Source organism: Streptomyces sp. NPDC028991, assembly GCF_055564775.1.
The window spans coordinates 468,223-519,173 of the sequence record NZ_JBVHVP010000004.1; the positions used below are offsets into that span (position 1 = coordinate 468,223).

A 50,951-nucleotide genomic window follows, 5' to 3' on the forward strand; every position below is an offset into this window, starting at 1 on the left:
CCACCATCGCCCGCGAGCTGCACGACGTGGTCGCCCACCACATGTCCGTGGTCGCCATCCAGGCGGAGGCCGCGCCCTACCGGGTGGAGAACCCGCCGGAGGAGCTGGAGCGCGCCTTCGCCACCATCCGGGAGAACGCGGTGGCCGCCCTCACCGAGCTGCGCCGTGTCCTGGGGGTCGTCCGCGCCGAGGACTACGAGGCCCCGGACGCCCCGCAGCCCACGCTCGCCGACCTGGACGCCCTGCTCGCCAACGTGCGCGAGGCCGGCCTGAGCGTGGAGAAGGCGGTGACCGGAGCGGTGCGCGAGCTGCCGCCCGGCGTGGAGCTGTCGGCGTACCGGATCGTGCAGGAGGCGCTGAGCAACTCCCTGCGGCACGCGCCCGGCGCGACCGCCCGCGTCGAGGTCTCCTACGTCCTCGGCGGCCTGGGCCTGAGAGTCGTCAACGGCTCGGTGCCGGGGCCCTTGCCGGCCAAGCCCGCCCGTCACCCGGCTACCGCCCCTGAACACCCGGCCACCGTCCCCGAGGGAGGACATCACCCGCACCCGTCGATGGGCGCCGGGCACGGCATCACCGGCATGCGCGAGCGCGTCTCGATGCTGAACGGCGAGATGACGGCCGGCCCCACCGACGACGGAGGCTACGAGGTGGCGGTGTTCCTGCCGGTCACGGCACCGACCGAGGGTGAAGCATGAACGACCGCACGATCCGGGTACTGATCGCCGACGACCAGATGATGGTCCGCGAGGGCTTCTCCGTCCTGCTGAACGCGATGCGGGACATCGAGGTCGTCGGCGAGGCGGTCAACGGCCGGGAGGCCGTGGCGAAGGTCCGCGAACTGGCCCCGGACATCGTCCTGATGGACATCCGCATGCCCGAGCTGAACGGCATCGAGGCGACGCGGGAGATCGTCGCCGCCGACGGCGCGGCGAAGGTCCTCGTCCTCACCACCTTCGACCTCGACGAGTACGTGTACCAAGCGCTGCGCGCGGGCGCCTCCGGGTTCCTCCTCAAGGACGCCTCGGCCCGTCAGCTCGCCGACGGCGTCCGGGTGGTGGCCGCCGGCGAGGCCCTCCTCGCCCCCTCGGTCACCAAGCGCCTGATCACCGAGTTCTCCAAGCTCTCCGACGGCCCGCGGCTGATGTCCTCGGCGCAGGCGGCGTACGGCGACCTGACCGAGCGGGAGACGGAGGTGCTGGTCCTGATCGCACAGGGCCTGTCCAACTCGGAGATCGCCGAGCGCCTGGTGGTCGCCGAGTCGACGATCAAGACGCACGTCAGCCGGATCCTGGTGAAGCTGGGCCTGCGCGACCGCACCCAGGCCGCGGTCTTCGCCTACGAGGCCCGCCTGGTGACACCGGGCTGAGAGACGTCCCGGGCCTCTGGCCAGGGTCGGCACCACCGGCTAGCGTCCGTCCATGGCCGCCTTCGACAGCTTCGACCCGTGGGACCCGGCGTTCGTCGCCGACCCGTACCCCGCCTTCGCCGATCTGCGGGCCCGGGGGCGCGTGCTCTACTACGAGCCGACCGATCAGTGGCTGGTCCCGCACCACGCGGACGTCTCGGCGCTGCTGCGCGACCGCCGCCTGGGCCGGACCTATCAGCACCGTTTCACGCACGAGGACTTCGGCCGCACCCCGCCCCCGCCGGAGCGGGAGCCCTTCCACACGCTCAACGACCACGGGATGCTCGACCTGGAGCCGCCGGACCACACCCGTATCCGGCGTCTGGTGTCCAAGGCGTTCACGCCGCGCACGGTGGAGCGGCTGAGGCCGTACGTGCACGGGCTGGCGGACGACCTGGTGTCCCGGCTGGTGGCGGCGGGCGGCGGCGACCTGCTGCGGGACGTGGCCGAACCGCTCCCGGTCGCCGTCATCGCCGAGATGCTGGGCATCCCGGAGTCCGACCGTGCCCCGTTGCGTCCCTGGTCGGCGGACATCTGCGGGATGTACGAGCTCAACCCGTCCGAGGAGACGGCGGCGCAGGCCGTCCGCGCGTCGGTCGAGTTCTCGGAGTACCTGCGCGGGCTGATCGCGGCCCGCCGCAAGGAGCCCGGCGACGACCTGGTCTCCGGACTGATCGCGGCCCACGACGAGGACGACCGTCTCACCGAGCAGGAGATGATCTCGACCTGCGTCCTGCTCCTGAACGCCGGTCACGAGGCCACGGTGAACGCCACGGTCAACGGCTGGTGGGCGCTGTTCCGCGATCCACGACAGCTCGCCGCCCTGCGCGCGGACCACTCCCTGGTCCCCTCCGCCGTGGAGGAGCTGATGCGGTACGACACCCCGCTCCAGCTCTTCGAGCGCTGGGTACTGGACGAGGTCGAGATCGACGGCACGGTGCTGCCGCGGGGCGCGGAGGTGGCGCTGCTGTTCGGCTCCGCCAACCACGACCCGGCGGTCTTCACCGCTCCGGACCGCCTCGACCTCACCCGCGCGGACAACCCGCACATCTCCTTCAGCGCCGGGATCCACTACTGCATCGGCGCCCCACTGGCCCGCATCGAACTGGCGGCGTCCATGACGTCCTTGCTGGAGCGGGCACCCGCGCTCCGGCTCGCCGCCGAGCCGGAGCGCAAGCCCAACTTCGTCATCCGGGGACTGGAGGGGCTGGCGGTGGAGGTGTAGTCACCGGTACCGCCCCGCCGGGCAGGCCTACTTGGTCTCCAGGTCCCGGCGGCGGAACCCGGCCAGCCCCAGCCACACCAGCCCGGCCGCGACCAGGGTCAGCACCAGCAGCGGCGTCCAGTTCATGTCCGCGGCGGGGAGCCGGGGCACGTGGCCGAAGGGGGAGAGGTTGTTCATCCAGTCGGGGAACTGGAGGATCTGGCCGAGGTAGCCGACGACGAAGGCGTACACCGGCACGGTCCAGGCCGCGGCACTCGCCCGCGGGAACCAGCCGAAGAGCACCACGGCCACCCCGACCGTGACCCACAGGGCCGGTGCGTAGGCGAGGGCGGCGCCCACCAGCTTGGGCAGCAGGACACCGTCGCCGGTGGAGGCGGCGCCCGCGATGCCGAAGCCCAGACCGGCCACCAGCAGGACGAGCGTGCCGCATCCCATGGCCACGGCCAGGTGGCCGCCGACCCAGCGGCCGCGTGACAGTCCGGTGGCGAGCAGCGGCTCGGCGCGGCCTGCGGTCTCCTCGGAGCGGGGCCGCAGCGCGGCCATCACCACGTAGACGGCGGCGACCACCGTGATCACCACCATGACCATGGAGGCGAAGGACTCGGCCATGCTGGAGCCGCCGATGCGCTCCAGGGCCTCCTGGATCTCGTCGATGTCCTTCAGCATGTCCTCGGCCTGTCCCAGGATGGAGCCGTACATCGCGCCCATCAGGAACAGGCCCGCGCCGAAACCGACGAGCATGCCGCGGTGCAGCCGCAGGGCGAAGCCGAGGGGGGTGCCCAGCGCGCCGGAGGCGACCGGGCTGCCCAGCTTCTCCGGGCGCAGCCCCGCGCCGACGTCGCGCCGGGTGGAGAGCACGAACCCCGTCGCCGCGCAGGCCACGGCCAGCGCGAGGCAGAGCAGCAGCGGCCGCCAGTCGTTGTCGACGTAGACGTAGGTGCGCTGCACCCAGCCGATCGGGGAGAGCCAGGACAGGGCGCCGCTCTCGCCGCTGTCGCCGGCGGCGCGCAGCACGTAGGCGACGCCGATGACCGCGAGTGCCATTCCGGAGGCGCCGCGGGCGTGCGCGGTGATCTGCGCGGTGATCGCGGCCACGGCGGCGAAGACGAGACCGGCGGCGGCGTGGTCGGCGCCGTACAGCAGCGACCCGGCCGTGTCGATGCCCTCGATGCCGAGGCCGGACAGGCCCAGGGCCAGCAGCGCGGCGAGGACCAGGTTGGCGAGGACCGCGACCGAGAGGGCGGCGGCGAGGTGGGCGTGCCGGCCGACGACCGTCGAGCGCAGCAGCTCGGCCCGGCCGGTCTCCTCCTCGGCGCGGGTGTGCCGGGTGACGATCAGGACGCTCATCAGGCCGACGAGGACGGCCATGAAGCCGAGCATCTGGTGACCGAGCATGGCGCCGGAGGTGTAGTCGTCGAGGTAGTGGCGGGGCCCCGACATGGCGAGGCCGGCCGGGCTGCCCATGGACTCCACGGCGTTGGCCCGGTCCTCGGGCCCGCCGTACAGCTCCTGGTAGCTGTTGGCCGTCGACAGGGTGCCGAGGACCAGCGCCAGGATCCATACCGGGAGCCGGACGCGGTCGCGGCGCAGGGCGAAGCGGATCAGGGTGCCGGTGCCGGCCAGCGCGGCCGAGCCGTCCGCGGCGGGTCCGGGGCGCGCCGGGGCGGTGGCGGTGGTGGTCGTCGCGGAGGTCATCGCGCGGCTCCGCGAGGACCGTTCGTGCCGTTCGTGCTGTCCGTGCTCCGCGTACTGTCCGTGCTCCGCGTGCTGTCCGTGCTCGGCGTGCTGTCCGTGCTCGGCGTGCCGTTCGCGCCGTCCCGGTCGGCGGCGGGCAGGGCGTCGTCGTAGTGGCGGAGCATGAGCTCCTCCAGGGTCGGTGGATGGCTGATGAGGCTGCGGATGCCGAACTCGGTGAGCTTGCGGACCGCGCCGTCGACCTCGCCGCCGTCGACGGCGAAGCGGACCCGGCCGTCGGAGACCCGCAGATCGTGGACGCCGGGGAGTTCCTCCAGGCTCGCCGCGGGGCGTTCGGTCTCCGCCTCGATGGTGGTACGGGTCAGGTGCCGCAGCTCGCCGAGCGTGCCGGACTGGACGATCCGGCCGAGGCGGATGATGCTCACCCGGTCCGCGAGCTTCTCCACCTGGGCCAGGATGTGGCTGGAGAGCAGGACGGTCTTGCCCGCGGCCTTGGCCTCGGCGATGACGTCCTGGAACACGACCTCCATGAGCGGGTCCAGGCCCGCGGTCGGCTCGTCGAGGAGCAGCAGCTCGGCGTCGGAGGCGAGCGCGGCGACGATGGCGACCTTCTGCCGGTTGCCCTTGGAGTACGCCCGGCCCTTCTTGGTCGGGTCCAGGCCGAACCGCTCGACGAGTTCGGCCCGGCGCCGCTTGTCCAGCCCGCCCCGGAGCCGCCCCAGCAGATCGATGGCCTCACCGCCGGTGAGGTTCGGCCACAGCTCGACGTCGCCGGGGACGTAGGCGAGACGGCGGTGCAGTTCGACCGCCTGCGCCCACGGGTCCATGCCCAGCACCTGGGAAGCGCCGGAATCGGCCCGTAGCAGGCCGAGCAGGACGCGGATGGTGGTGGACTTGCCGGCGCCGTTGGGGCCGAGGAAGCCGTGGACCTCACCGGCCTCGACGTCCAGGTCGAGGCCGTCCAGCGCGTGCGTGCGTCCGAACGACTTGTGGAGTCCGGAGACGCTGATTGCCTTCGTCATGATCCCGAACGTACGCTTCCTTCAGAAAATTGTGAAGTTAAGAAAGCGTCAGGATGGTGAGGGATGATCGAAAGATGACGGAAGCAACGACATCAGAGCGTGATCCCGAGGCCGTGTCGAGGTTCGTGGAGGGCTTCGCGGCCCAGCTCGTCGAGGCCGGGATGCAGCGGATGCCGTCCCGGGTCTTCGCCGCTCTGCTGGCCTCCGACTCGGGTTCACTGACCTCCGCCGAACTGGGCCGGCAGCTCCGGGTCAGTCCGGCCGCCGTCTCCGGTGCCGTGCGCTACCTTTCGCAGCAGCACATGGTCTCGCGCGAGCGCGAACCCGGCTCGCGACGGGAGCGGTACCGGGTGCACAGCAACCAGTGGTACGAGGCGCTCACCAACCGCGAAGCCGTCCTCAAACGCTGGGAGGAGGCGCTGCGCGAGGGCGTCACCAGCCTCGGCGCCGACACCCCGGCGGGTAACCGCATGGCCGAGACGCTCGCCTTCTTCGAGTTCATCGACGGGGAGATCGCCGCCATGATGGAGCGCTGGCGCGTGCATCGGGAGGAGCGGTTCGGGCGGGGCTGAGGGTGATCGCGGAAACGGCCACGGAGACGTAAGCGGTCGGCGGCGCCGGGGCGTGACCGGTCCGCGCCAACGGGCGAGACCGCGCCAAGACAGCCGTGCCCAAGGCCGCCTGGCCCCCACCTCGCCGGGAGCGTCGGTCCAGGGCCGTCTGGCCCCCGCATCCCTCGCCGGGAGCGTCGGTTCAGGGCCGTCTGGCCCCCGCATCCCTCGCCGGGAGCGTCGGTCCGGGGCCGTCTGGCCCCCGCATCCCTCGCCGGGAGCGTCAGTCCGGGGCCGTCTGGCCCCCGCATCCCTCGCCGGGAGCGTCGGTTCAGGGCCGTCTGGCCCCGCATCCCTCGCCGGGAGCGTCAGCCCAAGGCCGCCTGGCCCCTACCCCGCCGGGAGCGTCAGCCCCCAGGCCCCCTCCCGCACCGTCCACGTCCGTGTCCCCACCGGCCCCGACACCACCGCGTCGGCCCGGTACCGGAAGTGCGCCCCCGACACCGTCACCGTCCGTCCGCTCGCCGTGAGCGGCGACGCCTCGGCGCCCACCGACAGCGGCCGCACCTCCACCACGGCCAGCCCGCCGGCGCCCGGTGTCACCGAGACCCCCTCGACCGGCTGGTCCAGGTCCACCAGCGTCACCCCGTCGACCTCCACCCGCAGCCGGGCCGGACCGGCCGCCCCCACAGCCGTCGTGACCCGGGCCGGCCGCGAGGACGCCAGCGTCCGTACGAGGGACTGGCAGGTCCGCAGCCAGGCGTGGCCCGAAGCCGGCGCGTCCGCCCTCGGGCCCGCGCCCTCGTGCGCCGCGGCCGGCGGGATCCCCACCGTCCCCAGCACCACCCCGTCACTGTCGTCGACGAGCAGGTCGAGGCGGTGTTCCGACCCGTCCAGCACCGCCCGCGCCGCCGCCACCGCGCCCGAGGGCAGCCCGAGCGCCCGGGTCAGGCCCAGCACCGGGCCCACCGGCACCATCGCCAGCGCGCAGCCCGCCAGCTCCCGCTGCCGGTGCAGCAGGCCGACGGCCCGCAGCAGCGCGCGGTCGTCGCCGACCACGACGGGCCGCCGCGAACCCCTTCGCCGCAGCGCTCGGGCGAATTCCTCCGGACCGTCCGGCAGGCACACCTTCGTACTCGCCGCACCCGCGCTGAGCACGTCCTTCGCGATCCGGACGGACTCTCCGTCCGCCCGCCGGGCGACCGGATCGATGACCACCAGAAGCTGATCGGGCCTCGCGGAAGACCTCGCGGAAGTCGCCACCTCGGCCATGCCTCGCTTCCTCGGGTAGCATCTTTGTGCAAGAGCCCCTTGCGCCTTTGCGCCAGGGGCTTCGTCTATTCCGGGGCATCCGGTCCGACGGTTGGCGGCCAACGACGGTCGCGGTGTACGTGGCGGAAACCCACCGCGTATGCCCTCGACCATGGACATGCCCCGCCCGGAAGGGGTGTACGCGCGTGCCCGCACTTGTGCTGCTCGGTGCTCAGTGGGGTGACGAAGGCAAGGGAAAGGCGACGGACCTGCTCGGTGGTTCCGTCGACTATGTGGTGCGCTACCAGGGCGGCAACAACGCCGGCCACACGGTAGTCGTGGGCGATCAGAAGTACGCCCTCCACCTGCTCCCTTCCGGAATCCTGTCTCCCGGCTGTACGCCGGTCATCGGTAACGGCGTCGTTGTCGACCCGTCGGTCCTGTTCTCCGAGCTGAGCGGGCTGAACGAGCGCGGCGTCGACACGTCCAAGCTCCTGATCAGCGGAAACGCGCACGTCATCACGCCGTACAACGTGACCGTCGACAAGGTGACGGAGCGCTTCCTCGGCAAGCGCAAGATCGGCACCACCGGGCGCGGCATCGGCCCGACCTACGCCGACAAGATCAACCGCGTGGGCATCCGCGTCCAGGACCTCTACGACGAGTCGATCCTCACCCAGAAGGTCGAGGCGGCGCTCGACGCCAAGAACCAGATGCTCACCAAGCTCTACAACCGGCGCGCGATCGCCGTCGGCCAGGTGGTCGAGGAGCTGCTGGGCTACGCGGACAAGCTCGCGCCGTACGTCGCCGACACCGTCCTGGTCCTCAACCAGGCGCTCGACGACGACAAGGTGGTCCTCTTCGAGGGCGGCCAGGGCACGCTGCTCGACATCGACCACGGCACGTACCCCTTCGTCACCTCGTCGAACCCGACCGCGGGCGGCGCCTGCACCGGCGCCGGCGTGGGCCCGACGAAGATCAGCCGGGTCATCGGCATCCTCAAGGCGTACACGACCCGTGTCGGCGCCGGTCCCTTCCCCACCGAGCTGTTCGACGAGGACGGCGAGGCGCTGCGCCGCATCGGTGGCGAGCGGGGTGTGACCACGGGCCGCGACCGCCGCTGCGGCTGGTTCGACGCGGTGATCGCCCGCTACGCGACCCGGGTCAACGGCCTCACCGACTTCTTCCTCACCAAGCTCGACGTCCTCACCGGCTGGGAGCAGATCCCGGTCTGCGTGGCGTACGAGATCGACGGCAAGCGCGTCGAGGAGCTGCCGTACTCGCAGTCCGACTTCCACCACGCGAAGCCGGTCTACGAGATGCTGCCGGGCTGGAGCGAGGACATCAGCAAGGCGAAGTCCTTCTCCGAGCTGCCGAAGAACGCCCAGGCGTACGTCAAGGCGCTCGAGGAGATGTCCGGCGCCCCGATCTCCGCGATCGGCGTGGGTCCGGGCCGGGACGAGACGATCGAGATCAACTCGTTCCTGTAGGGCCGACCGCTCGGAACACCGGCGAACGCCGGCGTCCGGGACCCGCTCGGGGTCCCGGCCGCCGGCGTTGGGCCGGCGGATACGCTGGCGGGTGCCAGCAGTGGTCGGACAGCGCGGAGCGAGCGGAACATGCGGATCGGTAACCCCTTGCCCGTCGGTCCGCGCGGAAAGCCCACCGCCCGGATGTGGATCTGGCTGACCGTGGCGGTCGTCGCCGTGACCGGCGGCCTCCTCTACGTCGACGGCCACCGCGTCTCCGCCGCCCCGCACGCCGGCGACCCCGGGTGCGACAAGGTGGTCTCCCGCCTCCCGGACGACATACCCGGCGCGTCGCGCGACTGGGCCCTCGGCGACGGCGTCGCCTCCTGGGGCGGCCAGAAGGCGGTGTTCCGCTGCGGCGCCGAGGAACTGCCGCCGAACATCAACCTCTGCGTCACGGCCGACGGCGTCGACTGGGTGCTGGACGAGGAGCGGCTCCGGCGCGACGGCGTGAGCGTCCTGCGGACGTACGGCCGCTCACCGGCCGTGGAGCTCACCTACTCGGGCCCGCGCGAGGAAGTGGGCGGCGTCCTCGCCGCGCTGGATCCCGCGGTGAAGTGGATTCCGCAGGAGAGGAAGTGCGTCGGCCTCGAGGACGCCGACGTCCTGTGACCGACTCACAGCCGACGTCCTGCCGCCGTTCGGCCCCCTCCGCCGGGCGCCGGCGCGGGGAGTGCTGTCGGATCGGAGACATGACCGACCGTGAGAGCGGGGGCATGGCCGACCGTGACCGCGCCGCTGCCTGCGGGGGCCCGTACGGCGGCGGGGCCGGACCGGGCGACTGCGGCGACCCGGCCCGCTTCGAGGTCGCCCGGCATCTGAGGACGCCGCTGCGGGTGTGCCCCGTACATCTGGGGCCGTCCCTGCTGCTGGCCGACGGGGTGCTGTGGCCGCCGGGGATCCGCCTCATCCGGTGAGCGCCCGGCGGGAGCGCCGAGCCGCCGGGGTGGTTCACTTGGGTGGCCCCGGGCGGCTCCCGGCCCGTGGGCCCGAGGACGCGGAAGGACCCGTACGGTGCCCGGACGATCCCATGACCGGCCGCGTGGCCGATCCGACGCGGTGGCACGCCAGTTCGAGCTGGACCGGCCCCGTCTGCGGGCGGTCGCGTACCGGATCCTCGGCTCCCTCGGCGAGGCCGACGATGCCCTCCAGGACGCCTGGCTGCGCGCCGACCGCGCGGACACCGCCGAGGTGGAGAACCCCTCGGGCTGGCTCACCACGGTCGTGGCCCGGGTCTGCCTGAACCTGCTCCGCGCCCGGGACACGCGCCGCGAGGAGCCGCTGGACGACGGGGCGGACCGCGGACCGGCCGCCGTCGCACCGCCGTCCGGCGGGCCGGCGGCCGATCCGGCCGAGGAGGCACAGCTCGCCGACGAGGTCGGCGTCGCGCTGCTGATCGTCCTGGACACGCTGGGCCCCGCCGAGCGGCTCGCGTTCGTCCTGCACGACATGTTCGACGTGCCCTTCGACGACATCGCCGCGATGCTCGCCAAGACGCCCGCGGCCACCCGCCAGCTGGCCAGCCGCGCCCGCCGCCGGGTCCGGGGCGTCCCCGCGCCCGACGCGGACCTGCCCCGCAGGCGCCGCGCGGTCGACGCGTATCTGGCGGCCACCCGCGGCGGCGACTTCGACGCGCTGGTCTCGCTGCTCCACCCGGATGTCGTCCTGAGCGCCGACGCGGCGGTCGTGCCGACGCCCGAGCCCATCGCCGTCGCCGGCGTGGAGCGGGTGGCCAGGGGAGCGATGGCCTCCATGGGCCGGGCCGGGTCCGCCGGTGTCGTCCTGGTCGACGGCCGGGCAGGCATGGCGATGGCCGAGAACGGCCGGCTGCGCGTGGTGCTCCGCTTCACCTTCGCGGACGACGGTCTCATCACCGGTATCGATGTGATCGCGGAGCCGGAACAGCTGAGCAAACTGGACATCACGGGCATAAGCTGAGGCTGTACACGTCGCGTCGGCAGAAGAAGGTGAGTGCGATGCGCGTGCTGCTCAAGGCCACGCTGGACACGGAGAAGGCGAACGAGGCCATCCGCAGCGGGAAGTTGCCCGAGCTGATCGGCCAGACGATCGACCATCTCAAGCCGGAGGCCGCCTACTTCGGGCCCCTCGGCGGACGTCGGACGGCCCTCATGGTCTTCGACATGCAGGACAGCTCGGATCTGCCGCCCACCGGTGAGCCGTTCTTCACCCAGCTGAACGCGGAGGTCGAGGTCTCCCCGATCATGAACGCGGACGACCTGCGGAAGGGACTCTCCCAGCTCCGCTGATCGGTCCGGGCCCACGTGACCGGCCGGCCGGCCGGTCAGCTGAAGACGATCATCGATCCCTGTGCCAGGCTCCGGGTGGCCGCCGCGTGCAGGCCCAGCCACACGTGGCGCTCCCGGGCGAAGGGGCTGGAGTCGTACGGCGCGGGCACGGCCGGCTCCTCCAGCTCCGTCGGTGCGAGCGGGGGCTGCGGCGGTGCCGGGGGGTTGGCCGGATCGATGCCGAGAGCCGGGGCGACGGCCTCCAGTTCCCGCAGGAGGGTGTGCGAGGACCCCAACGGGCCGCCGCCCGCGAGGAGTTCGTCGCTGGAGAGGGGGTGCGGGAAGTCGACGGGGACGTAGGCGCCCGCGTGGTCGTAGTGCCAGACGAGGTGCGACTGCTGGGCCGTCGTCTCGAACATCTCCAGCAACTGCTCGTAGTCACCGCCGAGTTCGTCCACCGGTGTCACCGGCAGCCCGCACACCTGGAGCAGGTACGCCCGGCGCAGGAAGTGCAGCGCGTCGTAGTCGAAACCGGCCACCGGGGCGACCTCGCCGGAGAGTCCCGGCATGTACTGGTACACCGGCACCGGCGGCAGCCCGGCCTCGGCCAGCACCTTGTCGTATTGCGCGAGTTCCTCGGCGAACGGGTTGTCCGGCGTGTGGCACAAGACGTCGACGAGCGGTACCAGCCACAGGTCACAGGCCAAAGGAGGGCTCCTCACACAGCACGGTGGTCAGCGAAGGGAAGCGTAGTCGGTGGGTACGGGTGCGTCGTCGGTGTGTGTCGCGTGCAGGTCCCATACCCACCTGGGGCCGGACCACGACATGTCGGCCGTTGGTCATCCCCGGTCACTGCCGCGCGAGCCGCTCGATGAGGGCGAGCGAGTGTGCGTTGTACGCCTCGACCAGCGACCGCGCACCGTGGGCGTCGCGGCGGGCGAGGGCGTCGACCAGTTCGGTGTGCCCGGACCACAGCGCGCCGCGCAGATCGCTGAGCCGGCGCAGGTGCTGCACCGTGCACACCCAGCTCTGCACGCGCAGCCGGTGCAGGAAGTCGGAGAGGTACGGATTGCCGAACAGGGTGGCCAGCTCACGCCAGTACCGCAGGTCGTAGCCGATGAGTATGGTCAGGTCGCCGGCCGCGGCGGCACGCTGCGCCTCCTCGCCGCGCCGGCGGACCCCGGCGAGGGCGGCGGCGATCCGCGGGTCGTCGGGGACCGGGCCGCCGCGGCGGTCGTCGACGAGGGCGAGGAACATCCCGTCGGTGACGAGGCTGCGGGCCTCGATCATGCCGCGGAAGTCGTCGACCGAGTACTCGTGCACGCGGAAGCCGCGATGGTGGTCGGCGTCGAGGAGCCCCTGCGCGGAAAGGTCGACCAGGGCCTCGCGCACGGGCGTCGCGGAGACCCCGTACTGCTCGGCGATCTCCTTGACCGTGAACTCCTGCCCCGGCTGGAGCCGCCCGGCCAGCACCTCGTCGCGGAGCGCGTCGGCGATCTGCTGCCGCAGGGTGCTGCGCGTGACGGCACCGGTGCCGCTGGGGCCGGGCATGGTCGGGCGGTCTCCTCGTCGCGTCCGGAGGGGCGTACTCCTCGCACCCCTGTCTGTGGCGTGCTCGTACACATGTCTACCGTGTACGAGCACGCCACCTTACGCGCTCGGCTCCCTGCTCTGCCCGTATGCGGGCAGGGTCCTACCCGGTGTACTCGTCCGCCACGGACAGTGCCGTGTCCAGGGCCGCCAGGCCCTCCTTCAGCTCGGCCTCGGAGACGTTGCACGGCGGCACCACGTGGGTGCGGTTCATGTTCACGAACGGCCACACGCCGTGGGCCTTGGCGGAGGCGGCGAAGGCGGACATCGGGGTGGCCGCCTGCCCGGTCGCGTTGTACGGCACCAGCGGCTCCCGGGTCTCCCGGTTCTTCACCAGCTCCAGCGCCCAGAACATGCCGGTGCCGCGCACGTCGCCCACGCTCGGGTGGCGCTCGGCCAGTTCCCGCAGCGCCGGCTCGACGACCTCGGCACCGAGCCGGGCGGCGTGCTCGACGATGCCCTCTTCCGCCATCACGTTGATCGTGGCGACGGCGGCGGCGCAGGCCAGCGGATGCCCGGAGTAGGTCAGCCCGCCCGGGTAGGGGCGCTCGGCGAACGTCTCGGCGATCCTTCCGGAGATCGCGACGCCGCCCAGCGGGACGTAGCCCGAGTTCACCCCCTTGGCGAAGGTCATCAGATCGGGCACCACGTCGTACAGGTCCGCGGCGAACCACGTGCCGGTCCGCCCGAAACCGGCCATGACCTCGTCGAGTACGAAGACGATCCCGTACTTGTCGCAGATCTCGCGGACCCCGGCCAGGTAACCGGTCGGCGGCATCATGATCCCCGCCGTGCCCGGGATCGTCTCCAGGATGATCGCGGCGACGGTCCCCGGGCCCTCGAAGGCGATCGTCGTCTCCAGGTGCTCCAGCGCCCGCGCGCACTCCTGCTCCTCGGTCTCCGCGTAGAAGCGCGAGCGGTACAGGAAGGGCGCCCAGAAGTGCACGGCACCGGCGGTGCCGCTGTCCGAGGCCCAGCGGCGCGGGTCGCCGGTGAGGTTGACCGCCTGCTGGGTGCCGCCGTGGTACGAGCGGTACGCCGACAGCACCTTCGGCCGCCCGGTGTGCAGCCGCGCCATGCGCACGGCGTGCTCCACGGCGTCCGCGCCGCCGTTGGTGAAGAAGATCTTGTCCAGATCGCCGGGCGTCCGCTCGGCGATCAGCCGCGCCGCCTCCGAGCGCGCCTCGACGGCGAACGCGGGCGCGAAGGTCGTCATCCGCGCCGCCTGCTCCTGGATCGCGGCGACGACCTTGGGGTGCTGGTAGCCGATGTTGGTGTAGACGAGCCCGCTGGCGAGGTCGAGGTAGCGCTTGCCTTCGTAGTCCCAGAAGTACGACCCCTCGGCGCCGGCGACGGCGAGCGGGTCGATGAGCTCCTGTGCGGACCAGGAGTGGAAGACGTGCGCACGGTCCGCGGCCTTCACGGCGGCGCCGGCCTGGGGGTGGGGCTGAGGGGTCATGCGGCCGAGGGTAGATGTCCGCGATGCGGAAACGGAATCGGCGTCCTGTCTGTGGTCGGGGGCTTTCCACGACAGGTTGTCGACGCGTCGGGCGGCACCGGCCGCCCCAGGTATTGACAGCAGGCTGCCATAATGACAGCCTGCTGACATACGCATACGGTCCATGCGCAACCGCTGGAGGAGCCATGAACGGCGTCCGCAAGCCCGTCCATCTCGCCGTGTACGACACCCTGGCCGACTGGGAGACCGGCCACACGACGGCCCACCTCGCCCGCGCCGGATACCCGGTCCGCACCGTCGGTGCCACCACCGCCCCCGTCACGAGCATCGGCGGCCTGCGCGTCCAGCCCGATCTCGCCCTGGCCGGCCTGCGCCCCGAGGACAGCTCCCTGCTGATCCTCCCGGGCGCCGACCTCTGGGACACCGGCGGCGACCTGGCCCCCTTCGCCCGCACCGCACGCGCCTTCCTGGACGCCGGCGTGCCGGTCGCCGCCATCTGCGGTGCCACCGCCGGACTGGCCCGCGAAGGCCTGCTCGACGACCGCGCGCACACCGGCGCCGTCTCGTTCTACCTGGCGGCCACCGGCTACGCGGGCGGCGAGCGGTACGTGGAGTCCGACGCGGTCACCGACGGCGGTCTGATCACCGCGGGGCCCACCGAGCCGGTCGCCTTCGCCCGCGAGGTCCTCGGCCTGCTCGGCGTGTACGAGGGCGAGGTGCTGGACGCCTGGTACCGGCTGTTCCACGACTCGGACCCGCAGGCGTACGCCGTACTGGAGAAGGCGGGTGCCGCGTGAGCGGCCGGGACCGGCAGGACCTGCTCAGCCGCGGCGCCCTCGGCGTCTTCAGGCTCAACGGCCAGTTCCTCGCGGTCGCCGAGGAACTGGCCCGCCCCGCCGGACTCACCGCCGCCCGGTGGCAGGTGCTCGGCGCGGTGCTGCGCGAGCCGCTGTCCGTCTCCGGCATCGCCCGCACCATGGGCATCACCCGGCAGAGCGTGCAGCGCATCGCCGACCTGCTGGTGGAGCGCGGTCTCGCCGAGTACCGGCCCAACCCCGCCCACCGCCGCGCCAAGCTCCTCGCGCCGACCGAGGCGGGCCTCGCCGCCGTCTCCCGCATCGGCCCCGGGCACGCCGCCTTCGCCGACCGGCTGGCCGAGGCGTACGGGTCCGAGGCGGAGCTGGCGGAGGCGGTCGAGGCCCTCGAACGCCTGTCGAAGGTACTGGGCGGGCTCGGCGGGGCGTCCACCGCGGACGACCCGGCCGTTACGGAACCGTAGAGCCGGACCGGCTCACCGCACGGCCGCCCCGCACTATCCTCGATCTGTTGCTCACGTGGGCTCACGTGCGGGGGAAGGCGGCGCGACACATGCAGAAGCTCGGGGACGGGGACCCGCGGCGAATCGGCGCTTACCGGCTGCTGGGGCGGCTCGGTGCGGGCGGTATGGGCCACGTCTACCTGGCCCGCTCGGACCGCGGACGCACGGTCGCCGTCAAGCTGGTGCGCGAGGAGCTGGCGGCGCAGGAGGAGTTCCGGGAGCGGTTCCGGCAGGAGGTCGAGTCCGCGCGGCGGGTCGGCGGGTACTGGACGGCGCCCGTGCTGGACGCCGACACCGAGGCCGCCGTGCCGTGGGTCGCCACCGGGTACGTCGCGGGCCCCAGCCTCCAGCAGGTCGTCGGCCACGACCACGGCGCCCTGCCGGAACGCTCGGTGCAGACCCTGGCGGCCGGGCTCGCCCACGCGCTCCAGGACATCCACGCCGCCGGGATCGTGCACCGCGACCTCAAGCCGTCCAACGTGCTCGTCACCATCGACGGCCCCCGGGTCATCGACTTCGGCATCGCGCGGGCCCTGCAGACGGTGACCGACGGCGGACTCACCCGTACCGGCGCGCTCGTCGGCTCGCCCGGTTTCATGGCGCCCGAGCAGGTCCGCGGCGACCGCATCACGCCCGCGTGCGACGTCTTCTGCCTCGGTTCCATCCTCGCCTACGCCGCCACCGGCGAGCTTCCCTTCGGCACCGCCAACAGCGGCGTGCACGCCCTGATGTTCCGCATCGCGCAGGAGGAACCCGACCTGGACGGCGTGCCCGAGGGCATCGCCGACCTCGTGCGCGACTGCCTGAAGAAGGACCCCGCCGCACGCCCCGCGCTCGCCGAGGTCCTGGAGCGCACGGGCGCGCAGGACACGGTCACCGAGGGCCGCTCCCGCGACCCGTGGCTGCCCGGCGCGCTGGTGGCCCAACTGGGCCGGCACGCGGTACGGCTCCTGGACACGGAGAACCCGGAGAATTCGGAGGCGCCGGGAGCGGCCAGGGCCGCCGCGGGCGCCGCCGCGACGCCGGACACCCCGGCGCCGGACACCCCGACGCCGGACGCGGACCCGAACCGGGCCGCCCCGTCCCCGTCCGCCCCGTCCCCGTCCGCCCAGTCCCCCGCGACGCCGGACGGCCCGCCGGCACCGCGCGAGCCGGGCAGCGGCGGCGGCCCGCTGAACCACCTGCCCACACTGGTCGCGGGCCAGGGCCCTCCGACGCCCCCACCCGCCTACGGCAACCACCCTCAGCAGCCCCAGCCCCAGCCCCACCCCCAGCCGCCCGTCCACGGCTACGCCCCGCCCGCCTACGGAGCGCCGCCCGGCTACCACCCGTACGGCGGCGGCCTGGGCCCGACCCCGCCCTACGGGCCCCCGCCGCAGTACGGCCCGCCGCACGAGCCGCCCCGAAGAGGCCGCTCCACCGCGCTGCTGATCGTGGTCGCCCTGGTCGTGGCGCTGGGCGCCGGAGGCTCGGTGTACGCCCTGATGAGCGGGGACGACGGCGGCAACCGGGCCGGCGACGCCCCCACGAACACCCCGACGGCAGGCGCGTCCCAAAACCAGGGCCCCAGTACGGGCGGCTCGGCTCCGACGACCGGCGTCGATCGGCCGACCACCTCTCCGCCGCCCCAGGACGGCACGATCCCGACGGCGTACCTGGGCACGTGGGCCACGACCATCGACAACGCCTCCGGCGTCCACACCAGGCAGCTGACCATCCAGCAGGGCGACGTGGGCGACACGGTCCTGTCCCTCGTCGCCGACGGCCCCACCGGAAACGGCACCTACCACTGCGTCTTCGAGGCCGACCTCTCCCGCGCCCCGGACTCCGACGGCCCCCTGGACCTCGGGCCGTCCACGGTGACGGTGGGCCCCGCCGCGACCTGCACCCCGGGCGAGTCCACTCAGGTCGCCCTCCTGCCGAACGGCACCCTGGAACGCACCAACACGGGCACGGGCGAAAGACTGGCCTACCGACGCCAGTAGGCCGTATCGGCCCAGCGGCGGGAGTCGTACCGCCGCGTTGCCCCGGCCCGCACTCACGCCGGTCACGAACGAACGCCGGGCCACCCACCAGGGGCGCTGCTCACCGCGCCGGCGGCCGGCTCACCGCGGCTCCGGCGGCCGCTGCCGAGGCATATTGGGCCGAGCCCCGTTCGGCGCCACGGAGAACCGCCCCGGCCCCCCGGCCCCCGCCTCCAGCCGCCCCCCGCCCGAGGCCCCCGCCTGCAATCCCAACGGCGCCGTCCCGGTCCGGAAATCCACCATCCAGTCCGCCGTCTCCGCCCGGACCAGCTCCGTCACGTCCTCGGAGAACCGCCGCAGCACCAGCAGACACCGCTCGGCGGCCTCGCTCGCCGTCCCGTCCGCCGGTCCCAGCACCTCCCGCACGCTCTCCGACGCCCAGTCGAACTGGAGCACCTGGAGCCGCCGCTGCACCGCCTGCGCCGTGGCGACGTCCCGCATCCACCCGGACGTGACCCCGAAGTACCGGTCTCCGGCCACGCACGCCACCCCGAACAGCAACGCCAGATACCCCCAGGGGGCAACCCCGCCCACCACCCCGGACATGTCCAGCAGCGGCAGCGCCGCCCCGGCGACCGCTCCCACCGCGGCCCCGCCCCGCAGCATCATGGCGCCCCGCCGCTTCCACACCCGGTCCGCCAGATACCAGGCCGCCGTGTCCAGCGCACCCCGCTCCACCCACCGGTACAGCTCGTCCAGCCGCTCAGCGGGCAGAGCCCAGTCCCCGAGCGGAAACGCCCGGCCGGTGAGGTCGCCCGGCCGCGGCCCGGCCGGGCCCTCACCGCCCCGTCCGTCGTGCGGCGGCCCCTCGGGCTGCATCTCCGGCTGACCCACCCGGCACTCCCTACTGCTCACCGTCCGTGAAGACCTGAGACCTGAAGACCTGAAGACCTCATGCGCCAGCCCTTCCTACCGCCCAACGGGTGGCGGAACCCTGGGTTCCGTCACTTTTCCGTCCGGAAGAGGGCGTTGATCAGGTACAGGGCCACCTCCACATCACTCGAAAGAGTGCTGGGGCGAGGGCCGCGCGGACCACGTAGGCTCGTGCCGAACGGCAAAAACCCGCGGCGACCCCGCGGCGACAGCGGCGACAGGAGCTGAACGTGATCCCCGGTGGTGGCCAGCCCAACATGCAGCAGCTGCTTCAGCAGGCCCAGAAGATGCAGCAGGACCTCGCCCAGGCGCAGGAGGAACTGGCGAGGACCGAGGTCGACGGGCAGGCGGGAGGCGGCCTGGTGAAGGCCACCGTCACCGGCTCCGGCGAGCTGCGCGGCCTCGTGATCGACCCGAAGGCGGTGGACCCGGAGGACACCGAGACCCTCGCCGACCTGGTCGTCGCGGCCGTCCAGGCGGCAAACGAGAACGCGCAGGCCCTCCAGCAGCAGAAGCTCGGCCCGCTCGCCCAGGGCATGGGCGGCGGCACCGGCATCCCCGGCCTGCCTTTCTGAGTTCGCCTTCCTCAGACCGGCCGAAGCCCTCTACCGTACGTAGTGCAGGAACCTCAAGGAAGGACGGCAGTCCGTTGTACGAAGGCGTGGTCCAGGACCTCATCGACGAACTGGGGCGGCTGCCCGGCGTCGGTCCCAAGAGCGCGCAGCGGATCGCCTTCCACATCCTCCAGGCGGAACCGACCGACGTACGGCGGCTCGCCCAGACCCTCATGGAAGTGAAGGCCAAAGTCCGCTTCTGCGCGACCTGCGGGAACGTCGCGCAGGAGGAGCAGTGCAACATCTGCCGCGACACCCGGCGCGACCCCTCCGTCATCTGCGTGGTGGAGGAACCGAAGGACGTCGTGGCCATCGAGCGCACCCGCGAGTTCCGCGGGCGCTACCACGTGCTCGGCGGCGCGATCAGCCCGATCGACGGAGTCGGCCCCGACGACCTCCGCATCCGTGAACTGCTCGCCCGCCTCGCGGACGGCACCGTCACGGAACTGATCCTGGCCACGGACCCGAATCTGGAGGGCGAGGCCACGGCCACGTACCTCGCTCGCATGATCAAGCCCATGGGCCTCAAGGTCACCCGCCTGGCCAGCGGCCTCCCGGTGGGCGGCGACCTGGAATACGCGGACGAGGTGACCCTCGGCCGCGCCTTCGAGGGGAGACGACTCCTAGATGTCTGACGCCACGCTGCACGCGACCAACCAGAACCCCGACGACTTCGCCGTCCAGATCGCCGACCAGATCGAGAGCTTCCTGGTCGCCGTCACCGAGGTGGCCAAGGGCGACGAGCCGGACTCCGCCGTCCCCTTCCTCCTCCTGGAGGTCTCCCAGCTCATGCTGGCCGGCGGCCGCCTGGGCGCCCACGAGGACATCGTCCCCGACGAGCGCTACGAGCCCGATCCGGGCCCGGAACTCGACGTGGACGAGCTCCGCGAGAACCTGGCCCGCCTGCTCGACCCGATCGACGTCTACTCCGAGGTCTTCGACCCCTACGAGCCGCGCAAGGCCCCGGTCCCGGCCCGTATCTCCGACGACCTCACCGACGTCATCACCGACCTGCGCCACGGCATGGTCCACTACAAGGCGGGCCGCACCACGGAGGCCCTGTGGTGGTGGCAGTTCTCCTACTTCTCCAACTGGGGCTCCACGGCCTCCGCGGCCCTGCGCGCCCTCCAGTCGGTCGTCGCCCATGTCCGCCTGAACCAGCCCCTGGCGGAACTGGACGGCCTCGACACCGACCAGGGCCTCGGCGACGACACCCTGGAGACCGAGGCCGGCCGGGTCATGGTGGAGGAGCTCGCGGGACCGCTGGGCCTGCGCCCGGTGAAGTAGCGGCCGTCCCGGCACCGGCGGCGCGCAGGGTGCGTACGCACCGGTTCCGCTCCGGGTCAGCGCGTGCCTTCCAGTGACACCAGCAGGGTGCGCAGAAGCCGGTCGAGTTCCTGACGGCCGTCGTGGTCGAGGCCGGACAGCAGTTTGCGTTGGTTCAGGACGTGCCCCTCCACCACCGCGTCGACCCGGGTGCGGCCCTCCTCGGTGAGGGCGATGTGCAGGCTGCGGCGGTCACCGGGGACGGCCTCGCGGGTGACGAGGCCACGGGCCACCATGCGGTCCACGCGGTTGGTGAGAGCCGCCGAGCCGATCATGACGCTGGACGCGAGCTGCTTGGCGGTGAGTGGCCGGTCGTTCCGCCGCAGCGTGGCCAGAACGTCGAACTCCCAGGTCTCCATGTCGTGTTCGGCGAAGTAGTCCTTGAGGCCGGCGCCGACAAGGCGTGAGAGTCGCATGATTCGGCCCACTGTTCCCATGGCATCCAGATCCAAGTCGGTGCGCAGGGCCGCCCACTGATCGAGGAAACCATCGACGGAGTCGCGCATGCCGCCACCTCCCCTTCTTTAGTTTGACAACGAAATGTTTGACTTCATTCTACTGCGACGCTTATCTTCTCGGTGTCGGAAAGTTTGACGTCGAATAGATTGGCTTGGATTCGTGCCCATCGCAGCGCCCGATCACGCCACCGTGGCGCGGGTCATCCGCGCGCGTCGCAGTGTCCGCCACTACCGCCCGGACCCGGTTCCCGCTCAGCTCCTGAGCGAGCTCACGGCCCTGGCCCTGGAAGCGCCGTCCAGCTTCAACCTGCAGGGCCGTTCCATCGTCGTGGTGGAGAGCGAGGAGGGGCGTCAGGCCCTCACCCGGGCCACCGGTGGCCAGCCGCACCCGCAGGAGGCACCGGTCATGCTCGTCTTCGTCGCCGAGTCCGCCGCCTGGCGCGAGGACCGCGGCGACATCTGGCAGACGGCGCGTGACCGCGGCGCCTGGACGGAGAGGTTCGCCGCCGCGTCTCCCGACGACGTCCGGCTCTTCCACGAGGGTCTCGCCCGGAACGGCCTGGAGCGCGAGTACGCGGTCAAGGACGCGATGATCACCGCCTCGTTCCTGATGGTCGCCGCACAGGCGGCGGGCCTGGCCACCAGCCCGATGAACGGCTGGGACGAGGACGAGGTCAAGAAGGCCATCGGCGCCGATGGGCGCGAGGACCTGCACATCGCCCTGCTCATGCCGCTGGGTCACCCCGCCGAGACCCGGCTTCACCCGGGCCGCCGGGACCGCGCGCTGACCTGCTTCAGCGAGGTGTACGGGCGCTGACGCCGGCCGCGCCGGGCCGGGCACGACTGCTCGCGGTCGAGGGGGACCGCTTCCGTCTGCCGGATACATGTACGTCATTCAATCAACAAGCGTTTTCATACAGGGGGGATGGTCTCAATGACCACTGTGAACAAGCTCGTCCAGGTCGCCGGTGTCATCGACGCCGCTGAAGCCGACATGATCGTCGAGGAGGGGGCGGACTGGCTGGGCTTCGCTCTGCGTCTGCCGTCCGGCAAGGACGACATCGCCGAGCAGGACGCCGCGGCCGTCATCAAGGGGCTCGAACCCCCGCACGCGGGTGTCCTCATCAGCTACCTCACCGAGGCGGAGGAGATCAGCCGGTTCTGCAGCGAACTCGGCGTCGTCGCCGTCCAGCTGCACGGCGACGTGGCGACCGGCCAACTGCGCCGGCTCAAGGAACTGCGCCCCGACCTGTTCGTTCTGAAGTCCCTCGTGGTCAAGCAGGACAACGCCGGCGAACTGCTGCGGCTCGTGGACGAGACCCACTCCTTCGTCGACATGTACATCACCGACACGTTCGACCCCAGGACGGGTGCCAAGGGAGCCACCGGCCTCACCCACGACTGGAACGTCTCCGCGGAGCTGGTGCGTCGCTCCCCGAAGCCGCTGATGATGGCCGGCGGCCTGAACCCGGAGAACGTGGGCGACGCGATTCGTGCCGTACGGCCCGCCGCGGTGGACGCCCACACGGGCCTCGAGGGGCCCGACGGGCGAAAGGACCGGTCGAAGGTCGCCACGTTCGTGGCCGAGGCGCGCCGGGCCTTCGACGAGATCGGCTGATCCCCGGGCGGGGCGGCCGCCCGTCAACGGCACCGGTCGCCCCGCCCGTTCCTCACTTCTTTCCCTTCCTCTGCCGCCCGGTCTCCGTGCCGGGTGCCCGTCGGGCCTCCGCCCGACGGCGAGGCATGCCCCGGGACGCCCCGGCGCACCGAGGAACCACCGAGGAACCACCCAGGAGATCCCGCCGTGACCACCGGCCACAACGTCCTTTCCCTTCCACAGACCGACCAGCTCCGCGCGATGCACACGGTGATCCGCGACCGGGACTGCACCCGCGAGGACTTCGTCTTCCACTCCCGTCGGGTCATCCGCCTCCTGCTGGAGGCGGCGGCCGACCTGCTGCCCTTCACGAAGAAGGAGGTCACCACCCCGGTCGGTGCCACCTATCAGGGAGTGGAGCTTGCCACCGCACCCGTCGCCGTATCGGTGATCCGGGCCGGCGAAGCCATCGAGGGCGAACTGCGCGACGTCCTGCCCGGCGTCCGCATCGGGAAGATTCTCATCCAGCGGGACAAGCAGACCAAGCAGCCTCACCTGTACTACCAGCACCTTCCCGACGACATCGCCGATCGCCCTGTGCTGCTGCTGGAACCAATGCTGGCCACCGCGGGCTCCGCGCTCGCCGCGATCGATGTACTGCTTCGGGCGGGCGTCGCGCAGGACCGCATCATCATGGTCAACGTCCTGTCCTCGCCGGAGGGGCTGCGCCGCGTCGCCGCCGAGCGGCCGCAGGTACGCGTGGTCACGAGCGCCATCGAGGACCGGCTCAACGAACACGCCTTCATGATTCCCGGAATCGGTGACTTCGGTGACCGGTTCTTCGGCACCACCGACTCCGGAGCCGGGAAGTGAGCGGCCGGCGACTCGCGAGCACGTCCGCGATCACCGCGCTCGCCCCCGCCGTATGGGGCTCCACCTACCTCGTCACCACCGAGTTCCTGCCGCCCGACCGGCCGCTGCTGGCGTCCACCCTGCGGGCGCTGCCGGCGGGCCTGGCCCTGCTGCTGGTCTCCAGGGTCCTGCCCACGGGCGTGTGGTGGTGGCGGGCACTGGTTCTCGGGGTGCTGAACATCGGCGCCTTCTTCTACCTCCTGTTCCTGGCTGCCTACCACCTGCCCGGCGGCGTGGCGGCCCTGGTCATGTCGGTGCAGCCGATGATCGTGCTCCTGCTCGGCGTGGGCCTGCTGGGCGAGAGGATCCAACGGGTGCACGTCGTGGCCTGCCTGGTCGCGACCGGTGGTGTCGCGCTGCTGGTCCTCCAGCCGGGTGCCGACCTGGACGGCATCGGTGTCCTGGCCGGTCTGCTGGGCGCGCTGAGCATGGCCGGCGGGATCGTGCTCACCAAGCGGTGGGGCCGTCCCGAGGGCGTCAGCCTGCTGACATTCACGGGCTGGCAGCTCACCGTCGGCGGCCTGCTCCTGCTGCCGGTCACCCTGACCAGTGAGCCGCTGCCCGAAGACGTCACGTGGGGCAACGTGGGGGGCTTCGCCTACCTGAGCGTCATCGGCGCCCTCATCGCGTACGTCCTGTGGTTCCGCGGACTGGCCCGTCTGCCCGCGCTGGCGGCGTCCTTCCTGTCGTTCGCCTCACCGCTGTGCGCGACGGTCCTGGGGTATCTCTTCCTCGACCAGTCGCTGCGTCCGCTGCAACTCCTCGGCGCCGCCGCCGTCGTCGGGGCCGTCGTCCTGGCCCAGCCCCGCGCGAGGAAATCCGCGCCGGCACCGGTCGAGCGGGTCGCCGGCCGCGTCTGACGACGGGCGGCGACCGCGTCGCACCCACCAGGGACAGCGGCCCGCGGGCCGTGTCTCCGCACGCACCACCCGCGTACGGGACCCCGCCGGCCGACAGCGCAGTCGGCCCGAGCAGTGCCGTGCGCGACCGAGCATCCGCAGTCGACGTCCTCTGCAGAAGAGGACTTTTTCACCGGGGGGAAACACCATATGAGCACCCGTGCGTCCAGATCCGGGGTGTTCCACAAGGAGGCATCGCTGCCTTCCCTGCTCGACCGCCAGGCCCGCCTGCGTCCCGACGAGACCGCCGTCACCGGTGCCGAGGGCGGTCTCACCTTCCGCCGGCTCGCCGAGGAGGCCCGCCGCCTGGGCGGCCACCTCGCGCGACTCGGCGTGGAACCGGACACCAGCGTCGGACTGTTCACCGAACCGTCCACCGAGCTGATCACCGGTGTCTGGGGCATCCTGAGCGCCGGCGCCGCCTACCTGCCGCTCTCTCCCGACTACCCGGTGGACCGGCTCCGGTACATGCTGGAGGACTCCGGGACCCGGGTCGTCGTCACCCAGGACCACCTGCTCGACCGCGCGCTGCGCCTGGTGCCGGAGGGGACGACGGTCGTCACCGCCTCCGACGTGACCGGCGGCCCGCCGTCGGCACCGCTGCCCGAGAGCCGCGGCGACCACCTCGCCTACGTCATCTACACCTCGGGCAGCACCGGCCGGCCCAAGGGGGTGATGATCGACCAGCGCAGCATCGTCTCCCAGATGCGGTGGCTGGCCGGCTACGGCCATCTGGGGCCCGAGGTGTCGGTGCTGCAGAAGACGCCGATGAGTTTCGACGCCGCCCAGTGGGAGATCCTGGCACCGGTCACCGGAGCCCGGGTCGTCCTGGGCGCTCCCGGCATCTTCCGAGACCCCGAGGCCGTCGTCGCCGCGATCCGTGAGCACCGCGTCACCGCCCTGCAGGCGGTGCCGACCCTGCTGCAGGCGCTCGTGGACACCGAGAAGCTGAGCTCCTGCACCTCGTTGACCCGGGTCTTCTCCGGCGGTGAGGCACTCACCCGCGCCCTCGCCACCAACCTGTTCGCGGCCCTGCCCGGCGTGTCCGTCGTCAACCTCTACGGACCGACCGAGACCACGATCAACGCCACCTCGTACTGGATCGACCCCGAGGCGCTCGCGGACGCCTCCTTCACCATCGTGCCGATCGGCACGCCGGCCGACAACGTCACCTGCTACATCCTCGACGAGAACCGGCAGCCGGTCGACATCGGCGAAAGCGGCGAACTGTTCCTCGGGGGCGCCCAGGTGGCGCGCGGTTACATCGGCCTGCCCGAGCAGACCGCGCAGCGGTTCCTCACCTCTCCGTTCAACCCGACCGAGCGGCTGTACCGCACGGGCGACCTGTGCCAGTGGAACGCGGACGGCACGATCCAGTTCATGGGCCGCACCGACAACCAGGTCAAGCTGCGCGGTTACCGCATCGAGCTGGAGGAGGTGGCCTCCCGGATCGAGGAGCACCCCTGGGTGCGGCGCGCCGCCGCCGTCGTCACCGACGACCCCCGTACCGGCAGCCAGGCGCTGGTGGCCGCCCTCGAGCTGAACGAGCGCACCGCCGCCGTCATGGACCAGGGCCGGGAGGACGCCGCCCACCACCGGTCGAAGGCGTCCAAGCTCCAGGTCCGGGCCCAGCTCGCCAACCCGGGACTGCGCGAGCCGACGGAGCTGGCCGGGCGCCGCGTCGTACGGCTGCCGGGCGGGGAGGCGACCGCGGACCAGCGCCGGGAGGCGTTCGCCCGCAAGACCTACCGCTTCTACGACGGAGGCCGCGTCACCGCCGAGGACCTCCTCGGCATGCTCGCCCCGCGCCCGGCAGCGTCGTACGCCCGGCCCCTGACCGAGCTGTCACTCGCGGAACTCGGCGGTCTGCTGCGCTGGTTCGGACCGTTCCGCAGCGAGGAGCGGCTCCTGCCCAAGTACGCCTACGCCTCCCCGGGAGCCCTCTACGCCACCCAGCTCTACCTGGAGACGCGGGGCCTGGCCGGGATTCCGGCGGGCCTCTACTACCACCACCCGGTCGACCACACCCTCGTCCGTGTCGGAGGAGCGTCCGAGGACTTGCCGGCCGAGGGCCTCCGGGTGCACTTCCTCGGCAAGGTGCGGGCCATCGAGCCGGTGTACAAGAACAACGTCGCCGAGGTGCTGGAGTTCGAGGCCGGGCACATGGTCGGGCTGTTCGAGGACGTGCTTCCCGGGTACGGCCTGACCATCGACCCGCACGGCTTCGACGCGTCCGTGAAGGACCGGCTCGACGTCGCGGACGAGGACCTCTACCTGGGCACCTTCACGATCGGTGGGAACCGCGGCGGGCCGCGTGCGGACGGGGCGGAGCTGTACGTGCAGGCCCACGGCGACCGGGTGGAGGGCCTGCCGGCCGGCCTGTACCGGTACCGGCACGGTGCGCTGGACCGGATCGGCCCCGAGGTCGTGGACAGACACCACGTCATCGCCATCAACCAGGGCGTGTACGAGCGGTCCGCCTTCGGTGTCAGCGCGGTGTCCCGTACCGACGCGGAGTGGCTGCGCTATCTCCTGCTGGGCAGGAAACTGCACCACCTCCAGCGCACCCCCGCGATGGGCCTGATGTCCTCCGGTTACTCCTCCAAGTCCGGCAACCCGCTGCCCGCCGCCCGCCGGCTGGACGACCTGCTGGCCGCGGCCGGCGAACCGTCCGCCCACGCCTCGTACTTCTTCGTCGGCGGCCGTGTCAGCAGGGAGCAGGCCGAGCACGAGGGCATGAACGAGGACGCGGTGCACACCAAGGGGCCGGCCGAGATGGTCCGCGACGACCTCGCCGGCTTCCTGCCGGACTACATGATCCCGGCCCGGGCGGTGGTGGTGAAGGAGCTGCCGCTGACCGCGAACGGCAAGATCGACACCAAGGCCGCCGCCCGGCTGCCGGAGGTCGCGCAGGCCCGCACGTCGGCCGAGTACGTGGCGCCCGGGACGGAGACGGAGCGCTGGCTGGCCGCGGAGTGGGGCCGGGCCCTGAAGTACGACGACGTCTCCGCGAAGGACGAGTTCTTCGCCTCCGGCGGCAACTCCCTGCACGCGGTGGCCCTGGTGAACCGGATCAACCGGCACTTCGGCAGCACGCTGCCGCTCCAGGTGGTCTTCGAGTCGCCGAGGCTCACCGACCTCGCGGCCCGCATCGACGCGGGCGCCCCGCCGCGGCTCTCCCGTCTGGTCCCACTGCACCCGGGAGGGCAGGACCAGCCCGTCTTCTGCTGGCCCGGGCTGGGCGGCTACCCGATGAACCTGCGGCTGCTGAGCCGGGAGGCGGCGGGCGGACGCGCCTTCTACGGGGTCCAGGCCCATGGCATCAACCCGGACGAGGAGCCGTACGGCTCGATCCGTGAGATGGCGAGGGCCGACGTGGCGGAGATCCGCCGTGTCCAGCCCGCCGGCCCCTACACCCTGTGGGGCTACTCCTTCGGCGCGCGGGTGGCCTTCGAGGCGGCGTGGCAACTGGAGCAGCTCGGCGAGCAGGTGGACCGGCTGCTGCTGATCTGCCCCGGCAGCCCGCGGGTGGCCACCGCGGGCGGCCGTCGGCGGGGCCGCGAGGCCTCCTACGCCGACCCCGCCTACGTGACGATCCTCTTCTCCGTGTTCACGGGCACCATCCGCGGCCCGGAGGCGGCCGAGTGCCTGCGCCGTACGACCGACGAGGACACGTTCGTGGAGTACGTGTGCGGGCTGCTGCCCCAGCTCGATGAAGAAACGATCCGTCGGATCGTCCGCATCGTCGCCGGCACCTACGAGTTCGAGTACAGCTTCCGGGAGCTGCGCGAACGCCGGATTGAGGCCCCGGTCACGATCTTCAAGGCGCGCGGTGACGACTACTCCTTCGTCGAGGACAGTTCCGGCTACTCGGCCGCACCGCCGGAGACCGTCGAGCTGACGGGCGACCACTACGGCGTCCTGAAGGAGGGCGGCATCAGGGAACTCGCCGCGGCCGTCCAGCGGGTGACGGAGCGCCCGTAAGCGCGCACGAGCCCGAACCCACAGCCCCTCGCCCCCGTGTGATCCCCCGCCACGGGGGCGAGGCCCCGGCCCGGTGCCGCACCGGGGTCCGGCAGAGAAAGGATCCGAACCGTGCCGCACGTCAGCATCAAACACTGGCCGCGCACCTTCACCGACGCCGACAGGGCCGGCCTCGTCGACGCGCTGACCCGGACGATCACCGCCGCCTTCGGCTGCCCCGCCGGGTCGGTGTCGATCGCCGTGGAGAGCGTCGAGCAGTCCCGCTGGATGGACCGCGTCCACGTACCCGAACTCGAAGAACGCTCCCACCTGCTGTGGAAGCACCCGGACTACGCCCAGCCCGTCCCGACCGAAGGAACCGAAAGCCGATGAGCGCCGCCATCCCCCTCGTTTTCACCGAAGAGGTCGCCGAGGCCCTGCACGAGGGTCGCCCGGTCGTCGCGCTGGAGTCCAACGTCATCACGCACGGCCTGGCCCACCCGCACAACGCCGAGACCGCCCACAAGGTGGAGGCCGCCGTCCGCAAGGGCGGCTCGGTGCCGGCGACGATCTGTGTCGAGGACGGCGCGATCCGGGTCGGTATGACCGAGCGGGACATCGAACGGTTCGCGTCGGAGTCCGGCATCCCGAAGGTCTCCAGCCGCGACCTGCCGGTCGTGCTGGCCCGGGGCGGCCGGGGCGCGACCACCGTCGCGTCCTCGCTGGTGGCCGCCGAACTGGCCGGGATCGCGTTCTTCGCCTCCGCTGGGCTCGGCGGAGTGCACCGCGGCGCCGAGACCACCATGGACGTCTCCTCCGACCTGATCCAGCTGACCCGCTCCAAGGTGGCGGTGGTCTGCGCCGGGGCCAAGATGATCCTCGACCTGAAGTTGACCATGGAGTATCTGGAGACGCAGTGCGTCCCGGTCGTCTCCCACGGCTCCGACGACTTCCCCGCCTTCTACTGCGCCTCCAGCGGCGTCAGGTCCCCGCACCGCATCGACGACGAGGACCTGATCGCGAAGACCGTCGCCCTGCACTGGGCCGCGGGCCACCCCGGCGGAGTCGTGATCACCACCCCGCCCCGGGCGGCGGACGCCGTGGCCCCAGCCGAGGCCGAGGCGGCCATCGCGGACGCACTCGTCCGGGCGGAGCGGGACGGGGTCGCCGGTCAGGGCCTGACCAAATACCTGATGCACGCGGTCGACCGCGCCACCGGGGGCCGTACCGCGCAGGCCAACATGGCCGTCCTGATCTCCACGGCCGAAGTGGGCGGACGCATGGCCGCCGCCTACGCCCGGCACCGGGCCGAGCACTCCTGACCACTCGCACCGTCGTCAACCGGTTCACGGAAGGACCCGACATGACCTCCCTGTTCGACTCCGCCACCTTCGGCAAGATCCCGCTGGACAACCGCTTTGTGATGGCGCCGATGACCCGCAACCGGGCCAAGCCGTGCGGCGGCGCCACCGGCCTGATGGCCGAGTACTACGCCCAGCGGGCCTCCGCCGGGCTCATCATCACCGAGGGTGTGCAGCCGTCCCAGGTCGGCCAGGGCTTCCTCAACACGCCCGGCCTGCACCACCCCGAGCAGATCGGGGCGTGGCGGGCCGTCACCGACGCCGTGCACGAGAAGGGCGGCCGTATCGTCGTCCAGCTCATGCACTCCGGCCGTATCGGCCACCCGTCGCTGTACGAGAGCGCCCACCGGTCCGTGGCCCCCTCGCCGGTCGCGGCGGCCGGCCAGTGCTTCACTCCGGACGGCATGCGGGACTACGAGGTGCCCCACGAGCTGACCACCGAGGAGATCGCCACCACGGTCGCGGACTTCGCGTCCGCCGCCCGGAACGCCGTCGAGGCCGGATTCGACGGCGTCCAGGTCCACGCGGGCAACGGTTTCCTGCTGCACCAGTTCCTCGCCGAGAACACCAACCGGCGGACCGACGCCTACGGCGGCTCGCTCGCGAACCGCATCCGCCTGACCGCCGAGGTCACCGAGGCCGTCGCCACCGCGATCGGCAACGAGCGCACCTCGGTGCGCCTCTCGCCCGGCAACCCCTACAACGACATCGCCGAGGGCGACACCGAGGCCCTGTACGCGGCTCTGCTGCCGGCCCTTCCGGACCTCGCCTTCCTGGAGGTCTGCGAGATCGTCGCCCGCCCGGTGACGCGAGCGGTGCGCGACCTGTGGCGGGGCAACCTGGTGGTGAACCCGCACGCCACCCCGGACTCCTTCCCGGCCACGGCGACGGTCGCGCAGGAGGTGCTGGACGAGGGCCTGGCCGACGCCGTCTCGCTCGGCGCGCTGTTCCTCGCCAACCCCGACCTGCCCGCCCGGGTACGGGCCGGCGGTCCGTTCAACACGCCCGACGAGTCGACGTACTACGGCGGCGACCACCGCGGCTACACCGACTACCCCGCCCTCGACCGGTGAGCGCGACCAGCAGACCCGAACGGTCCCTGCTGCTCTTCTCGGGCCGGGCCCATCCGGACCTGGCCCGGCGGATCGCGGCGACGCTCGGCACGGGACTCGTGCCCACGCAGGCCAGGGACTTCGCGAACGGCGAGATCTACGTCCGTCACGAGCAGTCCGTGCGCGGAGCGGACTGCTTCGTGATCCAGTCGCACACCGAGCCGATCAACACGTGGATCATGGAACAGCTCCTCATGATCGACGCGTTGAAGCGGGCGTCGGCCCGGAGCATCACCGTCGTGGCGCCGTTCTACGGCTACTCGCGGCAGGACAAGAAGCACAGGGGCCGCGAACCGATCTCGGCACGCCTGCTCGCGGACCTGCTGACGGCCGCGGGCGCGGACCGGATCATCACCGTCGACCTGCACACGGACCAGATCGCGGGCTTCTTCGACGGTCCGATGGACCACCTGTTCGCCCTGCCCACGCTCGCGGACCACATCGCGGCGCACACCGACCACGACCGGCTGACCGTGGTGTCGCCGGACGCGGGCCGGGTGCGGGTCGCCGACCGGTGGTGCGACCGCCTCGGCACGCCACTGGCGATCGTCCACAAGAAGCGCGACAAGGACGTGGCGCACCGGGTCAGCGTCCACGAGGTGGTCGGTGACGTCGCGGGCCGGGTGTGCGTGCTGGTCGACGACATGGTCGACACGGCGGGCACCATCTGCGCGGCCGCCGAGGCGCTGTACGACGGCGGTGCCGAGGAGGTCATCGTGGCGGCCACCCACGGCATCCTCTCGGGGCCGGCGGTGGACCGGCTGAAGAACTCGCGGGTCAGCCGCTTCGTGTTCACCGACACGCTTCCCACGGCCGCGGCGACCGGCCTGGACAAGGTCGAGGTGCTCTCCATCGCCCCGGTCGTCGCCCGCGCGATCCAGGAGATCTTCGAGAACGGCTCGGTGACGAGTCTTCTCGACGAACTGTAGAACGGCCGGAGCCGGTCCCACCGCCGTGGGCCGGCTCCCCGTCGGCCGATTCCCCCGGCACCGTCCGCGAGCAGAGCCTCCACGGGCCGCGTGCACTCCTCCACGTGGCAGGAAGCCACTTGTGAACGTGTGACACACCGCACTTTCCCGAGTGACCCGCGCCCTCCTGGGCATGAGCCAGCCTGAGCGAGTACCCGGATCTCACCATGCGATACCGCAGGGGGGAAACCCGGACGCTCGGTAAAATGAGCCGACCGCAGTACATATACGTACGTGCGGAAAGAGACGGATTGAGCGAGGAGCGCACGTGGGCCTTGTCGTGCAGAAGTACGGAGGCTCCTCCGTAGCCGATGCCGAAGGCATCAAGCGCGTCGCCAAGCGGATCGTGGAAGCGAAGAAGAACGGCAACCAGGTGGTCGCCGTCGTTTCCGCGATGGGCGACACGACGGACGAGCTGATCGATCTCGCCGAGCAGGTGTCCCCGATCCCTGCCGGGCGGGAACTCGACATGCTGCTGACCGCCGGAGAGCGCATCTCCATGGCGCTGCTGGCCATGGCGATCAAAAACCTGGGCCACGAGGCCCAGTCGTTCACCGGCAGCCAGGCCGGAGTCATCACCGACTCGGTCCACAACAAGGCCCGGATCATCGACGTGACGCCGGGTCGCATCAAGACCTCGGTGGACGAGGGCAACGTCGCCATCGTGGCCGGCTTCCAGGGCGTCAGCCAGGACAGCAAGGACATCACCACGCTGGGGCGCGGCGGGTCCGACACCACGGCCGTCGCTCTCGCCGCCGCGCTCGACGCGGACGTCTGTGAGATCTACACCGACGTCGACGGCGTGTTCACCGCCGACCCGCGCGTGGTGAAGAAGGCGAAGAAGATCGACTGGATCTCCTTCGAGGACATGCTGGAGCTCGCGGCCTCCGGTTCCAAGGTGCTGCTCCACCGCTGCGTGGAGTACGCCCGCCGGTACAACATCCCGATCCACGTCCGGTCCAGCTTCAGCGGGCTCCAGGGCACGTGGGTCAGCAGCGAGCCGATCAAGCAAGGGGAAAAGCACGTGGAGCAGGCCATGATCTCCGGTGTCGCGCACGACACCTCCGAGGCCAAGGTCACGGTCGTCGGTGTCCCGGACAAGCCGGGCGAGGCGGCCGCGATCTTCCGCGCGATCGCCGACGCCCAGGTCAACATCGACATGGTCGTGCAGAACGTGTCCGCCGCCTCCACGGGCCTGACGGACATCTCCTTCACCCTGCCGAAGACCGAGGGCCGCAAGGCCATCGACGCGCTGGAGAAGAACCGCGCGGGGATCGGCTTCGACTCGCTGCGCTACGACGACCAGATCGGCAAGATCTCCCTGGTCGGCGCGGGGATGAAGAGCAACCCGGGCGTCACCGCCGACTTCTTCACCGCGCTGTCCGACGCCGGGGTGAACATCGAGCTCATCTCGACCTCCGAGATCCGCATCTCGGTCGTCACCCGCAAGGACGACGTGAACGAGGCCGTGCGCGCCGTGCACACCGCCTTCGGGCTGGACTCCGACAGCGACGAGGCCGTCGTCTACGGAGGCACCGGGCGCTGATGTCCGACATCCAAGGCGCCGGGCGCACCGGGCGGCCGGCCCTGGCCGTCGTGGGCGCGACCGGCGCCGTCGGCTCGGTCATGCTCCAGATCCTGTCGCAGCACGCGGACGTCTGGGGCGACATCCGTCTGATCGCCTCGCCGCGCTCGGCCGGCCGCAAGCTGGCGGTGCGCGGTGAGGAGGTCGAGGTCGTGGCGCTCGCCGAGGAGGCCTTCGACGGAGTCGACGTCGCCATGTTCGACGTACCCGACGAGGTCGCCGCGCAATGGGCGCCGGTCGCCGCCGCCAAGGGTGTCGTGGTGGTCGACAACTCCGGCGCGTTCCGGATGGACCCGGACGTGCCGCTCGTCGTGCCCGAGGTCAATCCGCACGCGGTGCGGATGCGGCCGCGCGGCATCATCGCCAACCCCGACTGCACGACGCTGTCCATGATCGTGGCGCTGGGCGCGCTGCACGCCGAGTTCGGGCTGCGCGAGCTGGTCGTCTCCTCGTACCAGGCGGTGAGCGGGGCCGGACGGGACGGTGTGGAGACGCTGCGCCGGCAGCTGTCCCTGGTGGCCGGCACCGAGCTGGGGACCAGCCCCGGTGACGTGCGGCGGGCCGTCGGCGACGACACCGGTCCGTTCCCGGAGCCGGTCGCGCTGAACGTCGTACCGTGGGCCGGGTCGCCGCGCGAGGACGGCTGGTCGTCGGAGGAGATGAAGGTGCGGGACGAGTCCCGCAAGATCCTCGGTCTGCCGAACCTTCCCGTCGCCGTGACGTGCGTACGGGTGCCGGTGGTCACGACGCACTCGCTGACCGTGCACGCCCGCTTCGAGGGTGAGGTCACCGTCGAGGGGGCCCGGGAGATCCTGGCCACCGCGCCGGGCGTCGTCCTCTTCGACAACCCGGCCGCGGGCGAGTTCCCGACCCCCGCCGACGTGGTCGGCACCGACCCGACCTGGGTCGGCCGGGTGCGGCGGGCCCTGGACGACCCGACGGCGCTCGAGCTCTTCGTTTGCGGAGACAACCTGCGCAAGGGGGCCGCGCTGAACACCGCGCAGATCGCGGAGCTGGTGGCGGCCGAGTTCGGCTGAGCGGGGATCAGAGGGCTGAAGGCCCTGGCCGCTGTGGGGTTCGTTCGTAGCAGTTATGGACGAGATGTGATCCGGAAGTTGGTCCGGACTACTTGTACCCGGCACCTGTGGCATCAGAGGATTTCCTCCCCGCCCTCCGCAACCGTGCGGAGGGCGGGGAGCGTCTTTGCGGTCACCCATTCAGGGCGCGGGGACGCGTGAGTCGGCGTGGGGACGCCGAGGACGGGCGTGGGGACGCTCGTTCACATGGGACATAGGGGAAGAGCGGGACGATGAGGGCCTATGACGCACCATCAGCCGGGTGGCTGCCCGACAGACGCGGGAACGTGACGCCTGGCACGTACAACCCTCACGGGGGTGCGCGTGTCCAACTGGCGTGGCAGAGGTACTCGAATTCACCGCGGGAACGCGGGGCGCGGCTCTGCGCCCGCCCAGCCGGTCCGTCCGTCCCCGTGTGGCCGGTCCGGCCGGTGGCATGCCGGTGATCGCGCCCATGCCCGCAGCGCGGCCGGCCCGCATATCGAACCAGCGCGACGGCGCGGACGAGGACGCGGTGGCGGCGGGTACCACCGTCGACCACCTCACCGAGACGTACCGGGCGCACTACCGGTCGCTGCTCGGCCTCGCCGCCCTCCTCCTCGACGACACCGCCTCCTGCGAGGACGTCGTCCAGGAGGCCTTCATCCGCGTCCACTCGGCTCGCAAACGCGTCCGTGACCCGGACAAGACCCTGGCGTACCTGCGCCAGACCGTCGTCAATCTCTCGCGCTCGGCGCTGCGCCGCCGCATCCTCGGCCTCAAGCTGCTCTCCAAGCCCATGCCGGACATGGCGAGCGCGGAGGAGGGCGCCTACGACCAGTTGGAGCGCGACTCGCTGATCAAGGCGATGAAGGGGCTCCAGCGCCGCCAGCGCGAGGTCCTGGTCCTGCGTTACTTCGCCGACATGACCGAGGCACAGGTCGCCGAGACGCTCGGCATATCCCTGGGCTCGGTCAAGGCGTACGGGTCGCGCGGTATCGCTGCGCTCAGGGTGGCCATGGAGGCACCGGTATGAGCGACGGCAACGATGCGCGCCGCGACGCCCGCGACGAGCGCGCACCCCGGAAGGGGGACACACCTCGGCAGGGGGACACACCCCGGCAGGGGGACGCGCCGACCGAGCCGACCCGACCGGCCGGGCTGATCGGGCAAGAGCAGCCGAAGCACACGCACGCTGGGAACGGAACTGTGAACCACGGCCCCGCCGAACAGGGCCCCGACGCCCAGGGTCCCAACGCCCAGGGCTCCGACGCCAAGGGCCCCGACCCTCACGGGACGGACTCTCACGGGACGGACTCTCACGGGACCGGCGGGCTCGACTCCGACGAGCTGGTCCTGCGCAGAATGCTGCACCAGGCCGTCCAGGAGGTGGAGCCGAGCGAGGGCACCCTGGACCACCTGCGCCGCGCGGTGCCCGCCCGGCGGGCCCGCAAGCGTCAGGCCGCCGTCGGCGTGGCGGCCGCCGCCCTCTTCCTCGGCACCGCGGTCCCGGCCCTCTTGCACGTGTCCGGCGCCACCGGCCCGGGGGCCGACCCGTCCGTCGCGGGCCACGCCTCGCAGGCCCAGGGCGGCGCCTCCCAGGGCAAGGACCCGGCCGGCGGCCAGAGTGGCGTCGCCGGCTCCGCGGGCACGACCGAGGGCAGCGACAAGGCCGATCCCAAGGAGACGCCGGACAAGGGCAGGGAGAGCGGCGCCGCGACGGGTACCGCCCCCGGCGCCGACCCGTCCGCCAGCACCGCCGCCGACATCCCCGCGTGTTCGGCGAAGCAGCTCGGTCCGGCCGTGGCGAGCAGTGCCGCACCCGATTCCACGGGCGTGGTCTACGGCTCCTTCCACGTCACCAACGTCTCCTCGGACGGCTGCACCGTCGTCGGCCCCGGCAACGTGGTCGCCACTCCGCAGGGTGCGGCGGACGCCGCGAAGATCGGCACGGCACGGCACGCGGCCGGAGACGCCGCGGCCGGCCTGCCCGACCCGTCCCTGGAGACCACCACGCTGACGCTGGCGCCGAGCTCCGCCTACGAGGTGCGGTTCGCCTGGGTGCCCTCGGAGACCTGTCCCACCACCGGCGGCACCACGGGGGGCAGCACGGGCGCACCCTCGCCCGCTCCCTCGCCCACCGAGGACACGACGGCCGCCGCGGGCGGCACCTCCACCGGCGGCGGCGACACCGGCCCCACGACCCAGCTCGTCACCGAGGACGGCCCGGCCGACGGGAGCGTGGCGGTGACGTACACCCCGGAGGGCGGCGCCGGTTCGGCGACGGTCACGGTGTCCGACGCGTGCGCGGGGACGGTGTACTGGACGGGAGTGCTGGCGGGGACGGGAATGTAGCCGTCGTCGGCGGGCGTCTCCGAGCGCTGTCGCGCGTCAGGCGTCCGACGTCAGGCATCCGGCGTCCGACGTCCGCCCATCCGGCGTCAGGCGTCCGGCGTCCGGTGTCGTCAGCCCATCCGGCGTCTGGTGTCCGGTGTCAGACGCCGGACGGCGTGGGCTGCGGCTCGGGCTCGTCCTCCGTGACCAGGCCCAGCTCCGCGTCCCGGGCGAGTTCGACCTCGCGGCGCAGCAGCCGGAACCACATGAAGATCACGAATCCCACGAAGGCGAACCACTCGGCGGTGTAGCCGAGGTTCTGGAACGCCTTGAGGTCCAGCCCCGTGTTCTGCGGCGCGCTCACGGGTACGGCACGCATCCCGGAGTCGCCCTCGTTGAGCGTGACCCACGCGTCGTACACGTCGTACGGCACCAGGTTGAGCAGGGTCGCCGCGCTGATCGCTCCGGTCTGTCCGGCCGGCCATCCGGTGCGGCCACTGACGCCGTTGGCGCCGACCGACTCGGCCGCCTGGAGCGCTCCGGTGACGGTGACCTCGCCGGTGGGCGGGGCCGGGGCCTTCGCCGGGTCGGGCTCGCCGGGCAGCCAGCCGCGTACGACGGGCAGCGCCTTGCCCGCGTCGGTGCGCAGCAGGGTGAGGACGTAGTAGCCCTCCCGGCCGTCCAGCTCCCGCTCCGGGACGAGCAGCTGGTCGTCGTACCGGCCGCTCACGGTGGTCTGGTCGCCGACCGTCGCCTTGTCCACGGGCAGCAGCTCCGCCAGGGGGCGGGCCGCCTCCGGGTGGCCCGACTCGCCCTGCGTGGTCGCGGTCTCGTGGTCCTGCACCCGGTCCTCGAACCGGCCGAGCTGCCAGGAACCCATGAAGATGCAGAAGGGGATGGCCAGGACGACGAAGACGTTGATCCCCCACCATCGGGGCGTCAGCAGAAACCGGTACACGCCCTCCACGGTACGGTGCGCGCCCCGCCGCCCGTCCGCGGGGCTGTGGAAAAGCGTCGGACAGAGCCGGTGCGGGCGGAGTTGTCCACAGGCTGGGGATCTGATCTGCGCTTTGTCCCCGGGACGGGGCAGTATGGGGCCATGACTGAGAGCAACGGGTCCGTGTCACCGGACCAGCGGCGGGGACAGGGCAGCGCGGGGGACGGCCCGCAGGGCGCGGAGATGCCCGACTGGGAGAAGCGGTTCCGGGCGCCGCGGGTGTCGCTGCCCGACTGGGCCGAGGACGCACCGGACCGCTCCCTGTTCGTGTCGAACGCGACGGGGACGTACGAGCTGTACGCCTGGGACCGCTCGACCGGCGAGCAGCGCCAGGTCACCGACCGGCCCAACGGCACGACGGACGGGGTGCTCTCGCCGGACGGCGACTGGATCTGGTGGTTCGACGACAAGGACGGCGACGAGTTCGGCGTCTGGCGCCGCCAGCCCTTCCCGGGCGGCGAGGACGAGCTCGCGGTGCCGGGCCTCGACCCCTCCTACCCGGCGGGGCTCGCCCTCGGCCGCGACGGGCGTACGGCGGTGATCGGCCGCTCGACCGACGAGGACGGCACGACGATCCACGTCGCGTCCGCGGGCGGGGCACCGGCGGAGATCTACCGGCACCGGGAGTCCGCGGGCGTCGGCGACCTCTCCCACGACGGCACGCTGATCGCCATCGAGCACACCGAGCACGGCGACGCCATGCACTCGGCGCTGCGCGTCCTGCGCACCGACGGTTCGACGGTCGCCGAGCTCGACGACACGAAGGGCGGCGAGGAGGAGCTGGGCCTGGAGGTCCTCGGCTTCGCGCCGGTCGCCGGCGACACCCGCCTGCTCATCGGCCACCAGCGCCGGGGCCGCTGGGAGCCCCTGGTGTGGGACGTGGCGACGGGTGAGCAGACCGACCTCGCCCTGGAGCTGCCCGGTGACGTCAGCGCCGAGTGGTATCCGGACGGCAGCGGCCTGCTGATCGTGCACGGCTTCGAGGCCCGCAGCGAGCTGTTCCGCTATGACTTCGCCGAGCGCGAGCTGGTGGAGATCGAGACCCCGGCCGGCACGGTCTCCGGGGCGACGGCCCGCCCGGACGGCAGCGTGGAGTACCTGTGGTCGTCGGCCGCCGAGCCGTCGGCGGTCCGCTCGACGACCGGCCGGGTCGTCCTGGACCCACCCGGCATGAAGTCGCCGGGATCGGTCCCGGTGGAGGACGTCTGGGTGGAGGGCCCGGGCGGCCGCATCCACGCCCTGGTCCAGAAGCCGGCCGGCGCGAGCGGCCCGCTCCCGACGGTTTTCGACATCCACGGCGGCCCGACCTGGCACGACAGTGACGCCTTCGCCGCCGGCCCGGCCGCCTGGGTCGACCACGGATACGCGGTGGTCCGCGTCAACTACCGCGGCTCCACCGGGTACGGGCGTGCCTGGACCGACGCCCTCAAGCACCGGGTCGGTCTCATCGAGCTGGAGGACATCGAGGCGGTGCGCGAGTGGGCGGTCACCTCCGGCCTCGCGGACCCCGAGCGGCTGATCCTCACCGGCGGCTCCTGGGGCGGCTACCTCACCCTCCTCGGCATCGGCACCCGGCCCGAGGCGTGGACGCTGGGCATCGCCGCCGTCCCGGTCGCCGACTACGTCACCGCGTACCACGACGAGATGGAGGGCCTGAAGGCCCTCGACCGCACCCTCCTGGGCGGCACCCCCGAAGAGGTCCCCGACCGCTTCGAGGCGTCCTCGCCACTGACCTACGTCGACCAGGTCAAGGCCCCGGTCTACATCTCCGCCGGAGTCAACGACCCGCGCTGCCCGATCCGCCAGGTCGAGAACTACGTCGAACGCCTGGAGGCGAGGGGCGCGGTCCACGAGGTGTACCGCTACGACGCGGGGCACGGATCACTGGTCGTGGACGAGCGCATCAAGCAGGTCCGACTGGAACTGGACTTCGCGGAACGCCACTTGCCACGGAGCTGACAGCTCGGTGGCCGGCCCGAGCCGGTTCGAGCCGGTTCGAGCCGGTTCGAGGGCGGCTTCTTGACCGGACGTGGCGGGCGGCAGGCGGCAGGGGGTGGGTGCGCGGGGCGGGTGCGGAGCCACAGGCCGGCCCCCAGGGGGGAGCCCGCAGCCCCCTGGCAGGGTCGTAGGGGCGGCGCCCTTACGACCCCGTCCGGGCGGCGCCCCTACGACCCCGTCCGCTGCCCCGTCCGCCGCCCCAGCAACTCGGCCAACCCCCGCCGCGTGGCCGCCAGCACCACGCGGTCCTCGCTCCGCATGACATACGTGTCGGGCAGCTCCCACACCAGCCTGGACCCCTGATCACCCTCGCCGTCGGCTCCCGCGGCCTCATCCCGCTCCCCGTCGGAGACCTCGAGCGCCAGCACCCGCCACGCCCCCGCCCGGAACGCCTCGCCGACCGTCTTCCCCTCCAACTGCGGGTGCCCGGCCACCTTCACCGCCGCGAACAGCAGCACCCGCCGCTCGACGGGGATCGCCCCGAGTACCTGGCGGCCCATCATCGCCCCGGCGAAGGCCGGCGCGGACAGGTGGGTCACACTGCGGCTCCGGGTGAGCGCGCCCGGGTGCGCGGCGCGCAGGGTGCGGTACACGGCGGTCGCGAAGTCGTCGTCGTACAGGCGCAGCACCACCCGCAGGCGGGACCGTACGGAGCGGGCGTAGAGCGCTGCCTCCAGGTTGGTGGTGTCCACGCTGGTCAGGGCGAGCAGCGAGTGCGCGCGGTGGATCTTGGCGGCCTCCAGGACGCCCTCCTGGGTGACGTCCCCGAGCACCACCGGTACCCGCAGCCGCCGCGCGGTCGCCATGCCGCGCGCCTCTGGGTCGGCCTCGACGCACACCACGGGGATGTCCATCTCCCGCAGCCGGGTCAGCACGCGCGTACCGATCTTGCCGAGACCGAGCAGGACGACGTGGCCGCCCAGCCCGCGCGGCGGCTTGCGTAGCGTCGAGGCGCTGCGGAAGGTCCCGAGGGCTTCGAGTACGGCGGCCAGCAGCACCGGCAGCAGCAGCAGGCCGACGAACCCGGACAGCAGTTGGAGCACCTGCCGTCCGGTGTCCTTGTTGTGCGCGGGTTCGTTGATGGAGAACAGGTCGAGCAGCGTCACGTACGTGGCGTGCAGCGGGTGGTCGTCGGTGATCACCATCAGCGCCACGGCGAGCGCGACCACACAGGCGCCCAGACCCGCCAGCGACCAGCGCAGCCGCCGTGAGAACAGCTCCCCGAACGGGGGCACACCGGTGCGTGCCGCGGGCAGTGGCGGGCCGGAGTACGACACCTGTTCCAGGGCTACGGTGCCGCGTCCGGTGGCCGCCTCCACCGCCGCGGCGTCGGGCAGCAGTTGCGGCCCCTGCTCGCCGCTCTCCTCGGAACCGTCCGCGCCCGCCGGGTCGTTGCTCGTCGCGGACAGCAGCGCGAGGGTGCACAGCCCGGGGTCGGCCACCTCGCCGGGGCGGGGCGGCTGCCGTTCCACCGCGCGCAGCAGCAGCCCGTCCGTCTCGACGACCTTGCTGGTGCCGACGAGGGCGGTCGCGGCCAGCGCGGGCGCGGCGGTGTCGGCGTCGGACAGCACGGTCGTGGAGGTCCCCGCGCCGTCGAGCCCCGACTCCCGTGTGTCGCCGGTCGCCAACGCCGCACTCTGATCGAGGAGTTCCTCGATGTGCCGGCCGAGACGCCGGTTGTACAGGCGCAGGACCAGGCGCAGCCGGGGGTTGAGCCGGCGGGCGGTCAGGGCGGCGCGGATGTTGGTCTCGTCGTCGTCGTACACGAGGGCCAGCGCGGCTGCCCGGTCCACGCCGGCCTCCGCCAGCACGTCCTCGGTCGGCTCGGCGGCCTCCAGTTCGCGGCCGGTGCCGCTCGGCTCGCCGCCGCCCGAGCGGTTGACGGCCGCGTTGACCATGTCCAGCAGCGCCGCCGAGGCGGCGCGGGCCCGCCCGACCATCGGCTGTCGCACCCGGCGCCCGGAAGGCGGTACGACAAGAGTGACCTGCTCGCGGTACACGCCGCGCAGTTCCGCGGCCAGCCGGTGGGCCAGCCCGTCGTCGCCGCACACCACCATGTGCGCGTACGCGTCGCCTTGTTGAACCTGACTCGGAACGCTCCCCGTTTGAGTGCCCATTTGGGAGAAGACAGTACCCGCGGCAGATGCGGTTCCCCGCGCGCGCGAAGAGACGGAGCAGAGACGGAGGAGAAGCGCGGGGGAGAAGCGCGGGGAGAGGGAGAGCGGCATCAAAGGAGCGTAAAGATTGCCGGAACACGGAAATGACGCGCTCCTGCGCCGCGTGTGACGATTCGTTGCACCGAAGCTCAGCGACGGGCGAGAGGGGGACGGCACGATGGCCTGGTTTCTCGGACCGGGCATCACGGGGGTCGTGCTGCTCGCCCTGTCGCTGGTCTTCGACGGACTGCTGGAAGGCGCCTTCGGGGGAGTGCTGGACGGAGTCCTGGAGGGGTGGCTGTCGTTGCCGGTCGTCGCCGGGTTCACCGCGATGACCGGCTTCGGTGGCGCCATCGCCCTCGGCACCGGCTTGGCCGGTCCCGAGGGCGCCGCAGGGGCCGGCGCGGTCACCGGGGTGGGGGCCGGCTGGGGGGCCGGCTGGCTGACGTAGCGCCGCGCCGCCGCGCAGCGGTTCCTGATGCAGCAGGACGGCATCGTCTGCTTCACCCGGGAAGTGCTGTCCGGCGCGCTGCGCGCGTTCGTGGGCCGGATGTCCGAGGAGGACGTCATCCGGGACCGGGCCGTCTTCGCCGGGCAGGCCGCGAAGACGGCGGACGCGCCTGGCCGGTCGGACGCGCCGGTCCGGTCGGAACAGCAGGAAGAACCGGACCGACCGGAAGTGCCGGACCGACCGGAAGTGCCGGACCGACCGGAAGTGCCGGACCCGCTGCGCAACGGCAAGGTGGAGATCACCGGCTGACAGCCGCCCACCGGCCGGGCCGGCCCGCTCAGACCTCGTGGGCGGGCCCGTTCAGATCTTGTGGGCGGGCCCGTTCAGACCTCGTGGGCGGGCACGCTCAGATCTCCTGGGAGGCGAGAGACAGCTCAGACCTCCTGAGGGGGGAGGGACAGCTCAGGCCTCCTGGGGGAAGGGACAGCTCAGATCTCCTGGGCGGGCCAGCTCAGCAGCCGCGCTCCGATGACCGCGGTCTGCAGGGTGTAGCGGTGCACCGGGTCGGCGGGGTTGGCCCCGGTCAGCTGGTGGATGCGGTCCAGCCGGTAGGTGAGGGCCCGCACACTGAGTGACAGCCGCCGGGCGGCCTCGGCCGCGGTGCAGCCGGCGTCGAAGTACGCCTCCAGCGTCCGCAACAGCGGCTCGGGGCCGCCCCGGGCCCCGCGCAGCGGACCCAGCACGCTCAGCACCAGGTCGGCCATCGCCTGCCGGTCGCGGGTGAGTACCGGGTAGACGAGCAGGTCGGCGGCGCGCAGCACGGGCTCGTCGAGCTCCAGCCGTTCGGCCAGTTCGAGGGTGCTCAGCGCCTCCTCGTAGCTTTGCACCACGCCGCCGGCGCCGTTCTGGGGGCGCCCGATGGCGACCCGGCTGCCGTCCGTGGCCGCGTACGCCTGCTTGGCGAAGAAGGCGAGAACGTCCTCCTGGTCGCCGGGCGCGATGCAGATGAGCTGCCCGTTCTTCGTGGTGATCAGGACGCGCCGGTCGCCGAAGCGGGAGATGAGCGCCGTCTCCACGAGCCGGGTGACCGGGGCGGTGTCGTCGTACGACTCGGGCGCCTCGGCCACCGCGACGGCGTGGGCGTGGGAGAGGACCAGCCCGAAACGCTCGGCCCGCTCGGCGAGCCGGCCCAGGTCGCTGCGCCCGTAGAGCAGGTCGTCGATGAACTCCCGCCGTGCGGCCTCCTCCTGCCGTACGGCGAGGTGCTGGGCGCGTTCGTATCCCTCGGCGAAGGCGTCGACGGCCTGGGCGACGGCGGCGAGCACACTGTCCGTGACGCCGGTGCCGGTGCCGGTGCCGGTGCCGGAGCCGTAGGCGGAACCGGAACCGGAGCCGGAGCCGGAGCCGTAGGCGGTACCGGAGCCGGTGCCGGCGCCAGGCCAGGAGGCTCGCGTGGCGTCCAGGTGCAGCCGCACGAGACTGCGCAGACTCTGCCCCGCCTCCGCGGCCTGCTCACCGAGGAGCCGCCGTTCCTCCAGCTCGTCGCGGGTCAGCCGGCGCCCGGTGGCCGCCACTCCGGCCAGGATCTCGGCGTATCCGTTCAGATACGTCTCCTGCTGATCGGTCCCCTGGTCCGTCACCCCGCGCCTCCCCTGCCGTTCACGCCCGGTGCGCGGTGTCCGGCAACGTGAGGGTAGTCAAGACTGCCGGAAACCGGAAACGCGGGCGGGCCAGGGCAGGGGCTACCGTCCCGCCGCCCTCACGGCCGCTGGTAGGGATGCTGCTGCGCCTGCCCGTACGTCTGGCCGCCCGGGCCGCCGGGGCCGCCCTGGCCGCTCACGGCCTGGGTCTGGAGCTGGTCCGCCTGCTCCTTGGTCACCTGCTGCTCGGCGCCGCAGAAGGTGCACTGCGTCAGGTACTTCGTGGAGAACGGGAACAGTGGCACGAAGAACAGCGTGAACTTCGTGACGCGCTTCCTGAGCGTGTGCGCGGAGGGGTTGCCGCACTGGCCGCACACCAGCGTCAGTATCGCGAGTTGGTAGAGGTATCCCTTGGTGCCGAAGATGATCACGAGGCGGTCCTTCCGGGTCGGTGCCCGCGGCGCGCAGGGCACGCAGATCTTCTCCCAGATTGCGCCCGGACGGGCTCCGGAAGCCACCCGCGGCCGTCGTCGGACGCCGTCGGACGCCGTCGGCCGTCGTCGGACGCCGTCGGCCGTCGTCGGACGCCGTCGGACGACGCCGGACGGCCGGCTTCACTCCTCGAGGTCCGCGCCCCCGGTCTCCCAGCGCAGCAGGTCTCCCGGCTGGCACTCGAGTACGTCGCAGAGCGCGGCGAGCGTCGTGAAGCGCACCGCCTTGGCGCGGCCGTTCTTGAGCACGGCCAGGTTGGCGGGGGTGATCCCGACGCGCTCCGCGAGCTCGCCCACGGACATCTTGCGCTTCGCCAGCAGCACGTCGATGTCGACGACGATCGGCATCAGATCACCTCTGCCAGCTCGGCCCGCATCCGCGCCGCCTCGATGTCGCGCGCGACGGCCTGGGCGAGCAGCATCCGCAGTACGAGCACGACCAGCGCGACGCCGAGGATCGCCAGGACGACCCCGCCCAGCAGGAGCACGATGCCGGGCGCGACGGCCTCGCCGGGTGCCAGGACGACCGCGAGCGCGAACACCAGGAGCGCGGCCGCGACGAAGGCACCGATCACGACATGGACGTACCGGAAGGCACCGAGGGAGAACACGGTGCCCCGCCGCACCATCGTCACCAGCCGCCAGACGCAGACCAGTACGGTCTGGGCCGCAGCCGCCCCCAGGACCACGATCAGGAACACCGGTGTGCGTACTGCCGCGAGAGCGGCGTCGGGGTCGCCCGATCCGGCCGCCAGCAGCCAGACCAGCACCGCCTGAACGAAAACCGAGCCGGCGAGCAGCATCCCGATCACACCGCGCAGCGCGAGCACCGTCAGCCTTCCCATTGCCCCTCCTTCAATCCCATGACCCCCTCCTTCAATCGTTCTACGATGGAAATCTATCGAAAGTCGATAGACTCGGCAAGGTCTGGCATGGCGGGGTGGGTATCAATAGCCCGGTTCGGGGCACACCCGTAGTCACAGCGAGCTCACTGGGGTATCACGGAGAGTACGCAGAGGGCTCGTGGTGAGCTTACGGAGAGCCAGCGGTCGGCAGCGGTCGGCAGCGGTCGAGAGCGGTCGGGAGCGGTCGGGAGCGGTCGGGAGCGGTCAGTCATGGCGGTGGCGCAGGAACCCGGTGTCGCGGAAGCGGCGGAACCGGCCGTTTCGCCGGTCGGTTCCCACAACGAGTGGGACCCGTTGGAGGAGGTCGTCGTCGGGCGGCTGGAGGGCGCGACGATCCCCTCCGACCACCCGGTCGTGACCTGCAACGTCCCACCGTGGGCGGCCCGGTTTCAGGGACTCGCCGCGGGCTTCAGGTATCCGCGCGTCCTGGTCGAACGGGCGCAGCGCGAGCTCGACGGGTTCGTCGCCCTCCTCCAGTCCCTCGGCATCACGGTCACACGGCCCGAAGCGGTCGACCACCGGCAGCGCTTCAGCACCCCGGACTGGTCGTCACGCGGTTTCTGCAACACCTGCCCGCGCGACTGCCTGCTCGTGATCGGCGACGAGATCATCGAGACCCCGATGGCCTGGCCCTGCCGCTACTTCGAGACCCACTCCTACCGGCCGATCCTCAAGGACTACTTCCGGCGCGGCGCGCGCTGGACGGCCGCCCCGAAGCCCCAGCTCACCGACGAGCTCTTCGAGACGGACTTCCGCGTCCCCGCGGCGGGCGAGCCGATGCGCCACATCCTCACCGAGTTCGAGCCGGTCTTCGACGCGGCGGACTTCGTCCGCGCGGGACGCGACATCTTCGTCACCCGCAGCAACGTCACCAACCGCATGGGTATCGAATGGCTGCGCCGTCACCTCGGCCCCGGTTACCGCGTCCACGAGATCGAGAGCCGCTGCCGCACGCCCATGCACATCGACACCACGTTCGTTCCCCTCGCGCCGGGCAGGGCACTGGTCAACCCGGAGTACGTCGACGTCGACCGCCTCCCGGACGTCCTGCGCTCGTGGGAGATCCTGACCGCGCCCGAACCCGACCCGATCGACGACCGCATGCTCAAGGTCACCTCGATGTGCGGCAAGTGGCTCAGCATGAACCTCCTCGCCATCGGCGACGGGCGGGTGATCGCGGAACGGCACCACACCGGCATGCTGCGCGCGCTGGAGAGCTGGGGCTTCGAGCCGATCCCGTGCGACCTGCTGCACTATGCGCCGTTCGGCGGCTCGTTCCACTGCGCGACCCTCGACGTACGGCGCCGCGGCACGCTCGAGTCGTACACCGACTGACGGGGTGACGCACCACCGCGGTGCTGCTCCCGCACGTCTACACGTCGAGCCGGGCCGTACGTCATCCAGGGCGCCCGGGATGTCACCCTCGGGCGTCGGGTACGAGAACGACCTTTCCTGTCGTTGCCCGCGACTCCAGGGCGGCGTGTGCCGCGGCGGTCTGCGACAGGGGGAAGGTCTGGAAGGCGGGTACCAGGTTCCCGGCCGCCGCCTCCGCGAGCGCGCGCGACTCGTCGGCCGACGTGTCCTGGCCCTCCAGCAGCAGGGCCAGCGCGTCGGTGAAGCGGACGCCGCGCTCCTTCAACTCCGTCTCATCGGGCCGGAACTCCTCCCGGGAGGCCGCGCCGATGGTGACGTAGCGCCCGCCCTCGGCCAGTAGCCCGAACGCGGCCCGCCCCTTGTCGCCCTCGACACCGTCCACGACGGCCGTGACACCGCGCCCGCCCAAGGCGTCCCGGACGGTGCCCGCCCAGTCCGCCAGGTCGTAGTCGACCGCGACGTCGGCCCCGAGCTCCCGCACGGCCGCAGTCTTGGCCGGTCCGCCTGCCGCGCCGATGACCGTGGCGCCGAGGCGGCGGGCGAACTGGACGACCAGACGGCCGACCCCGCCGGCCGCGGACGTGACCAGGACCACGTCGTCGGAGGTGAGCTCCGCGATGTCGAGCAGACCGATGGTGGTGGTGCCGGTGACGACCATGGTGACGGCGGCCTCGTAGCTGAGCCCGACGGGGATCCGGTGCAGGGACGCGACTTCGGCGACGGCGAGTTCGGCGTAACCTCCCGGACTGCCGTGCGAGGTCACCACCTCGGCGCCGATCCAGGCCCCGTCCACGTCCGGCCCGACCGACTCGACGACGCCGGCCACCTCACCCCCGAAGATGGCCGGAAGCGCGGGGAGCGGCGGGCCGATCTCCAGCCCTTCCCGCATCGCCGTCTCGATCTGGTGGACACCCGCGGCCCTGACCGATACCCGGACCTGGCCAGGTCCCGGCACGGGGTCGGGCACCGTCTCGTAACGGAGGTTCTCAGCCGAACCGAACTCGTGCAGCACGATGGCGCGCATGGTCGTTCCTTCCGGTGGGTCTGCCGAAGAACCCCCACTCTGCGACCTCTACCTAACTTGAGGTCAACCTTTCACACCGCACACCGCACACCGCACACCGCACGTCACACGCCGCACGTCACACGCCGCACGCCCGCACGTCGCACGTCGCACGTCGCACGCCAGGGTGCGGGGGGCGGGGCACGCGCCAAAGCCTGATGCTGGAAACGGGGTGTGTGTTGTTTATCGTCTCCCAGTGCGAACAATTGTGGTTCCTGCCCGCGGAGCGGAAGGTTTGTCGTGATGACGCGGCGATGGCCGCGTCTGCGGCATCCGGCGCAGATCGTCGTGACCGGATTCGCCATGGCGATCGCGGGTGGGACCGGCCTGCTCATGCTGCCGGTGGCCAAGGCCGGCCCCGGCGGTGCGAGTGCGATGGAGGCGTTGTTCACTTCCACCTCCGCGGTGTGTGTGACCGGTCTGGCCGTGGTGGACACCGCCGGCTACTGGAGCGGTTTCGGGCAGGCGGTGATCCTGGCGCTCATCCAGGTGGGTGGCTTCGGCATCATGACCTTCGCCTCCCTGCTGGTCCTGCTGGTGTCCCATCGCATCGGCCTGAAAGCACGCATGACGGCCGCCGCGGAGACCAAGACCCTGGGGCTGGGCGATGTCCGCTCGGTCGTGACCGGTGTGGTCAAGGTCAGCCTTCTGCTGGAGGCGGTCACCGCGCTGGTGCTGACCCTGCGGTTCGCCACCGCCTATGACGAGCCTTGGCCGCGTGCGCTGTGGCTGGGCGTCTTCCATGCCGTCTCGGCGTTCAACAACGCCGGCTTCGCCCTGTACTCCGACAGCCTGATGGGCTTCGCCACAGATCCATGGATCTGCCTGCCCGTCGCGCTGGCGGTCATCGCCGGCGGACTGGGCTTTCCGGTCCTGTTCGAGCTGCGCCGCCGTTGGCACCGGCCGCGGTCCTGGTCCCTGCACACCAAGATCGTGATTTGGGCGTCCGGGATCTTCCTGGTCGGCGGCAGCGCCTTCGTCACCGTGATCGAATGGTCCAACCCGGCCACGCTGGGCCCCCTGCACGCACCCGGCAAGCTGCTGGCCGGCTTCTTCCAGGGCGTCATGCCGCGTACCGCCGGGTTCAACAGCCTGGACACCTCCCAGATGAATCCCGCGAGCTGGCTGGGCACGGACGTGCTGATGTTCGTCGGCGGTGCCAGCGCCGGCACCGCCGGCGGTATCAAGGTCACCACCTTCGCTGTGCTGTTCTTCGTCATATACGCCGAGATCCGTGGCGAGGGCGCGGTCAACATCTTCCACCGCCGCCTGCACGGTGACCTCCAGCGTCAGGCTCTGACCGTGGTGCTGCTGTCCGTGGCCGCCGTCGCCGTCTCCACCCTGGCCTTCGTCGTCTTCACCGACTACAGCCTGGACCAGTCGTTGTTCGAGACCACCTCCGCCTTCGCCACCGTGGGACTGTCCACCGGCATCACCGGGGGGCTGCCGTCCGGTATGCAACTGCTGCTGGTCGCGCTGATGTTCATCGGCCGGCTCGGCCCCATCACCGTCGCCTCCGCGCTTGCCCTGCGCAGCCGCGTCCGCCTGTACGACCTTCCCGAGGAGCGACCCGTCATTGGCTAGGAAACCCAGCACCAAGAAGCGGCGCACCGGCCCGGAGAGCTCCGTCGTCGTGATCGGCCTGGGCCGCTTCGGCCGCGCCCTGGCCCTGGAACTCGCCGACGAGGACACCGAAGTCCTGGGCATCGACGAAAACGCCGAAGTCGTCCAGGCCCTCTCCGGATCCCTCACGCACGTCGTGCGGGCCGACTCCACCAAGGAGGACGCCCTGCGCCAGCTCGGCGTCCACGAGTTCGAGCGCGCAGTCGTCGCCATCGGCACCGACCTGGAAGCCAGCATCCTCACCGCCTCGCTGCTGATCTCCTTCGGCATCGAGAACGTCTGGGCCAAGGCCACCAGCGAGGCCCACGGCCGCATCCTCGACCAGCTCGGTGTCCACCACGTCGTCTACCCCGAGCACGACATGGGCCAGCGCGTCGCCCACCTCGTACGGGGCCGCATGCTCGACTACATCGAATTCGAGGACGACTTCGCCATGGTCAAGACCAACCCGCCCACCGACATCATCGGCCTTCCCCTGTCCAACAGCGCCGTCCGTACCCGTTACGGCATCACCGTCGTCGCCATCAAGCGCCCTGGCGAAGGCTTCACCTACGCCACTGCCGAAACCGTGGTGGAAGCAGACGACACCATCATCGTGGCCGGACGCACCCGAGCGACCGAGCGCTTCAGCGAACTCCAGTAAAACTGGACGGGACGGGACTGGACGAGACGGGACTGGGCGCGACTGGATGGGAGGCGAGCCGCGCCCGGTCGGCGCTGCCGAGGTGGTTACTTCGGGTCGCGGTTGAAGTTCGACGCCGACCAGAGGTAGCCGAGTACCGCCAGTCCCAGGCACCAGGCGGTGGCGAGCCAGCCGTTGTGGCCGATCTCGGTGCCGAGGAGCAGTCCGCGCAGGGTCTCGATGGCGGGGGTGAAGGGCTGGTATTCGGCGATCGGCTGGAACCAGCCGGGCATGGCGTCGATGGGGACGAAGGCGCTGGAGATGAGGGGGAGGAAGATCAGGGGCATGGCGTTGTTGCTGGCGGCTTCGGCGTTGGGGCTGATCAGGCCCATGCCGACGGCGGTCCAGGTGAGGGCGAGGGCGAAGAGGACGAGGAGTCCGAGTGCGGCGAGCCACTCCAGGGGGGTGGCGTCGGTGGAGCGGAAGCCGATGGCGGTGGCGACGGCGGCGACGAGGATGACGCTGGCGACCGACTGGAGGACGCTGCCGATGACGTGGCCGATGAGGATGGATCCGCGGTGGATGGCCATGGTGCGGAAGCGGGCGATGATGCCTTCGGTCATGTCCATGGATACGGAGACGGCGGTGCCGATGGTGGTGGAGCCGATGGTCATCAGGAGCAGGCCGGGGACGAGGTAGGCGATGTAGTCGGAGCGGTCGCCGCCGCTGATGCCGGTGCTCATCGTGTCGCCGAAGATGTAGACGAAGAGCAGGAGCAGCATGATGGGTGTGAGCAGCAGGTTCAGGGTGAGGGAGGGGTAGCGCCGGGCGTGCAGGAGGTTGCGGCGCAGCATGGTGGTCGAGTCGCGCAGGGTGGGGGAGAGGGTGCTCATCGGAGGTTCTCCTTGGGCTGGTGGGGGGTGTCGGGTCCGGTCAGGGTGAAGAAGACGTCGTCGAGGTCGGGGGTGTGGAGGGTGAGTTCGTCGGCCTGGACGCCGGCGGAGTCGAGCCGGTCGAGGAGGGTGCGCAGTGCGTGTTGGCTGCCGTCGCCTGGGATCTGGAGGGCCAGCGCCTCGTCGTCCCGGGTGGTTTCGCCGAGAGCGGCTGCGGCGCTCTGGTAGGCGGCCGGGTCGGTGAAGCGGAGCCGGACGTGTCCGCCGGGGGTGAGGCGTTTGAGTTCTTCGGGGGTGCCTTCGGCGGCGATGCGGCCGTTGTGGAGGACGGCGATGCGGTGGGCGAGTTCGTCGGCTTCTTCGAGG

The 50,951-nt window shown here is 71.8% G+C and carries 48 protein-coding genes and 3 pseudogenes (1 of these 51 running past the window's edge); 34 read left to right on the plus strand and 17 right to left on the minus strand.

Features of this window, described 5'->3' with window-relative positions; translation table 11 throughout:
* The 3 genes in view from ACZ4V1_RS12390 to ACZ4V1_RS12400 are tightly spaced (at most 52 nt apart) and all read left to right on the plus strand, a layout consistent with a single transcriptional unit that may run on beyond the window.
* On the plus strand, nucleotides 1-695 hold the final stretch of the coding sequence (locus ACZ4V1_RS12390; RefSeq protein WP_468333360.1) for a sensor histidine kinase. The gene continues 721 nt to the left of window position 1, outside the view; 695 of the gene's 1,416 nt are visible here — the last part of the coding sequence; its start codon lies beyond the left edge, outside the window; the stop codon is at nucleotides 693-695.
* Complete coding sequence (locus ACZ4V1_RS12395; protein ID WP_468333363.1) at nucleotides 692-1,366, plus strand: response regulator; 675 nt, start codon at nucleotides 692-694, stop codon at nucleotides 1,364-1,366. The genes ACZ4V1_RS12390 and ACZ4V1_RS12395 overlap by 4 nt, the downstream gene beginning before the upstream one ends.
* A 52-nt stretch (nucleotides 1,367-1,418) precedes the next feature.
* Nucleotides 1,419-2,630, plus strand: a complete 1,212-nt coding sequence (locus ACZ4V1_RS12400; protein WP_468333365.1) for a cytochrome P450 — start codon at nucleotides 1,419-1,421, stop codon at nucleotides 2,628-2,630.
* 27 nt (nucleotides 2,631-2,657) lie between these two features.
* Here the strand turns inward: ACZ4V1_RS12400 and ACZ4V1_RS12405 are convergent, their stop codons facing one another.
* Nucleotides 2,658-4,325: an ABC transporter permease gene (locus ACZ4V1_RS12405; protein WP_468333368.1), complete on the minus strand. Its 1,668-nt coding sequence runs from the start codon at nucleotides 4,323-4,325 to the stop codon at nucleotides 2,658-2,660.
* Complete coding sequence (locus tag ACZ4V1_RS12410) at nucleotides 4,322-5,347, minus strand: ABC transporter ATP-binding protein (RefSeq protein WP_468333371.1); 1,026 nt, start codon at nucleotides 5,345-5,347, stop codon at nucleotides 4,322-4,324. The genes ACZ4V1_RS12405 and ACZ4V1_RS12410 overlap by 4 nt, the downstream gene beginning before the upstream one ends.
* 74 nt (nucleotides 5,348-5,421) lie before the next feature.
* Here ACZ4V1_RS12410 and ACZ4V1_RS12415 point away from each other — a divergent pair, with 74 nt between their 5' ends.
* Nucleotides 5,422-5,919, plus strand: a complete 498-nt coding sequence (locus ACZ4V1_RS12415) for a GbsR/MarR family transcriptional regulator (RefSeq protein WP_468333374.1) — start codon at nucleotides 5,422-5,424, stop codon at nucleotides 5,917-5,919.
* A gap of 369 nt (nucleotides 5,920-6,288) precedes the next feature.
* Here ACZ4V1_RS12415 and ACZ4V1_RS12420 read toward each other — a convergent pair whose 3' ends face one another.
* On the minus strand, nucleotides 6,289-7,170 hold the full coding sequence (locus tag ACZ4V1_RS12420) for a diacylglycerol kinase family protein (protein ID WP_468333377.1): 882 nt from the start codon (nucleotides 7,168-7,170) through the stop codon (nucleotides 6,289-6,291).
* A 185-nt stretch (nucleotides 7,171-7,355) separates the two neighbouring features.
* On the opposite strand from ACZ4V1_RS12420, the gene ACZ4V1_RS12425 reads away from it, so the two are divergent.
* The 5 genes from ACZ4V1_RS12425 to ACZ4V1_RS12445 all read left to right on the plus strand — a co-directional run bounded on the left by ACZ4V1_RS12425 (nucleotide 7,356) and on the right by ACZ4V1_RS12445 (nucleotide 10,945).
* Nucleotides 7,356-8,639, plus strand: coding sequence for an adenylosuccinate synthase (locus tag ACZ4V1_RS12425; protein WP_468333380.1), 1,284 nt, complete (start codon nucleotides 7,356-7,358; stop codon nucleotides 8,637-8,639).
* A gap of 129 nt (nucleotides 8,640-8,768) precedes the next feature.
* On the plus strand, nucleotides 8,769-9,290 hold the full coding sequence (locus tag ACZ4V1_RS12430) for a DUF3515 family protein (RefSeq protein WP_468333383.1): 522 nt from the start codon (nucleotides 8,769-8,771) through the stop codon (nucleotides 9,288-9,290).
* Nucleotides 9,291-9,370: 80 nt separating this feature from the next.
* Nucleotides 9,371-9,595, plus strand: coding sequence for a hypothetical protein (locus ACZ4V1_RS12435; protein WP_468333386.1), 225 nt, complete (start codon nucleotides 9,371-9,373; stop codon nucleotides 9,593-9,595).
* A gap of 142 nt (nucleotides 9,596-9,737) precedes the next feature.
* The gene (locus ACZ4V1_RS12440) at nucleotides 9,738-10,616 is read left to right on the plus strand and encodes a sigma-70 family RNA polymerase sigma factor (protein WP_468333389.1); all 879 of its coding nucleotides are present in this window, start codon (nucleotides 9,738-9,740) and stop codon (nucleotides 10,614-10,616) included.
* A gap of 38 nt (nucleotides 10,617-10,654) precedes the next feature.
* Nucleotides 10,655-10,945, plus strand: coding sequence for a hypothetical protein (locus ACZ4V1_RS12445; RefSeq protein WP_468333392.1), 291 nt, complete (start codon nucleotides 10,655-10,657; stop codon nucleotides 10,943-10,945).
* A gap of 35 nt (nucleotides 10,946-10,980) precedes the next feature.
* On the opposite strand, the gene ACZ4V1_RS12450 is transcribed toward ACZ4V1_RS12445, so the two are convergent.
* The 3 genes from ACZ4V1_RS12450 to ACZ4V1_RS12460 form a co-directional block, all read right to left on the minus strand.
* Nucleotides 10,981-11,631 (minus strand): hypothetical protein, encoded by a 651-nt coding sequence (locus tag ACZ4V1_RS12450; RefSeq protein WP_310872150.1) that lies wholly within the window; start codon nucleotides 11,629-11,631, stop codon nucleotides 10,981-10,983.
* Between the two features lie 142 nt (nucleotides 11,632-11,773).
* On the minus strand, nucleotides 11,774-12,475 hold the full coding sequence (locus tag ACZ4V1_RS12455; protein ID WP_468333395.1) for a GntR family transcriptional regulator: 702 nt from the start codon (nucleotides 12,473-12,475) through the stop codon (nucleotides 11,774-11,776).
* A gap of 142 nt (nucleotides 12,476-12,617) precedes the next feature.
* On the minus strand, nucleotides 12,618-13,973 hold the full coding sequence (locus ACZ4V1_RS12460; protein WP_468333398.1) for an aminotransferase class III-fold pyridoxal phosphate-dependent enzyme: 1,356 nt from the start codon (nucleotides 13,971-13,973) through the stop codon (nucleotides 12,618-12,620).
* A gap of 185 nt (nucleotides 13,974-14,158) precedes the next feature.
* On the opposite strand from ACZ4V1_RS12460, the gene ACZ4V1_RS12465 reads away from it, so the two are divergent.
* From ACZ4V1_RS12465 to ACZ4V1_RS12475, 3 genes are all read left to right on the plus strand, one after another.
* A complete protein-coding gene (locus ACZ4V1_RS12465; protein ID WP_468333401.1) occupies nucleotides 14,159-14,770 on the plus strand; it encodes a type 1 glutamine amidotransferase family protein in 612 nt (203 codons plus the stop codon).
* On the plus strand, nucleotides 14,767-15,252 hold the full coding sequence (locus ACZ4V1_RS12470) for a MarR family winged helix-turn-helix transcriptional regulator (protein WP_468333403.1): 486 nt from the start codon (nucleotides 14,767-14,769) through the stop codon (nucleotides 15,250-15,252). Before ACZ4V1_RS12465 ends, ACZ4V1_RS12470 begins: the two co-directional genes overlap by 4 nt.
* 89 nt (nucleotides 15,253-15,341) lie before the next feature.
* Nucleotides 15,342-17,276, plus strand: coding sequence for a serine/threonine-protein kinase (locus ACZ4V1_RS12475; RefSeq protein ID WP_468333406.1), 1,935 nt, complete (start codon nucleotides 15,342-15,344; stop codon nucleotides 17,274-17,276).
* A 120-nt stretch (nucleotides 17,277-17,396) separates the two neighbouring features.
* On the opposite strand, the gene ACZ4V1_RS12480 is transcribed toward ACZ4V1_RS12475, so the two are convergent.
* On the minus strand, nucleotides 17,397-18,149 hold the full coding sequence (locus tag ACZ4V1_RS12480) for an SLATT domain-containing protein (protein WP_468333409.1): 753 nt from the start codon (nucleotides 18,147-18,149) through the stop codon (nucleotides 17,397-17,399).
* 269 nt (nucleotides 18,150-18,418) lie between these two features.
* Between ACZ4V1_RS12480 and ACZ4V1_RS12485 the strand changes: the two genes are divergently transcribed.
* From ACZ4V1_RS12485 to ACZ4V1_RS12495, 3 genes are all read left to right on the plus strand, one after another.
* Complete coding sequence (locus tag ACZ4V1_RS12485; protein WP_468333412.1) at nucleotides 18,419-18,763, plus strand: YbaB/EbfC family nucleoid-associated protein; 345 nt, start codon at nucleotides 18,419-18,421, stop codon at nucleotides 18,761-18,763.
* Between the two features lie 74 nt (nucleotides 18,764-18,837).
* Nucleotides 18,838-19,437, plus strand: coding sequence for a recombination mediator RecR (gene recR / locus ACZ4V1_RS12490; protein ID WP_468333415.1), 600 nt, complete (start codon nucleotides 18,838-18,840; stop codon nucleotides 19,435-19,437).
* Nucleotides 19,430-20,089 (plus strand): DUF5063 domain-containing protein, encoded by a 660-nt coding sequence (locus tag ACZ4V1_RS12495; RefSeq protein ID WP_468333418.1) that lies wholly within the window; start codon nucleotides 19,430-19,432, stop codon nucleotides 20,087-20,089. The genes recR and ACZ4V1_RS12495 overlap by 8 nt, the downstream gene beginning before the upstream one ends.
* Nucleotides 20,090-20,145: 56 nt before the next feature.
* Here the strand turns inward: ACZ4V1_RS12495 and ACZ4V1_RS12500 are convergent, their stop codons facing one another.
* Nucleotides 20,146-20,544: a MarR family winged helix-turn-helix transcriptional regulator gene (locus tag ACZ4V1_RS12500; RefSeq protein WP_468333421.1), complete on the minus strand. Its 399-nt coding sequence runs from the start codon at nucleotides 20,542-20,544 to the stop codon at nucleotides 20,146-20,148.
* Between the two features lie 202 nt (nucleotides 20,545-20,746).
* Here ACZ4V1_RS12500 and ACZ4V1_RS12505 point away from each other — a divergent pair, with 202 nt between their 5' ends.
* The 13 genes from ACZ4V1_RS12505 (at nucleotide 20,747) to ACZ4V1_RS12565 (ending at nucleotide 36,393) form a co-directional block, all read left to right on the plus strand.
* Nucleotides 20,747-21,403 (plus strand): nitroreductase family protein, encoded by a 657-nt coding sequence (locus ACZ4V1_RS12505; protein ID WP_468333424.1) that lies wholly within the window; start codon nucleotides 20,747-20,749, stop codon nucleotides 21,401-21,403.
* A 117-nt stretch (nucleotides 21,404-21,520) separates the two neighbouring features.
* Complete coding sequence (locus ACZ4V1_RS12510; protein WP_468333427.1) at nucleotides 21,521-22,204, plus strand: phosphoribosylanthranilate isomerase; 684 nt, start codon at nucleotides 21,521-21,523, stop codon at nucleotides 22,202-22,204.
* A gap of 186 nt (nucleotides 22,205-22,390) precedes the next feature.
* Nucleotides 22,391-23,056: a uracil phosphoribosyltransferase gene (gene upp / locus ACZ4V1_RS12515; RefSeq protein WP_468333430.1), complete on the plus strand. Its 666-nt coding sequence runs from the start codon at nucleotides 22,391-22,393 to the stop codon at nucleotides 23,054-23,056.
* Nucleotides 23,053-23,955: an EamA family transporter gene (locus ACZ4V1_RS12520; protein WP_468333433.1), complete on the plus strand. Its 903-nt coding sequence runs from the start codon at nucleotides 23,053-23,055 to the stop codon at nucleotides 23,953-23,955. The genes upp and ACZ4V1_RS12520 overlap by 4 nt, the downstream gene beginning before the upstream one ends.
* A 189-nt stretch (nucleotides 23,956-24,144) precedes the next feature.
* The gene (locus ACZ4V1_RS12525; RefSeq protein WP_468333436.1) at nucleotides 24,145-27,978 is read left to right on the plus strand and encodes an amino acid adenylation domain-containing protein; all 3,834 of its coding nucleotides are present in this window, start codon (nucleotides 24,145-24,147) and stop codon (nucleotides 27,976-27,978) included.
* A gap of 111 nt (nucleotides 27,979-28,089) precedes the next feature.
* Nucleotides 28,090-28,350 (plus strand): tautomerase family protein, encoded by a 261-nt coding sequence (locus ACZ4V1_RS12530; protein WP_468333439.1) that lies wholly within the window; start codon nucleotides 28,090-28,092, stop codon nucleotides 28,348-28,350.
* Complete coding sequence (locus ACZ4V1_RS12535) at nucleotides 28,347-29,279, plus strand: pseudouridine-5'-phosphate glycosidase (RefSeq protein ID WP_468333442.1); 933 nt, start codon at nucleotides 28,347-28,349, stop codon at nucleotides 29,277-29,279. The genes ACZ4V1_RS12530 and ACZ4V1_RS12535 overlap by 4 nt, the downstream gene beginning before the upstream one ends.
* Nucleotides 29,280-29,320: 41 nt before the next feature.
* Nucleotides 29,321-30,391, plus strand: coding sequence for an alkene reductase (locus ACZ4V1_RS12540; RefSeq protein ID WP_468333445.1), 1,071 nt, complete (start codon nucleotides 29,321-29,323; stop codon nucleotides 30,389-30,391).
* Complete coding sequence (locus ACZ4V1_RS12545) at nucleotides 30,388-31,359, plus strand: ribose-phosphate diphosphokinase (protein ID WP_468333448.1); 972 nt, start codon at nucleotides 30,388-30,390, stop codon at nucleotides 31,357-31,359. The genes ACZ4V1_RS12540 and ACZ4V1_RS12545 overlap by 4 nt, the downstream gene beginning before the upstream one ends.
* A 307-nt stretch (nucleotides 31,360-31,666) precedes the next feature.
* The gene (locus ACZ4V1_RS12550; protein ID WP_055418711.1) at nucleotides 31,667-32,944 is read left to right on the plus strand and encodes an aspartate kinase; all 1,278 of its coding nucleotides are present in this window, start codon (nucleotides 31,667-31,669) and stop codon (nucleotides 32,942-32,944) included.
* Entirely contained in the window at nucleotides 32,944-34,020 is a 1,077-nt protein-coding gene (locus ACZ4V1_RS12555; RefSeq protein WP_468333452.1) for an aspartate-semialdehyde dehydrogenase, read from the plus strand. Before ACZ4V1_RS12550 ends, ACZ4V1_RS12555 begins: the two co-directional genes overlap by 1 nt.
* A 475-nt stretch (nucleotides 34,021-34,495) precedes the next feature.
* Entirely contained in the window at nucleotides 34,496-35,074 is a 579-nt protein-coding gene (locus ACZ4V1_RS12560; protein ID WP_468333568.1) for a SigE family RNA polymerase sigma factor, read from the plus strand.
* Entirely contained in the window at nucleotides 35,071-36,393 is a 1,323-nt protein-coding gene (locus ACZ4V1_RS12565; protein ID WP_468333455.1) for a hypothetical protein, read from the plus strand. Before ACZ4V1_RS12560 ends, ACZ4V1_RS12565 begins: the two co-directional genes overlap by 4 nt.
* 139 nt (nucleotides 36,394-36,532) lie before the next feature.
* Here the strand turns inward: ACZ4V1_RS12565 and ACZ4V1_RS12570 are convergent, their stop codons facing one another.
* Complete coding sequence (locus ACZ4V1_RS12570) at nucleotides 36,533-37,330, minus strand: SURF1 family protein (protein WP_468333458.1); 798 nt, start codon at nucleotides 37,328-37,330, stop codon at nucleotides 36,533-36,535.
* A gap of 141 nt (nucleotides 37,331-37,471) precedes the next feature.
* On the opposite strand from ACZ4V1_RS12570, the gene ACZ4V1_RS12575 reads away from it, so the two are divergent.
* On the plus strand, nucleotides 37,472-39,328 hold the full coding sequence (locus tag ACZ4V1_RS12575) for a S9 family peptidase (RefSeq protein ID WP_468333461.1): 1,857 nt from the start codon (nucleotides 37,472-37,474) through the stop codon (nucleotides 39,326-39,328).
* Nucleotides 39,329-39,534: 206 nt separating this feature from the next.
* On the opposite strand, the gene ACZ4V1_RS12580 is transcribed toward ACZ4V1_RS12575, so the two are convergent.
* Nucleotides 39,535-41,424 (minus strand): NAD-binding protein, encoded by a 1,890-nt coding sequence (locus tag ACZ4V1_RS12580; protein ID WP_468333571.1) that lies wholly within the window; start codon nucleotides 41,422-41,424, stop codon nucleotides 39,535-39,537.
* A gap of 277 nt (nucleotides 41,425-41,701) precedes the next feature.
* Here ACZ4V1_RS12580 and ACZ4V1_RS12585 point away from each other — a divergent pair.
* Both ACZ4V1_RS12585 and ACZ4V1_RS12590 read left to right on the plus strand, forming a co-directional pair.
* Nucleotides 41,702-41,953, plus strand: a pseudogene (locus ACZ4V1_RS12585) (hypothetical protein); the annotation flags it as partial.
* Between the two features lie 24 nt (nucleotides 41,954-41,977).
* A pseudogene (locus tag ACZ4V1_RS12590) lies at nucleotides 41,978-42,142 on the plus strand (flotillin family protein); the annotation flags it as partial.
* Nucleotides 42,143-42,462: 320 nt separating this feature from the next.
* On the opposite strand, the gene ACZ4V1_RS12595 reads toward ACZ4V1_RS12590, so the two are convergent.
* The 4 genes from ACZ4V1_RS12595 to ACZ4V1_RS12610 all read right to left on the minus strand — a co-directional run bounded on the left by ACZ4V1_RS12595 (nucleotide 42,463) and on the right by ACZ4V1_RS12610 (nucleotide 44,950).
* Nucleotides 42,463-43,614 carry a PucR family transcriptional regulator gene (locus ACZ4V1_RS12595; RefSeq protein WP_468333464.1) on the minus strand — a complete coding sequence of 384 codons (1,152 nt, stop codon included), beginning with the start codon at nucleotides 43,612-43,614 and terminating at the stop codon, nucleotides 42,463-42,465.
* Between the two features lie 119 nt (nucleotides 43,615-43,733).
* Complete coding sequence (locus ACZ4V1_RS12600) at nucleotides 43,734-44,045, minus strand: zinc-ribbon domain-containing protein (RefSeq protein ID WP_468333467.1); 312 nt, start codon at nucleotides 44,043-44,045, stop codon at nucleotides 43,734-43,736.
* A gap of 183 nt (nucleotides 44,046-44,228) precedes the next feature.
* Nucleotides 44,229-44,453, minus strand: a complete 225-nt coding sequence (locus ACZ4V1_RS12605) for a helix-turn-helix domain-containing protein (RefSeq protein WP_468333470.1) — start codon at nucleotides 44,451-44,453, stop codon at nucleotides 44,229-44,231.
* On the minus strand, nucleotides 44,453-44,950 hold the full coding sequence (locus ACZ4V1_RS12610; RefSeq protein ID WP_468333473.1) for a DUF2975 domain-containing protein: 498 nt from the start codon (nucleotides 44,948-44,950) through the stop codon (nucleotides 44,453-44,455). The genes ACZ4V1_RS12605 and ACZ4V1_RS12610 overlap by 1 nt, the downstream gene beginning before the upstream one ends.
* A 270-nt stretch (nucleotides 44,951-45,220) precedes the next feature.
* Between ACZ4V1_RS12610 and ACZ4V1_RS12615 the strand changes: the two genes are divergently transcribed.
* Nucleotides 45,221-46,345, plus strand: coding sequence for an amidinotransferase (locus ACZ4V1_RS12615; RefSeq protein ID WP_468333476.1), 1,125 nt, complete (start codon nucleotides 45,221-45,223; stop codon nucleotides 46,343-46,345).
* Between the two features lie 82 nt (nucleotides 46,346-46,427).
* Here the strand turns inward: ACZ4V1_RS12615 and ACZ4V1_RS12620 are convergent, their stop codons facing one another.
* Nucleotides 46,428-47,408 carry a zinc-binding dehydrogenase gene (locus ACZ4V1_RS12620; protein ID WP_468333479.1) on the minus strand — a complete coding sequence of 327 codons (981 nt, stop codon included), beginning with the start codon at nucleotides 47,406-47,408 and terminating at the stop codon, nucleotides 46,428-46,430.
* A 282-nt stretch (nucleotides 47,409-47,690) separates the two neighbouring features.
* Here ACZ4V1_RS12620 and ACZ4V1_RS12625 point away from each other — a divergent pair, with 282 nt between their 5' ends.
* Nucleotides 47,691-49,031 (plus strand): TrkH family potassium uptake protein, encoded by a 1,341-nt coding sequence (locus tag ACZ4V1_RS12625; protein WP_468333482.1) that lies wholly within the window; start codon nucleotides 47,691-47,693, stop codon nucleotides 49,029-49,031.
* Entirely contained in the window at nucleotides 49,024-49,713 is a 690-nt protein-coding gene (locus tag ACZ4V1_RS12630) for a potassium channel family protein (RefSeq protein ID WP_468333485.1), read from the plus strand. The genes ACZ4V1_RS12625 and ACZ4V1_RS12630 overlap by 8 nt, the downstream gene beginning before the upstream one ends.
* An 86-nt stretch (nucleotides 49,714-49,799) precedes the next feature.
* Here the strand turns inward: ACZ4V1_RS12630 and ACZ4V1_RS12635 are convergent, their stop codons facing one another.
* Together ACZ4V1_RS12635 and ACZ4V1_RS12640 are read right to left on the minus strand one after the other, a co-directional pair.
* On the minus strand, nucleotides 49,800-50,585 hold the full coding sequence (locus ACZ4V1_RS12635; protein WP_468333488.1) for an ABC transporter permease: 786 nt from the start codon (nucleotides 50,583-50,585) through the stop codon (nucleotides 49,800-49,802).
* Nucleotides 50,582-50,951: pseudogene (locus tag ACZ4V1_RS12640) on the minus strand (ABC transporter); the annotation flags it as partial. The pseudogene ACZ4V1_RS12640 and the gene ACZ4V1_RS12635, both read right to left, overlap by 4 nt.

Excerpts from the sequence above, each read along its gene's own strand:
- ACZ4V1_RS12395 (WP_468333363.1), top strand. The coding sequence starts at position 692 with ATGAACGACCGCACGATCCGGGTACTGATCGCCGACGACCAGATGATG.
- ACZ4V1_RS12400 (WP_468333365.1), top strand. The coding sequence starts at position 1,419 with ATGGCCGCCTTCGACAGCTTCGACCCGTGGGACCCGGCGTTCGTCGCC.
- ACZ4V1_RS12405 (WP_468333368.1), bottom strand. The coding sequence starts at position 4,325 with ATGACCTCCGCGACGACCACCACCGCCACCGCCCCGGCGCGCCCCGGA.
- ACZ4V1_RS12410 (WP_468333371.1), bottom strand. The coding sequence starts at position 5,347 with ATGACGAAGGCAATCAGCGTCTCCGGACTCCACAAGTCGTTCGGACGC.
- ACZ4V1_RS12415 (WP_468333374.1), top strand. The coding sequence starts at position 5,422 with ATGACGGAAGCAACGACATCAGAGCGTGATCCCGAGGCCGTGTCGAGG.
- ACZ4V1_RS12420 (WP_468333377.1), bottom strand. The coding sequence starts at position 7,170 with ATGGCCGAGGTGGCGACTTCCGCGAGGTCTTCCGCGAGGCCCGATCAG.
- ACZ4V1_RS12430 (WP_468333383.1), top strand. The coding sequence starts at position 8,769 with ATGCGGATCGGTAACCCCTTGCCCGTCGGTCCGCGCGGAAAGCCCACC.
- ACZ4V1_RS12435 (WP_468333386.1), top strand. The coding sequence starts at position 9,371 with ATGACCGACCGTGAGAGCGGGGGCATGGCCGACCGTGACCGCGCCGCT.
- ACZ4V1_RS12445 (WP_468333392.1), top strand. The coding sequence starts at position 10,655 with ATGCGCGTGCTGCTCAAGGCCACGCTGGACACGGAGAAGGCGAACGAG.
- ACZ4V1_RS12455 (WP_468333395.1), bottom strand. The coding sequence starts at position 12,475 with ATGCCCGGCCCCAGCGGCACCGGTGCCGTCACGCGCAGCACCCTGCGG.
- ACZ4V1_RS12460 (WP_468333398.1), bottom strand. The coding sequence starts at position 13,973 with ATGACCCCTCAGCCCCACCCCCAGGCCGGCGCCGCCGTGAAGGCCGCG.
- ACZ4V1_RS12465 (WP_468333401.1), top strand. The coding sequence starts at position 14,159 with ATGAACGGCGTCCGCAAGCCCGTCCATCTCGCCGTGTACGACACCCTG.
- ACZ4V1_RS12475 (WP_468333406.1), top strand. The coding sequence starts at position 15,342 with ATGCAGAAGCTCGGGGACGGGGACCCGCGGCGAATCGGCGCTTACCGG.
- ACZ4V1_RS12495 (WP_468333418.1), top strand. The coding sequence starts at position 19,430 with ATGTCTGACGCCACGCTGCACGCGACCAACCAGAACCCCGACGACTTC.
- ACZ4V1_RS12500 (WP_468333421.1), bottom strand. The coding sequence starts at position 20,544 with ATGCGACTCTCACGCCTTGTCGGCGCCGGCCTCAAGGACTACTTCGCC.
- ACZ4V1_RS12510 (WP_468333427.1), top strand. The coding sequence starts at position 21,521 with ATGACCACTGTGAACAAGCTCGTCCAGGTCGCCGGTGTCATCGACGCC.
- ACZ4V1_RS12525 (WP_468333436.1), top strand. The coding sequence starts at position 24,145 with ATGAGCACCCGTGCGTCCAGATCCGGGGTGTTCCACAAGGAGGCATCG.
- ACZ4V1_RS12535 (WP_468333442.1), top strand. The coding sequence starts at position 28,347 with ATGAGCGCCGCCATCCCCCTCGTTTTCACCGAAGAGGTCGCCGAGGCC.
- ACZ4V1_RS12540 (WP_468333445.1), top strand. The coding sequence starts at position 29,321 with ATGACCTCCCTGTTCGACTCCGCCACCTTCGGCAAGATCCCGCTGGAC.
- ACZ4V1_RS12555 (WP_468333452.1), top strand. The coding sequence starts at position 32,944 with ATGTCCGACATCCAAGGCGCCGGGCGCACCGGGCGGCCGGCCCTGGCC.
- ACZ4V1_RS12560 (WP_468333568.1), top strand. The coding sequence starts at position 34,496 with ATGCCGGTGATCGCGCCCATGCCCGCAGCGCGGCCGGCCCGCATATCG.
- ACZ4V1_RS12565 (WP_468333455.1), top strand. The coding sequence starts at position 35,071 with ATGAGCGACGGCAACGATGCGCGCCGCGACGCCCGCGACGAGCGCGCA.
- ACZ4V1_RS12575 (WP_468333461.1), top strand. The coding sequence starts at position 37,472 with ATGACTGAGAGCAACGGGTCCGTGTCACCGGACCAGCGGCGGGGACAG.
- ACZ4V1_RS12580 (WP_468333571.1), bottom strand. The coding sequence starts at position 41,424 with ATGGTGGTGTGCGGCGACGACGGGCTGGCCCACCGGCTGGCCGCGGAA.
- ACZ4V1_RS12605 (WP_468333470.1), bottom strand. The coding sequence starts at position 44,453 with ATGCCGATCGTCGTCGACATCGACGTGCTGCTGGCGAAGCGCAAGATG.
- ACZ4V1_RS12610 (WP_468333473.1), bottom strand. The coding sequence starts at position 44,950 with ATGGGAAGGCTGACGGTGCTCGCGCTGCGCGGTGTGATCGGGATGCTG.
- ACZ4V1_RS12615 (WP_468333476.1), top strand. The coding sequence starts at position 45,221 with ATGGCGGTGGCGCAGGAACCCGGTGTCGCGGAAGCGGCGGAACCGGCC.
- ACZ4V1_RS12620 (WP_468333479.1), bottom strand. The coding sequence starts at position 47,408 with ATGCGCGCCATCGTGCTGCACGAGTTCGGTTCGGCTGAGAACCTCCGT.
- ACZ4V1_RS12625 (WP_468333482.1), top strand. The coding sequence starts at position 47,691 with ATGACGCGGCGATGGCCGCGTCTGCGGCATCCGGCGCAGATCGTCGTG.
- ACZ4V1_RS12635 (WP_468333488.1), bottom strand. The coding sequence starts at position 50,585 with ATGAGCACCCTCTCCCCCACCCTGCGCGACTCGACCACCATGCTGCGC.